At 61.6% G+C, this 57459-nt stretch carries 49 protein-coding genes and 4 pseudogenes (1 of these 53 only partly in view); 25 read left to right on the top strand and 28 right to left on the bottom strand.

Translation table 11 applies throughout. From position 1 onward, the window contains the following. From ASE39_RS09380 to ASE39_RS26765, 6 genes are all read right to left on the bottom strand, one after another. A protein-coding gene (locus ASE39_RS09380) for a diguanylate cyclase (RefSeq protein ID WP_158004247.1) crosses the window boundary here: on the bottom strand, positions 1-1150 show its 5' portion. It extends 560 nt beyond the left edge of the window; only the first 1150 of its 1710 coding nucleotides appear in the window; its start codon is at positions 1148-1150; the stop codon falls past the left edge of the window. A 532-nt stretch (positions 1151-1682) separates the two neighbouring features. After that, positions 1683-1907 (bottom strand): hypothetical protein, encoded by a 225-nt coding sequence (locus tag ASE39_RS09375; RefSeq protein ID WP_228896126.1) that lies wholly within the window; start codon positions 1905-1907, stop codon positions 1683-1685. A gap of 278 nt (positions 1908-2185) precedes the next feature. Continuing rightward, entirely contained in the window at positions 2186-2767 is a 582-nt protein-coding gene (locus tag ASE39_RS09370; protein WP_057228261.1) for an isochorismatase family cysteine hydrolase, read from the bottom strand. 202 nt (positions 2768-2969) lie between these two features. Next, positions 2970-5510: a DNA ligase D gene (gene ligD, locus ASE39_RS09365; protein ID WP_057228259.1), complete on the bottom strand. Its 2541-nt coding sequence runs from the start codon at positions 5508-5510 to the stop codon at positions 2970-2972. Between the two features lie 6 nt (positions 5511-5516). Continuing rightward, entirely contained in the window at positions 5517-6527 is a 1011-nt protein-coding gene (locus ASE39_RS09360) for a Ku protein (RefSeq protein WP_057228257.1), read from the bottom strand. Between the two features lie 8 nt (positions 6528-6535). Next, a complete protein-coding gene (locus tag ASE39_RS26765) occupies positions 6536-6682 on the bottom strand; it encodes a hypothetical protein (protein WP_158004173.1) in 147 nt (48 codons plus the stop codon). A gap of 842 nt (positions 6683-7524) precedes the next feature. Here ASE39_RS26765 and ASE39_RS09355 point away from each other — a divergent pair. The 3 genes from ASE39_RS09355 (at position 7525) to ASE39_RS09345 (ending at position 10172) form a co-directional block, all read left to right on the top strand. After that, the gene (locus ASE39_RS09355; RefSeq protein ID WP_057228256.1) at positions 7525-8082 is read left to right on the top strand and encodes a DUF1003 domain-containing protein; all 558 of its coding nucleotides are present in this window, start codon (positions 7525-7527) and stop codon (positions 8080-8082) included. Between the two features lie 177 nt (positions 8083-8259). Continuing rightward, positions 8260-9411 carry a DUF3182 family protein gene (locus tag ASE39_RS09350; RefSeq protein ID WP_057228254.1) on the top strand — a complete coding sequence of 384 codons (1152 nt, stop codon included), beginning with the start codon at positions 8260-8262 and terminating at the stop codon, positions 9409-9411. Beyond that, on the top strand, positions 9408-10172 hold the full coding sequence (locus ASE39_RS09345; protein WP_057270973.1) for an alpha/beta fold hydrolase: 765 nt from the start codon (positions 9408-9410) through the stop codon (positions 10170-10172). Before ASE39_RS09350 ends, ASE39_RS09345 begins: the two co-directional genes overlap by 4 nt. Before the next feature lie 108 nt (positions 10173-10280). On the opposite strand, the gene ASE39_RS09340 is transcribed toward ASE39_RS09345, so the two are convergent. The 3 genes from ASE39_RS09340 to ASE39_RS09325 all read right to left on the bottom strand — a co-directional run bounded on the left by ASE39_RS09340 (position 10281) and on the right by ASE39_RS09325 (position 13222). Next, a complete protein-coding gene (locus tag ASE39_RS09340; protein WP_057270972.1) occupies positions 10281-10757 on the bottom strand; it encodes a CBS domain-containing protein in 477 nt (158 codons plus the stop codon). A 136-nt stretch (positions 10758-10893) separates the two neighbouring features. Further along, positions 10894-11649: a hypothetical protein gene (locus ASE39_RS09335; RefSeq protein WP_057228247.1), complete on the bottom strand. Its 756-nt coding sequence runs from the start codon at positions 11647-11649 to the stop codon at positions 10894-10896. 1258 nt (positions 11650-12907) lie between these two features. Further along, positions 12908-13222, bottom strand: coding sequence for a hypothetical protein (locus ASE39_RS09325; RefSeq protein ID WP_140426269.1), 315 nt, complete (start codon positions 13220-13222; stop codon positions 12908-12910). Positions 13223-13989: 767 nt separating this feature from the next. Between ASE39_RS09325 and ASE39_RS25785 the strand changes: the two are divergent. Next, a pseudogene (locus tag ASE39_RS25785) lies at positions 13990-14259 on the top strand (IS21 family transposase); the annotation flags it as partial. On the opposite strand, the gene ASE39_RS09320 reads toward ASE39_RS25785, so the two are convergent. Further along, positions 14222-15421, bottom strand: coding sequence for a hypothetical protein (locus ASE39_RS09320; protein ID WP_140426734.1), 1200 nt, complete (start codon positions 15419-15421; stop codon positions 14222-14224). The pseudogene ASE39_RS25785 and the gene ASE39_RS09320 sit on opposite strands and share 38 nt — an antisense overlap. A 301-nt stretch (positions 15422-15722) precedes the next feature. Here ASE39_RS09320 and ASE39_RS09315 point away from each other — a divergent pair, with 301 nt between their 5' ends. Then, positions 15723-16745, top strand: a complete 1023-nt coding sequence (locus ASE39_RS09315) for a helix-turn-helix domain-containing protein (RefSeq protein ID WP_082615381.1) — start codon at positions 15723-15725, stop codon at positions 16743-16745. A gap of 31 nt (positions 16746-16776) precedes the next feature. Here the strand turns inward: ASE39_RS09315 and ASE39_RS26875 are convergent, their stop codons facing one another. Next, positions 16777-18033 (bottom strand): helix-turn-helix domain-containing protein, encoded by a 1257-nt coding sequence (locus ASE39_RS26875; RefSeq protein WP_199864261.1) that lies wholly within the window; start codon positions 18031-18033, stop codon positions 16777-16779. Between the two features lie 48 nt (positions 18034-18081). On the opposite strand from ASE39_RS26875, the gene ASE39_RS09305 reads away from it, so the two are divergent. Further along, positions 18082-19749, top strand: coding sequence for a transporter substrate-binding domain-containing protein (locus ASE39_RS09305; protein ID WP_140426733.1), 1668 nt, complete (start codon positions 18082-18084; stop codon positions 19747-19749). Here ASE39_RS09305 and ASE39_RS09300 read toward each other — a convergent pair. Further along, positions 19743-21329, bottom strand: coding sequence for a gamma-glutamyltransferase family protein (locus ASE39_RS09300; protein ID WP_057270966.1), 1587 nt, complete (start codon positions 21327-21329; stop codon positions 19743-19745). The genes ASE39_RS09305 and ASE39_RS09300 overlap by 7 nt on opposite strands. Positions 21330-21544: 215 nt before the next feature. Here ASE39_RS09300 and ASE39_RS09295 point away from each other — a divergent pair, with 215 nt between their 5' ends. Together ASE39_RS09295 and ASE39_RS09290 are read left to right on the top strand one after the other, a co-directional pair. Then, positions 21545-22528: a tripartite tricarboxylate transporter substrate-binding protein gene (locus ASE39_RS09295; protein WP_057270965.1), complete on the top strand. Its 984-nt coding sequence runs from the start codon at positions 21545-21547 to the stop codon at positions 22526-22528. Positions 22529-22741: 213 nt separating this feature from the next. Beyond that, positions 22742-23680, top strand: a complete 939-nt coding sequence (locus ASE39_RS09290; protein ID WP_057270964.1) for a transporter — start codon at positions 22742-22744, stop codon at positions 23678-23680. Positions 23681-23682: 2 nt separating this feature from the next. On the opposite strand, the gene ASE39_RS09285 is transcribed toward ASE39_RS09290, so the two are convergent. Continuing rightward, positions 23683-24801 carry a helix-turn-helix transcriptional regulator gene (locus tag ASE39_RS09285; RefSeq protein WP_140426732.1) on the bottom strand — a complete coding sequence of 373 codons (1119 nt, stop codon included), beginning with the start codon at positions 24799-24801 and terminating at the stop codon, positions 23683-23685. 186 nt (positions 24802-24987) lie between these two features. Here ASE39_RS09285 and ASE39_RS09280 point away from each other — a divergent pair, with 186 nt between their 5' ends. Genes ASE39_RS09280 through ASE39_RS09245 form a run of 8 tightly spaced genes read left to right on the top strand, consistent with a single transcriptional unit; the run spans position 24988 to position 33427 of the window. Then, positions 24988-26652, top strand: coding sequence for an amidohydrolase (locus ASE39_RS09280; protein ID WP_057270962.1), 1665 nt, complete (start codon positions 24988-24990; stop codon positions 26650-26652). Then, positions 26649-27716, top strand: coding sequence for a GTP-binding protein (locus ASE39_RS09275; protein WP_057270961.1), 1068 nt, complete (start codon positions 26649-26651; stop codon positions 27714-27716). The genes ASE39_RS09280 and ASE39_RS09275 overlap by 4 nt, the downstream gene beginning before the upstream one ends. A gap of 22 nt (positions 27717-27738) precedes the next feature. Beyond that, positions 27739-29046 (top strand): ABC transporter substrate-binding protein, encoded by a 1308-nt coding sequence (locus ASE39_RS09270; protein WP_057270960.1) that lies wholly within the window; start codon positions 27739-27741, stop codon positions 29044-29046. An 11-nt stretch (positions 29047-29057) separates the two neighbouring features. Then, the gene (locus tag ASE39_RS09265; RefSeq protein WP_057270959.1) at positions 29058-29783 is read left to right on the top strand and encodes an ATP-binding cassette domain-containing protein; all 726 of its coding nucleotides are present in this window, start codon (positions 29058-29060) and stop codon (positions 29781-29783) included. After that, entirely contained in the window at positions 29770-30468 is a 699-nt protein-coding gene (locus ASE39_RS09260; protein ID WP_057270958.1) for an ABC transporter ATP-binding protein, read from the top strand. Before ASE39_RS09265 ends, ASE39_RS09260 begins: the two co-directional genes overlap by 14 nt. Positions 30469-30474: 6 nt before the next feature. Then, positions 30475-31341: a branched-chain amino acid ABC transporter permease gene (locus tag ASE39_RS09255; protein ID WP_057270979.1), complete on the top strand. Its 867-nt coding sequence runs from the start codon at positions 30475-30477 to the stop codon at positions 31339-31341. 8 nt (positions 31342-31349) lie between these two features. Beyond that, positions 31350-32291, top strand: a complete 942-nt coding sequence (locus tag ASE39_RS09250) for a branched-chain amino acid ABC transporter permease (RefSeq protein WP_242421398.1) — start codon at positions 31350-31352, stop codon at positions 32289-32291. Further along, the gene (locus ASE39_RS09245; protein ID WP_057270956.1) at positions 32288-33427 is read left to right on the top strand and encodes an ABC transporter substrate-binding protein; all 1140 of its coding nucleotides are present in this window, start codon (positions 32288-32290) and stop codon (positions 33425-33427) included. Before ASE39_RS09250 ends, ASE39_RS09245 begins: the two co-directional genes overlap by 4 nt. Positions 33428-33474: 47 nt before the next feature. Here ASE39_RS09245 and ASE39_RS09240 read toward each other — a convergent pair whose 3' ends face one another. The 9 genes from ASE39_RS09240 to ASE39_RS09200 all read right to left on the bottom strand — a co-directional run bounded on the left by ASE39_RS09240 (position 33475) and on the right by ASE39_RS09200 (position 43574). After that, a complete protein-coding gene (locus ASE39_RS09240) occupies positions 33475-34278 on the bottom strand; it encodes an SDR family oxidoreductase (protein WP_242421397.1) in 804 nt (267 codons plus the stop codon). A 51-nt stretch (positions 34279-34329) separates the two neighbouring features. After that, positions 34330-35142, bottom strand: a complete 813-nt coding sequence (locus ASE39_RS09235) for an SDR family oxidoreductase (RefSeq protein ID WP_057270954.1) — start codon at positions 35140-35142, stop codon at positions 34330-34332. Next, positions 35139-36527 carry a transaminase gene (locus ASE39_RS09230; RefSeq protein WP_057270978.1) on the bottom strand — a complete coding sequence of 463 codons (1389 nt, stop codon included), beginning with the start codon at positions 36525-36527 and terminating at the stop codon, positions 35139-35141. The genes ASE39_RS09235 and ASE39_RS09230 overlap by 4 nt, the downstream gene beginning before the upstream one ends. A 31-nt stretch (positions 36528-36558) precedes the next feature. Further along, positions 36559-37251, bottom strand: a complete 693-nt coding sequence (locus tag ASE39_RS09225) for an HAD-IA family hydrolase (RefSeq protein ID WP_057270953.1) — start codon at positions 37249-37251, stop codon at positions 36559-36561. Beyond that, positions 37248-38534: a Tm-1-like ATP-binding domain-containing protein gene (locus ASE39_RS09220; protein ID WP_057270952.1), complete on the bottom strand. Its 1287-nt coding sequence runs from the start codon at positions 38532-38534 to the stop codon at positions 37248-37250. The genes ASE39_RS09225 and ASE39_RS09220 overlap by 4 nt, the downstream gene beginning before the upstream one ends. Further along, a complete protein-coding gene (locus ASE39_RS09215) occupies positions 38531-39898 on the bottom strand; it encodes an aminotransferase class III-fold pyridoxal phosphate-dependent enzyme (RefSeq protein WP_057270951.1) in 1368 nt (455 codons plus the stop codon). The genes ASE39_RS09220 and ASE39_RS09215 overlap by 4 nt, the downstream gene beginning before the upstream one ends. 14 nt (positions 39899-39912) lie before the next feature. Next, positions 39913-41373: an NAD-dependent succinate-semialdehyde dehydrogenase gene (locus ASE39_RS09210; RefSeq protein ID WP_057270950.1), complete on the bottom strand. Its 1461-nt coding sequence runs from the start codon at positions 41371-41373 to the stop codon at positions 39913-39915. A gap of 577 nt (positions 41374-41950) precedes the next feature. After that, on the bottom strand, positions 41951-43171 hold the full coding sequence (locus ASE39_RS09205) for a multidrug effflux MFS transporter (RefSeq protein WP_242421396.1): 1221 nt from the start codon (positions 43169-43171) through the stop codon (positions 41951-41953). Next, entirely contained in the window at positions 43164-43574 is a 411-nt protein-coding gene (locus tag ASE39_RS09200) for a MarR family winged helix-turn-helix transcriptional regulator (protein WP_057270949.1), read from the bottom strand. Before ASE39_RS09200 ends, ASE39_RS09205 begins: the two co-directional genes overlap by 8 nt. A 58-nt stretch (positions 43575-43632) precedes the next feature. Here ASE39_RS09200 and ASE39_RS09195 point away from each other — a divergent pair, with 58 nt between their 5' ends. Then, positions 43633-44193, top strand: coding sequence for a PaaI family thioesterase (locus ASE39_RS09195; RefSeq protein WP_057270948.1), 561 nt, complete (start codon positions 43633-43635; stop codon positions 44191-44193). Positions 44194-44213: 20 nt separating this feature from the next. On the opposite strand, the gene ASE39_RS09190 is transcribed toward ASE39_RS09195, so the two are convergent. From ASE39_RS09190 to ASE39_RS09180, 3 genes are read right to left on the bottom strand one after another with little or no spacing between them, the layout of a single operon-like run. Then, the gene (locus tag ASE39_RS09190) at positions 44214-44522 is read right to left on the bottom strand and encodes an EthD family reductase (protein WP_057270947.1); all 309 of its coding nucleotides are present in this window, start codon (positions 44520-44522) and stop codon (positions 44214-44216) included. Positions 44523-44559: 37 nt separating this feature from the next. Continuing rightward, positions 44560-46173 (bottom strand): NAD(P)/FAD-dependent oxidoreductase, encoded by a 1614-nt coding sequence (locus ASE39_RS09185; RefSeq protein ID WP_199864260.1) that lies wholly within the window; start codon positions 46171-46173, stop codon positions 44560-44562. A gap of 5 nt (positions 46174-46178) precedes the next feature. Continuing rightward, positions 46179-46976, bottom strand: a complete 798-nt coding sequence (locus ASE39_RS09180) for an SDR family oxidoreductase (protein WP_057270946.1) — start codon at positions 46974-46976, stop codon at positions 46179-46181. Between the two features lie 315 nt (positions 46977-47291). Between ASE39_RS09180 and ASE39_RS09175 the strand changes: the two genes are divergently transcribed. Further along, the gene (locus ASE39_RS09175; protein WP_057270945.1) at positions 47292-47999 is read left to right on the top strand and encodes a Crp/Fnr family transcriptional regulator; all 708 of its coding nucleotides are present in this window, start codon (positions 47292-47294) and stop codon (positions 47997-47999) included. A gap of 325 nt (positions 48000-48324) precedes the next feature. Further along, positions 48325-49360: pseudogene (locus ASE39_RS25780) on the top strand (IS630 family transposase). 21 nt (positions 49361-49381) lie between these two features. Here the strand turns inward: ASE39_RS25780 and ASE39_RS09160 are convergent. Continuing rightward, a complete protein-coding gene (locus ASE39_RS09160) occupies positions 49382-50977 on the bottom strand; it encodes an adenylate/guanylate cyclase domain-containing protein (RefSeq protein ID WP_057270942.1) in 1596 nt (531 codons plus the stop codon). Positions 50978-51007: 30 nt separating this feature from the next. Here ASE39_RS09160 and ASE39_RS09155 point away from each other — a divergent pair, with 30 nt between their 5' ends. The 3 genes from ASE39_RS09155 to ASE39_RS09150 all read left to right on the top strand — a co-directional run bounded on the left by ASE39_RS09155 (position 51008) and on the right by ASE39_RS09150 (position 52825). After that, positions 51008-51715, top strand: a complete 708-nt coding sequence (locus tag ASE39_RS09155) for a Crp/Fnr family transcriptional regulator (protein WP_057270941.1) — start codon at positions 51008-51010, stop codon at positions 51713-51715. 109 nt (positions 51716-51824) lie between these two features. Beyond that, complete coding sequence (locus tag ASE39_RS25775; protein WP_082615378.1) at positions 51825-52193, top strand: DUF4148 domain-containing protein; 369 nt, start codon at positions 51825-51827, stop codon at positions 52191-52193. Positions 52194-52369: 176 nt separating this feature from the next. Next, complete coding sequence (locus ASE39_RS09150; protein ID WP_242421400.1) at positions 52370-52825, top strand: heme-binding protein; 456 nt, start codon at positions 52370-52372, stop codon at positions 52823-52825. Positions 52826-52837: 12 nt separating this feature from the next. Here the strand turns inward: ASE39_RS09150 and ASE39_RS09145 are convergent, their stop codons facing one another. After that, positions 52838-53731, bottom strand: coding sequence for a LysR family transcriptional regulator (locus ASE39_RS09145; RefSeq protein WP_057270939.1), 894 nt, complete (start codon positions 53729-53731; stop codon positions 52838-52840). Between the two features lie 131 nt (positions 53732-53862). On the opposite strand from ASE39_RS09145, the pseudogene ASE39_RS09140 reads away from it, so the two are divergent. From ASE39_RS09140 to ASE39_RS25770, 3 genes and pseudogenes are all read left to right on the top strand, one after another. Then, positions 53863-54891 (top strand): annotated as a pseudogene (locus tag ASE39_RS09140) (Bug family tripartite tricarboxylate transporter substrate binding protein). After that, a complete protein-coding gene (locus ASE39_RS26330; RefSeq protein ID WP_057270938.1) occupies positions 54888-55232 on the top strand; it encodes an FAD-binding oxidoreductase in 345 nt (114 codons plus the stop codon). Before ASE39_RS09140 ends, ASE39_RS26330 begins: the two are co-directional and overlap by 4 nt. Then, positions 55165-56316 carry an ABC transporter substrate-binding protein gene (locus ASE39_RS25770; RefSeq protein ID WP_082615377.1) on the top strand — a complete coding sequence of 384 codons (1152 nt, stop codon included), beginning with the start codon at positions 55165-55167 and terminating at the stop codon, positions 56314-56316. The genes ASE39_RS26330 and ASE39_RS25770 overlap by 68 nt, the downstream gene beginning before the upstream one ends. Here the strand turns inward: ASE39_RS25770 and ASE39_RS09130 are convergent. Then, a pseudogene (locus tag ASE39_RS09130) lies at positions 56283-57348 on the bottom strand (IS481 family transposase); the annotation flags it as partial. The gene ASE39_RS25770 and the pseudogene ASE39_RS09130 sit on opposite strands and share 34 nt — an antisense overlap. Positions 57349-57459: the final 111 nt, after the last annotated feature.

Below are 57459 nucleotides of genomic sequence, written 5' to 3'. Positions count from 1 at the left end.
TTGCGAAGCCACGGTCGAGCGCCTGCTGTTTGAGCACAATCCGCTCATCTTTGGCGGTGTTCTGGACGAGGATTGTGAAACCTTTTCGGATGCTCTGCCCGACTATTCCGTACTCGCTCTCCTGCTCGACGCGCATTCCCATTGGGATGTGTTCGATATAGTCCTCCCCCGCCCCGGACCATGCCACAGCGGCTACGCGCTGCGAATCGTTATCCACAAGACCGATCCATGCGAGCTTGAAGCCTCCTGCATGGACAGCGATATTGCAGGCCTCCTGGAAAAGTTCTTCCCGATTCTGGGTTCGTACGATGAGTGAGTTGATTCCGCTGAGCACAGCGTAGACCCTATTGAGCCGCTGGACCTTAATTTCAGCGTTCTTGCGTTCAGTGATATCAACCACTGAGCCTGCCATGTAGGTGGCGCGTCCGTGTGCGTTCCAGACCGCCTGTCCCTTGGCGTGGGACCAGCGATAGCTACCATCCTTTGCCAAGGCTCTATATTCGACGTCATAGGGAACATGGTTCCTGATATGTGCGGAGAATGCAGCGAGGACTCGCACTCGGTCGGCGGGTTCTAGAAGCGCAAGCCATCCCTCTGCGGTGTTCTCGACATCTTCTTCGCTATAGCCCAAACGCATCTTCCACTGCGGCGAAATCTGGGCCAACCCCGTTTCGATGTCCCAGTCCCACACATCGCCCGTGGACGCTGCGAGTCTGAACCGCAACTCACTGTGACGCAATGCTTCCAGCGTTCTCCGCTGCTCAAGCGCTGACTGCGCATCCCCCAACGCGCGACGCACAGCTGGGGCCAACCTTGCAAGATCGTGCTTCAGGACGTAGTCGGTCGCACCGCTTTTGAGCGCATGGATGACGTGGTCCTCACCGAAGACCTCTGACACCAAAATGAAGGGTGTATCGGGACAAACATCCCTGGCGACTAGAAGGGCATCCAATCCACTAAATTGAGGCAACTTGAAATCCGAAACGATTAATTCGGGTAACTGGTCCTGCAGGGCAGAGCGCAAGCTCTTTTCGGAATCCACAACTCGGATCTCGGGATTCAGAGCCGCTCGCTGCAGAAGCTGCGCAACTAACTCGACGTCACTCGGGTTGTCCGAAACAGCCACAATGTTCAGGGATGCGATCTGCAACTGCCTCTCCTCGCTTCCGCAAGAGTGCGGGTGCGTCACGGTCAGTCTACGCAACGAGCCCTCGGATATCAAGAAATTCGGTCACCTTGCCCCGCTTCACATCTGAGCCCGGTCCTAACTGCCGGTTTCAAGTCAGGCACGCCCATCCCCAGTACAAGCGCAGGCTGCTCAGGCACTGGCGGCGGTGGTACCCAGCTGTTGCTCGGATAATCCGCAAAATCTTGCCCGCCCGCATTTGAGGACCACTTTTGCAGGCGCTTGATGGACATCCATGTGCAGTCCCTTGACGCCGTTAGGCAAGCCCAGTTCCTTACGAATCACCCGTACCAAAGCGGCTTCTCCTGGGTCTAGGTCAACGGTGAGGCGGTCGGTCGGTCGGTCGGTCGGTCGGTCGGTCAATTTTGTCTTCACCGACCTTTCAGGTGTGAAACTTAACCGCGTTCATCTGCGCAGGGCAGCAGCCCAGATTGCAGGGACACAATGTGCAAGAGCTGCGAGGGGCCCCTGAAAACTGCCACTGTCGCGCCCAATACTAGGGCTGCAGAGGTTCGTGCTCTCTAGCGAGCGCCTCACGTCCCTTTGGTGTTAGTGCTAGCACGCGCGCATGGTGTATGCCGGAGAGCGGGTGTGGCAGCAAAACGGACACCAGATCGGCAGCGCGCAACACCCGAAGCTTGTCAATGCTCTCCTCATCTTCAACGGTGATCGGCAACTGAGCTTGAGCGATCTCCCGCAGGTACTCGAAAGGCACAGGCATCTCCTCGAAAAACGTCTGGAAGCGAGAAATTTTTATGTAGTTGTCCGCAACGCTATGTAATAAATCGTTTACCCCACTCCACTCATGGACAAGCGAACTCTTGGGTCGAATGACGACTGCGGATTCGGAGACTCACGGGCTCCGAAGATGCCCCATGGCATCGTCCCTGCGATGGTTGCAATCTCGACAAAAAGCGTTGGACAGTAAATAGCGAGGGTATCGCTATCGCTGATAATTTGCGGACCGTGCCTGGGGGAGCCATGGAGCACGAAGCTCGACTATCTGGCTCTTCTTATAGAACACTTCAACACACGCGACATCTGGCGCAGGGCTGCGGCTTTCGAGGTGTCTTTCTCCGCAGCGGTGCAGTCGCTCGGCACCCAGACTTTGTACCCATGCATGTAGGCGTCCATCGCCGTCAGATGGACACACATGTCCGCAGCCAAGCCCACTACGATCAATTCGCGTGCCTTCAGCTGGTGTAAAAGATGGTCCAGCGGGGTTGAGTGAAATGCAGAATGGCGAGGCTTCAGGATTGTTAGGTCGCGCGGTTGGGGGGCAAGCAAGGTGGCAATCTCGCCACGAGCCCCGGCCAGAGCTTGGCAGGCCGTCACCAGCTGTTTGAAATCTGAATGCCAAATCCCGTAGTTGTCATTGGCATAGATGGCGGCAACACCTTTGGACGCCAAACGTTTTTTAAGCTGTGCTGTGGCCCTGGCAGCAGGTAACGCACGCTTGAGCAAGCTCTCCGCGCCCGGAAAGTGCATGGGGTTGATGAAATCCACCAATACTAGAACCGTCGGGCTTGCCTTCAGAGAGTGCTGGTGAGCCCTGTCAAGAATGGTGGTCCTGGAAGTCATAGCATGAACACCTGTGGGCCATCCGAGGTTTCAGTTGCCAGCCTTATCAGGAATGCGCCTGGCCATGGAGCTCTCCTGAAAGTAATCGGTCAGTCTGTTCTCATTGCTGTCGCCTGGTTGTAGGACGTATTCAGTCAGAGATGTCTCCTTCACCCGGCGGAGAATGGAGAAAGCTCCGTCCTTTCGGCGACCCCTATCTGCTTTAGGGGAGGCGACCGAGTGCCTTGATCGCCGCAGACAAAGAGACGGCAGCTCCGCCATAGTCTCGCCACGGTCCGTTACCGGTGCGCAGTCTGCGCCCGACAGATTGAACGTTCCAGTGCGCACCACCGGTGACCCTGCCTAGCTCTTCCCACGATACTGGCACCGACACCCCCATCCCAGGACGGGCTCGGGCTGTCCAGGCGCTGGCGGTGGTAGCGCCAAGTCCATTGCGCAGATAGTCCGCAAAAATCTTGCCCACGCGATTTTTCGGGCCACTCTTGGCTACGAACCGCTGCGGGATGGTGCGTGCCAGGTGTTGAACGACCTCATGGCTGAAGCCTTTGACGGTGTCCCAGTCGTGCAAGCGCTTGATGGGCACAATGATATGCAGACCTTTGCCGCCACTGGTCTTGAGAAACGCTGGCAAGCCTAATTCGGTGAGCATCACGCGTACCAAGGTGGCGGCCTCCTGCACATGTTCCCACAGCACTCCTTCTCCGGGATCCAGGTCAAAGGTAATGCGGTCGGGGCGGTCTATCTTGTCTTTGCGGGCATTCCAGGTGTGGAATTCCACCGTATTCATTTGCGCAGCTGAGAGCAAGCCCTCCAGGCTGCTCACCTCTAGCAAGGGCGGGTGAGACGGGTATAGCGCTTGCGCAAGCTCTCGCACGCCGCTCACCCCCTTTGCGCGCCCAACATCCCAATGTTTCTGGAAGAACAGGTCCCCGTCTATCCCATCGGGTGCGCGGACCAGTGAAGTTGGCCGTGCTTTGAGGTGGGGCATTAACAGCGGTGCCACGGTGGCGTAATAGCGCACTAGGTCCATCTTGGTGATGCCGGTGGACGGATCGATGATGCGGTCCGCATTGGACACGCGCACGCTGCCCACAGCCGAGTCGGCTGCTGGGGTGGTCTTGCTGAGTGGCTGGGGCTTTTCTTGCGGGATGAACTTGGGGGTTTTGTCGCTACGCAAGCCCCTGAACACCGCGTGGCGAATGCGACCCTCATGGGTCCACTCCGCAAAGGACACCTCTGCAAGAAGCCGGGGAGTGACCCAGTGCGCCTTCTTGTCGACCGCCCTGGCGTTCTCAAACGGGTTTTTCGATACCTTGATCCTCTGCAGTTTTGCATGCAAATCCGTCAGCAGTTGCTGACTGAAGCCCGTGCCCACGTTGCCCACATAGCGCAAGGTGCCATCATCGTCATGCACACCCAGCAACAATGAACCAAACCCGAAGCGGGAACCCTGGGGATCGGTGTATCCGCCAATCACAAACTCCTGACGATGGCTGCATTTGAGCTTGATCCAGTCCTTGGTGCGACGCGACACGTATGCACTGTCTTTTCGCTTGCCGATGACGCCTTCAAAACCCAGTTGGCAAGCCGAAGAGACTAAGTCCGAGGGCTGGACATCAAAAGCCTCGCTGAAGCGGATGTGGTCCGAGGAAGACGCACCAATAACCTTGCCAAGTTGCTCTCGGCGTTCCATGAGCGAAAGACTGCGCAGATCGTCGCCGTCCGCATAGGGCAAATCGAATACGTAGAAAACCAGCTTGTCCGTAGACTCGCCATCAAAAGCGTTTTGCAGCGCCTGAAAATCCGGGATGCCCTGTGCATCGGGCATCAATACCTCGCCATCGATCCATCCTGATTTCAGCGGCAGGCTGGCAACCGCCTGCGCAAGGTGCGGCAACTTAGCAGTCCAGTCGTTGCCATTGCGGGTGTACAGGCGCGCCTTGCCATCCTCAACGCGCGCCATCAAACGGTAGCCGTCAAACTTCAGCTCCCAGATCCATTCTTCCGCATCTGCGGGAAGGCCCTCCACCAGTGTGGCGAGCTCGGGAGAGAGTTTGGTGGGGAGGGGCACTACGGGGGCTTTTTTCGAGGTCTTTGGTGGGGCGCTGGGCCGAGTTCGGACGGGTTTTCCTGTTGATCGTTTATCTTGCTGCGGCACTGTGTCGCCCTTCTTAGGCGGCAAGGGCGGCGGGATGGCTGCCACGCTGTCCGGCATTTCGTCTACTACGCTGAAAATCTGTGCAGAACGCTCCAGTCCGTCGCGCTCCTTAATGAGCAGCCAAGGGGGCTGGCGCTCGCCGCTACGGCCGTGCATGCGCACCAAAGTCCAGTGTCCCTGCAGCTTGTGTCCATGAAGCTTGAACTTGAGCTTGCCGTTGCGATAGCCCTCCGCGGGATCACCCTGAGGCTCCCAATAGCCTCGGTCCCAGATGATGACTCGGCCTGCACCGTACTGCTTGGGCGGTATCTCGCCTTCAAAGCTGTTGTACGAAATGGGATGGTCTTCCACCTGCACCGCCATACGTTTTTCTGCCGGGTCAAAGCTCGGTCCTTTCGGAACCGCCCAACTCTTCATCGTTCCCTCGATTTCCAGCCGCAGGTCATAGTGCAGGCGACTCGCCCAGTGCTTCTGAATGACGAACTGCAGCGCTTCAATACCAGGGGCCCCACCTTCTACAGGTTCTGGCGTGATGCTGAAGTTGCGTTTCTTCTTATACGCATCGAGAGCGTCCTTCATAGCCATGGTTCGTTATGCGGCGCGTCGGCCAGTTTTTTTGGAGGCGGGTTTTGTGGGCTTGGCGGACGGGGCGCTTTTATTTTTGGCAAGGGGCTTCTTGGCAGCAGCTTTCTTGGCGGGCGTGGACGGAAGCCGAGTCACGGATGCCTTGGCTTTGCCTGTCGACAGACTGCGCGATTTCTCCGGCGACTGGGAAGACTTTCCCGCCAGGCTACGTTTCAGGAGCGAAGTGAGATCCAACACCTCGGCGCCTGCAGATGCCGGCGGGCTGCTCTCCACCTTCGCAACATCGGCGATGTCTCCGGCTGAGGCCTTCTTCTCCACCAGCGCATTGATTTGGTCAGCAAAGGAGTTGCGGAAGCTGTCCGCATCCCATGCCTGTGTCATGTCATCGATAAGCTGCACGGCCATAGCCATTTCAGCATCTTTGATACCTGCGGTCTTGGGGTCCAAAGGTGGCAGATTCAATTGCTCGAATGATCGAATTTCGCCGCCCCAGCGAAGGAGATTTAATATGAGCGCCCGACCACAAGGTATGAGCACGGCGAGGTGCTGCTTGGACTGGATGACGACCTTGGCCACACCTACCTTGTTACTTTTGCGGAGCGCTTCGCGGAGCAAGGCGTAGACCTTCTCGCCCCGCTTGAGTGGAGCGGTGTAGTAAGGCCGCTCAAGATACACAAACGGAATCTCATCAGCGTCAAGAAACGCTTCGATTTCGATGGTCTGGGTGACTTTCGGAAAAGCAGCTGCGATCTCTTCGGGTGAAAGAACGACGTAGCGTCCTTCCTCGTACTCCACGCCCTTCACGATGTCGGTGCTGGCGATGTCCTTGCCAGTGATCTTGTTGATTCGCTTGTACCCTACTGGCTGCATAGAGCGTTTATCGAGCCAGTCAAAATCAACGCCCGAACTCGCGGTGGCCGAATACAACCCGACCGGGATATGTACGAGGCCAAAGCTGATAGCCCCTTTCCACATGGTGCGGGTAGATGTGGGTGCCTGGCCCCGGTCTTCTGCCATGACGCCGCTCACTGGGAAACAAGGTAATTGTTGACTGCGCCGCCCGAGGGCACGACTGCCACCACTGCCATCCAACAGTGGGGCCAGCCGCGCAGCTCGTAAGGCTCCCCCAATCTGATGAACGCGCCGTCGTGAATAGTTTTGTCGTAACTCATATATCAACTCCTTGAAAGGCACTTAGTCGAAATGCGTCTAGGGACTGGTGGAGGAAGAGACATTCAAGCGCATAAATGGGATCACCGAGCGTGCATGGCAATCAGTGCTTAGCGATACAACTAGACCGTGTGGCTTGCCCCTCCACCGTAGCGCTAAAAAATCATCCCAGCGGTTTCCACCGTGGCGGCTCGGGCTCTGGGTACGGAAACATTTCGCGCCGGGGACGCTGCAACGCTTCCCACTGCCGCATTCGCTTCAGTTGACGGGGTTTGAGAAGTACAGAACCGGAGCGATGGGTCTTCGACATATAGGCCTCCTCAACGCGTGGACCGAAATAACAATGCTGGCCGCCGTTGCGTTGTCACCTGATTTGCGGTGCGTTCAATGCGGCCCTCTGGGGTACTTTGCGTATGAGCCTCACACGCGTGCGTGAAGGCAAGAAAATTTTCGTATGTGAACGCAAGAACCCGGCGCTCGCAATTCTCACAAGAGGGTATTTGCGCTGCACTTTGCTTTCTCATTGGAGTGACCTCCACCATTGCCAGAACGTCACATCAGCGTAGGACATGCACCCAGCGTCCGGGAGCAGGAATCTTTCAATCGAGCGTGTAGGTCATCACCGATTCAAAGCTGGAGTGATCACATTGCTCCGGACTGTCGGGAGTACGGACATTGAGCCTTGTTGGCCACCCACGTTTGCCTACGACTTTCGCCTACATCGACCTCATTCCTGTCTATCGACGATGCAGTTCCCAACGATCTATAAGGGACATTCGGATCCCCTGGCGTTTGACTTCAAAAAACTGGTGGCTTCGGGTTGGCCAATTTTCAAGGAGATTCTGTGGACCACGTCAATGATCACATTGCGCAAGTCACTTATCGAAATATCGAGAACATCCTATGCGCCGAGGACGTTCGAAGGAACAACACTCAGCTTCTTTACCGGGCTGTAGCGAAGGTAACTCAGGCATGCGGCACGGTGGGCTTTCTGGCTCTAAACGCCTTCATTTTTATTGGTTGGATAGTGTTCAACGAGCTCATCGTTAAGTTCGATCCTTTTCCATACACCCTGCTGCTATTTGGAGTGTCGCTCGAAGCGATTTTTCTGTCAGTTTTGATTCTCATCAGTCAGAACATGGCAGCAGCGGAGAGTGAACGTAGACACCATTTGGACCTCCAGATGAATCTACTCTCAGAACGAGAAATTACGGCGCTCATGCGGCTTGTAGTGCATATGGCAGAGAAGAACGGTATCCCGGATGAAAAGACGGAGGAAGTGCGTGCTTTCGCCCACGAAACGGATCCTGCGGGTGTGCTCCATCAGATCGTCCGCGCTGAACACCGACATCGCCTGGTCGTCGCAGGGGAGACCGCCCAGCCCAGGGCCAAAAGTGGCTGATGGGCTCCGCTGAAGTTCGGCCCCTGGGCATATCCCGCGTCACTGGAGCGACTGGCCACGCATTCTTTGCTCGCTCGTCCTACACGAGGCGCTTCCCTCCAAAAATACGATGGCATCGTGAACTTTGAAGCCCAAAATGCCCCTTTCGCTTCTGACCTTTAATCGCGGAGATTTCTCATGTTTGAGAAAGCTGCTCGAAGCCACCTCCCGGTCGCTCGACAAGACATCCGGGGAACGCGGGAAGTCGTGATGCCCTTTACACGAGGGTTGGCAGGACATACGAGTCATCACGAAATTGCGACTCGGGCCGAAGTAGCTCGCCGGATAGCGCACATGAAAGGCTGCGGAGTGAGTGATGAACTTCCCCAGGCGCTGTGGCCCGCCCGTACCTATCTCATCCCAAGCGAAACAGTGGTGGGTCTGGAGCTGGCTAAGAGCATTGGACTTCATGGTGAGGACGATTTGTTCGGAGGTGTCGTACCTCACGCATTTATCGCCTCAAAGGCGATTACGCATCCATTGGTCTCACCCAACTCAAAACGCCCTGAAGGGTGGAATCCTCAATTTCACGAGTTGGTACGTGACGCAGTGCTACCGGGTTACACAGCGTTTTCTCGTTCTGACGCTACAGAGGCCGTGAGGGAGTTGTTGGCACTGGGCCCGGTTCGACTGAAGCCCGTCGCAGAGACAGGGGGTCATGGACAGGTAGTAGTGAAAGGCCTCAAAGAGTTGAATGCATGCCTGTCACAAACGCCGGTTCAAGCATTGCGAGGGCCTGGCCTAGTGCTTGAACACAACCTGTCAGCGGTCGAGACACTGAGTGTCGGGCAAGTTCGAGTTGCTGGCATATTGGCTAGCTACTACGGTAAGCAGCACCTCACCGAGAACAATGCAGGTGTAGTGACATATGGAGGGTCTGACTTAACGGTCGTGCGTGGGGATTTCGGTGATCTATTGAAAACCCTAGCACCGGGCGCGGAGCGCATCGCTGTGGAACAGGCGCTCACCTACGACGAGGCGGTGAGGGGTTGTTTTCCAGGATTTTTTTCTTCGCGTATCAACTACGACGTCGCGCAAGGCCCGAACGCCATGGGCCAGTGGTGCTCTGGTGTCCTTGAACAGTCTTGGCGCATGGGAGGCGCGACGGGCGCCGAGATCGCTGCGCTGGAGGCTTTTCATGAGGACCCAAGTCTCATGCTGGTTCACACAAAGTGTGTCGAAATATTTGGCCCTCTTGTGCCACTTCCAGACGGTGCCGTGAAGTATTTCCAGGGAGAGGATCCTGAAGCGGGATTTTTGACAAAGTATGCGCTGGTGGAAAACCGATGACTACACGACACAGGACCATAAAGATTCCCACAGGAGATCGAACCATTGCTGGAACGTTGGTCGCGCCCGACACAATCGTCCCCGGCGTTTTGCTGGTGCATGGATGGGACGGAAGCCAGGAGCAGTACTTGGCACGGGCTCACGCCATTGCCGCTCTGGGATGCATTTGTCTCACCATTGACTTGCGTGGCCATGCGAACGATCGGGTACAACGTGACATCGTGACCCGCGAGGACAATCTCAACGACATGTTGGCGGCGTACGACACTCTCGTAGGCCATCCCGCCGTCGACGAAGAGTCTGTTGTGTTGGTAGGAAGCAGCTACGGTGGCTACCTGGCCTCGATCCTCAGCGCTATTCGGCCCGTGCGCTGGATGGCCCTGCGCGCCCCCGCCTTATATAAGGACGATGAGTGGCTGACGTCGAAACAGCATCTTGATCGGCAGGAAATTGCCCGTTATCGGGCATTGGAACTTCCAGCCAATAGCAACAGAGCCCTTGCGGCAAGCGCCGCTTTCAAAGGGGATGTTCTGCTGGTGGAGTCGGAGCTCGATCACATCGTCCCTCACACAGTGATCGAGAATTATCTAGCAGCTTTCCTCAAGACCCGATCCATGACACACCGGATGATTCCTGAAGCCGACCATAGCCTTTCTAAGAAAGAATGGAGCAACGCTTACACAAAAATGCTGGTGAAGTGGATGTCGGAAATGCTCGGTCACGCGAGGGAAGGCTTGGCTTCTGGACCAACACTGCGGTAGTGCTATCTCGAGTTGGAGGCTGACAGCAAGAAACTCAGAGGATCACGCATTTCTGCCCCAACAAGGGAATCTCGATAGGGACTCACGATGCAGGGAGGGCAGACAAAGTCAATCCGTCTGCCCGCCTCCTGCAGCGCCGCTGGCCGCAGACAGACCACCGCGATACGGTTCTGACGGCTCGGAGATGGTTCGCAGCGCGTCCATGGTGTCTGTGTCCTCCTCACCCTTGGTGGCCAAGTCACCCAGCGATACCACGCCCACCAGTTGCTGATCCTTGTCTACCACCGGAAGCCGACGCACCTGCTGGCTGCGCATAGTCTCCAGCGCCGCCGCGACGGTGTCATCCTCCTTGCAATACAACAAGCCCTCGGACATGACCTCGCTAAGCGGTGCATGCAGGAGCTCTTGTGCCACCCCCCGCACGACAATGTCGCGGTCGGTGACCATACCCACTAGGCGGGCTCCATTGCAGACAGGCAGGGCACCAACGTCCAACTCACGCATTGCTTGCGCGGCCGCCGTCACAGTTTCACTGGGAGCCATGGTGCGTATGCCTCGGGTCATAACATCAGATACGGTTTGCATGTTGCGTCCTTAAATCAGGTGTGAGGTAGAACGGCGAGAAGAGCTCCAGTCGGGTCTGTGAATGGGCCAGGCAGTAGCGAATTCTTCCGCCTGGCCCAACAGTCAGCATCAGCACGGGCTGAGTCAACCGCAACGATCAAGTCGCATCTTTGGACTTTTGGGTATTCCCCTGGGAGCCGCTGGCGCCGCTGCCGGGTGCAGTGTTAGAACCAGAGTTCTTCTGGTTCTGCTGCCCTTGCTGCTGACCCGACGATCCGGTGTTGCGGGTAGTCCGCCACTGGCTGAAGTCGTCTGAGAACTTCTGGTAACGCTCCTTGCGCCAAGTGTCGTAGTCATCGTCCAGCATGCGTAGCTGCTCATCTCGCCACTGCTGATAATCGGGATCACGGTAGCCTTGGCTCTGCTGCGCGGGCATTGAACCGCGGATGAAACCGTATGCGTTGCCGCCCTGTTCTCGGTCCCCATCACGATAGGACGAAGTGAAGCGACCTTGATCGCGAAAGCCCTGATTGTCAAACGGCGCACTCCACGCATGCGGTTGTTGGTCGGCGTCTTGGTTGTAGGCGGAGCGGCTTTGCGAGCCATACGAGCCGCCCCAGTCTCGGCTTCTTGGAGATGGATATCCCTGCGACTCGCTGCGGAAGTTCCCGCTATCACGACTCATGCCATATTGGCCATAACCCTGCTGCCCGTAGCGCTCTTGACCCGAGCGTTCTTGGTCATAGCGGGCGCCGCGTGTCTCGAACTCCCGGCGATAACCGCCGGTACCGCTTCGTTGATCATCGCTGCTGTAGCCCTGGTGGTTGCTGCGCTCGCCGAGCCGCGTGTCATCGGCATCTCTGCCCATGCCGTGATGGGAAAAGTTGCTATCGTCGCTGTCTCTGTAGCCCATAGTTGACTCCTTGTGAAGTGGTTGAAAATTTGCACACGAACACCATGGGTGGGTCGTGTGAAGTTCATGTTCGGTGGGCGCAACAGAGCGTTTTGTAGGTCAGTTCCTATAGGCTTGTGAGCCCAGGGCGATGTGGTGTAAGAAGGAGCACTCGGTGTAGCAAGACGCAAAGACAATCTGCAAGTGAGCGATAAGACCGCCTTTAAAGGTTAGGGCGGAAACATTCCAGCCGATACCGGTTGGATGTGTGGAGGGGCCGCCGACGACGGCTGAAGAAAAGTCTTGCGTAAGTCGAGCTTGGCGACCTCGCAGAACATGGGCGTTGCGCGCCGTTCTGTGCTTCTCCCATCGCCGGGGCGCCCCCCCCCGAAAGTAGCTGATGCGCCATTCGTTCAATACGGAGATCCGCACCTAAACCCAACTCCCCCGCCATGCCAATCCGACGCGAGGGTGAGTGGTGCGGTCGTGTACGTACTGACTGAGACGCCGCAGGCTGATGAGGTGTTCGGCTCTCATTTCTCCAGCAGCGCTAGTAGCTCGACACGGCAAATCGATAGCCGGCCTCTCAGGCATACGCAACTGTCCGACAAGGCGAGCAGAGCTCGGATGACGCTTTAACCCTCGGAGTCTTTTAGCCTGAGGGTACCTAGCAATCGTGCTAGCGATCTACTTCATAGGAGCTATCAAATGTCTACCTTGAAATCCCTAAAAGCTGCGGCTGCTGTGCTTACATCCTTTTCCCTCATCAGCCTTGCAACCGCACAGAGCAATCCGCCGACTACTGCAAATCCAAACCCAGCCACTGGAGCAGGCCAGCAAAGCTCTCAGAGCACACCCATGGGAAGTACTGGTACTCAAGGAAACTCCAACACCGGGACTCCTGCATCTTCATCTGATATGGGCAGTTCCGGCTCAACGTCCAACTCTGCCAACCCTGCTGCGCCTGCACAGTCGAATGCAGGAGCATCGGCAAGTCGTCCTCCCCGTGCTGACCGAAACTGAGAATTCAAACGAATGTACAGGGGCGACGTCGCGAGCAAAATATCTGCAGCTTCGAGCCCTTTTCTGATTTCCCGGCAGAAGGAATTATTCTGGACTACGGCGCGTAACTGGCGATGCCTGCCGGAGAAACCATTTCCCGTCCACTTGTTGCGAACAGAGCACAGATGCAATTGGCACACAACATCAAAAGTCCATAACAGCGATCTCTGGGGACATTTGCTGGGTATACAAAATGCAGTCAGTTGTTGATGCAAACTCATCGGTCGTCGGCGAGGAGGATCCGGGTGCTGGTCTGGAATCCGTCCGGGGGTATATGCAACAGCAGCAAATGCAGCTGAGCGACCATGTCCAAATGGTGTGCAGAACGGGCGGTGAAGAGCTTTGTATAGAAATTCGTCCAAGTGAAAATAGCCCCTGTCCGACTTTCACGCATCTTCTTGAGCTCGTAGTCGGGCACCACAACTCCATCGCAGATGCCGTTTGGGATGTGTTTCAGGCAACAGGTCAACACCAGCTTGAAGTTGCAGTCTGCGAGAGAGTGGACGGGACACTCGCTGTAAAAATTGATCATCACTAACTCCAATACGTCGTGCATTGACTTCTGAACTCGTCGCATTGTGGTGAAGAGGGGTTCCAAGGACACGCTGCGCTTTGATCGAGGATGAAGAAAGCTCAGCTTGGGACTAGCCCGCCTACCCCCGGAACGGCACCGGCACAGCCAACTGCAAAAACCAGGTGCACTTGACCACGGAGTCCACTGCAACGTGACCACACGCGCCACATCTGCTTGACCGACCGGACCAGGGCCCCGTGCCAATCGGAGTTGCTCGGCGTAGGAGCTCCTCCTCCTCTGACAAACATCAGATCCCCACAAAGCTACCTTGCAGAACCGAAACGCGCTAGGTCGCATGCTGTTCGGACTGCCATCGGCAGGTGGTAGGGGCTTGGCTGATCATTGAGTCCGGCAGACTTGCCACCAATCCGTTCAATTGACTATGAGATTGGGCGCACTCGACTGGCACGTATCAGCACTCTGCAGTGGGCCATTGCGCTGCAGGCATGGAGAGGGCTGCCATGCATCGGTTCTACCCGAGTCATGTCAACGTCTGAATCAGGCTGGGAGCGGCCGTTGACCCATTTCGCTTTGAACGACCGCGTCGCCGAAGAGCAGACACCAGGAAAGCTGTCAGGCATCAATGCAAAGCCGACCTCAGTGCGAAGCCGGATCGTTTCCCAAGCAGATGCTTGAAATTGGTGGTCGCAAAGACAGCGAGCCACACCGCTTTGTCGCTGCATCCGCTGGACTGGTTAGATTCTGCAAGGGCTCATGATCCGGTCATGGCAGGCTGCAGCTATCAGGCGCGCGAGTGGCGTGAGCGAACGTCGACAAGAACGATGGGGAAGCGGTCACGTCTCTCGCGCAACACCATCCGCAAGTACCTGCGCGCAGGCGAGGCCGAGCCGCACTACGCCAAGCGGGTCAGTCCTTCCAAGCTCGATCTCTTTGCATCGAAGCTCTCGGGCTGGCTCAAGACGGAAGCTGGCCGATCCCGCAAGCAGCGGCGCACCGTCATGCAGATGCATGTCGATCTGCAGGCCCTGGGCTATAGGCATCAAGACTTCCGCGCACCAAACAAATGCGGTCACCTATGACGGGGAAGTCGTATGCCAGGCGATGCAGACCGCTGTAGGCGGCTCCCAGGGTCGCGAGGACGCAGGCAAAGACAAGCACCTTACGCAGCGCAGCACCATGTGAGGCTGCAACCCCGCCTACGGGCGCCCAGCGATTGGGTCCACCCAGTGCCAACACCACCAGTACCAGGATGATTCCAGAGTGCCCCACCGCATCGATCATGCCAAAGGGGATGATGGCGGAGACAAAAAAGAACAGAAGCACTACCGAAGCGCCTCGCCCTGCCACGCGACCCGTGACAAGCAGATACGCCGTGCTGAACTCCACGAATCCAGCCGCAACCATGTAAAACTCAGGACCGAACCCAAAGGCCAATTCTGGGCGCTGCGCCAGCAAGCCGAAACTCCATTCCGGGTATCCCCATTTCTCGATGCTGGCCCACAGCAAGGTGATCGCGGTCAAGCCCCGCAACAAGCCATCGGCCAATGCCGCCATTGACACACCAAACCAGGACCACAAGAACAGATAGGCAGCGATTCCCAGAAAGATGGGGTAGTCCAACAGATGGAAAATTCCATACTTCGCAATTGCCAGCGCATACAGCACCGGAATCCCCAAAGCGCCCAGCCACGCTGAGCGGCGAGCGAGTAGCAGGACGGCCATGGTCCCCTGCATCCAGCGGACATGAGGGAGATCGGTCTTGAGCTCAGGGGTTAGAAGCACATCGCCGTACAGGCAAAGTGCAAAGAAAAAGACACTCAATCCAATGCGCAGAAAGTCCGGGGCAATGCGCACCATCCTCCCCGAAAGCGCTGCCCAGCGATCCAGCAGGCCCGTCGCCCCCATGGCGCGCCAGAACGCGCTGTTGGAAAGGCGCTGGTCTGCCCAGAAAATGCAGTACATCAAGGGCAGGATGCACGCTGCCATCAGCACGAACTCATGGCTGGTGAAAACTGCCAGAGGATCGCGGGGGCGCTGCTGCAGATCGAAAGGAACGAACCATTTGACATGGGCGCCGACGCCTTGGTGCACGAACGCCGCACATGCCGGAATGCAAAGGCGCCAGGCGGTGCTATGAAAGGCTGATGTGCCTCGTTGCGGCAACGGGTCAGCCTGGCAAGGGAAGCGCTTTTTCATCGTCATTTCCAGGTGGGGGAGCAGGCCAGCGGACTGCGCGATCAGCGCAGCCCATGCATGGAAGAACCTGGGCAATTCTCTGGATGAGCGCTATTTCTAGCCACCATGAGCGCGCCAGATTCTTGCGCCAACGTGCCACCCATCAGCAACCTGATTGCGGCAGAAACCTCCGGGCCAGGATGGACTGATCAACGGCACCCAGGGGGCGGGCTGGAAGCCACCGCTTATCAGGATTCATGGGAAAGTTCAACCCGCAACTGGGAGCTGCGCGCCGCCAGCAATCCACCCAAAATCCCAGTGCATGACCACGCCGCGCCCCGACCCGCATGCTCCCGCCATCTCCCAGACATCGGACGGCATGCCGCCCGGGCGGCTCGACGCTTGGTGGACAGGTGCGATCAGGCAAGGTTTTCTTCAGAAAATGCAGCAGCGCTTCGGGGCCGCGATGGAAGCGTCGATCTCCATCTTGGACTCCGCCAGCTTTCAAGGGACGATCCGTTCGGGCCGCGTTGGATCGCTGAGGTACTGCCACATCAAAGCGGCTGGCTGTTCCTATTCGCACCGTATCCACCAGCCCGAAGTGCATGGCCACAGCATCATCCTGCAGCTTTCGGGTGTTACGGAAATTCACTGCGGAGCAGAGCAGCGGCTGCTTCGCCCGGGCGAGTTCCTGCTGATCAACGACCTGCGCCATCTGCGCATCGACAATCCGGGACCGGTGGAGCACATCCTGCTGCTCAATCCCTTGTCCAGGCACCCCGCTACCTGCGCGCAGCAGAGTGCGCTGTCCGTACGGCACGCAAACCAGTCAGCCACTGCACACATGGCGTACCGCTGGATACCGGACGCATGCAGCGGCATGGACTGGAGCCTTCTGGGCATGGGAGGTTCGCTGGCGGGCTGTGTGTCAGGCTTGCTCGACGCTGTGTTCTCGCAGACGGCGCAGCCGCGCAATGACGGCAAGCCCGGCAAGCTCCACTACGAAGATGTGCTGATGTACATCGCACAAGCGCTGACCGAAGCGGAACTGGGGGTAGCGAGCATCGCACGAGCACTGGGCTGCAGCACGAGGACCTTGCACCGCATTTCGCACAACGCGGGAGGCGAGTCGATTGAACGCTGCATCCGGCGACTGCGCATTGAAAAGTGCGGCGAGCTCCTGCGCACAGCGCAGGTGCGCAGCATCACAGAACTGAGCGCACTGTATGGCTTTGCCAGCCCGGCGCATTTTTCAAACGCATTCCGCTCGGTCTACGGCGTCAGCCCTTCGCAGTACCGCCTTTCGCGAGCTTTCTGTCCGATTCCACGGCCGCTTCTGTCCTGACCGTGCGAGCCGTCGTACGACGGCACTGGTGCTACGCAGCGCGCAGCGTCTGGGACGGCAGTTCTGCGAACTGCCGCTTGTAGTCTGCGGAAAACTGCCCCAGATGCCAAAATCCCCAGAGGGCCGCCACGTCCTGAACGCCGACGCGCGGATCGCGCTCGGACTTGAGCTGGCGCCGCACGCCATTGAGGCGCAGAATCCGCAGGTAGCGTGCAGGGCTCATGCCAAGGATGTCTTGAAAGCAATAGTTGAGCTTGCGATGGCTTGCCCCCACGTGGCTGCACACATCCAGCAGGGACGGAGGCTCGTTCACACGTGAGAGCATCATCTCGCGAGCACGGTTGACGACGCGTCGGCGCAAGGCGATAGATCTCAGGTGGGAGGTGTCGGTTTCCAGTGGCAGCTCATCCAAGAACGCCAGCAACATGTCGTCCCTGAAACGTGATATTACTGGCTCGCCATCCCAGTTGCCCGCACCGGGTAGATCGGCGTTGAAGAACACGCTGTTCAGGCGCGCTCGCAAACTACTTGCGACCTCCCGGCCCACGACAACCACCACCTGCTGCTCCAGCCATGACGCTAGAGGCCGATCGTAGATGCGCTGCGAGATTTCATTGACCATATCGCAATCCACCGACAGGGCGCCTATCTGCGACGCATGGGTGTTGCACAGGTCTAGGTCGTCACCACGGCCCACCAGCAGCGAATTGGAGTCAAGGCGCTGACCGTTGCAAATGGCCTCACCATCGGGCTGCAGCACCAAGGCGAAGCCATACATGTCCCGACCGATCTCTCCCCGCTGGCGCACCGATCTGTTCATGGTTTCCTTGACCATATACGCACCAGGCAGGTGAATCTGCTCCACGCGGCCATGGAAGGCGCCTTCCGACAATTGCTCGTACTGCAATGCCCACTCCGGCAACGAACCCGCATGCTCTTCGACATCGGCCGTGTCTGCACAGCAATGCCACGCAGCAGGCAGCAATTTTTCATCGAGGACGGAACAGTTTTCGAAACAAGTAGTTGCCAAAATCGGCCTCCTGAGCAGGATTGCCTGAACACAGGCACCGCCGCCTGAAATATCAGGGAAGGTCTGGCAAGAACCATCTCGCGCAAACCCTAACCCGGTGCGACCAACCGCGTGCCGAGGCACGCCGGGAGCACCGTAAGCCAATGCATGGGACGTGCCAGCTAGCAGGTTTTCGCCCACTTCCTCAGCAAGATTGCAGAAATTCGATAGCGCCTGCGCGGGGCCTGCACCTATGGTCGAGGACGCAGCGATACCCATCGCAGCGCTCCGCCAGCTCTCGCCCCCGTTTCCTACTTTCGAATCGCCGTGCATATCCCCTTCTTTCGCAGCTTCAGCAGGATTCGCGAGCCCTCCATAGCCCCCGAGCCCGCAGCAGAGCCCGCTCCAAGGCTCGGTGGCCAGTTGGAGCGGGCGCTAGGACGCACCGTGGCGCTGCTGCAGTACACCGCTGACAGCCACGATGCCCTGGACGACGTGTTCACCGAAATCGACGGCCGCTCGCGGACGGTGATCGAGGAACTCGACACCATGCGCACCACGATGGAGCAATCCCGCCAATCGGCGCAGGACAAGGCGCAGGCCAGCATCGACCGCCTCTCCGCGCTCTCACAGGAGGCCATCGACTCGCTTACGCAGCTATCGGCCGATCTGGATAAGCGCATGGAACGCATCGGCGCCGTCATGGAGACCATAGAGCGTTCGAGCAGCGAACTCTCATTGCTGGCCATCAACAGCGGCATCCAAGCCGCTCACGGTGGCGAGGCAGGCCGTGCCTTCGGCGTGCTTGCCACCCGCATGCGCAACCTGGCAGAGCGGTCCTCCTTGGACGCCCGGCAGGTGGCAAAATTGCTGGACTTTTCGCCGTTCCGTGCCAGCTTCACGCAGTTCAACACCACCCTGGCGCACAGCATCGGTGATGCGGACAGGCGTATATCCGGTGCATTCCATTCCATGTCCGCCAGCCAGATCGACATGGCGGCGCGCATGGACGAGATAGAGGCTCATACGCGCGCCATCCCCGACATGCTGGCCAATGCGCGCGATGCCATCGAGCGAGGCCGCCGCGTGTTGGAGATTGCCCAAGCAGGCTGCGCCGAGATGCAGAATGCCTGCCACGGACCCCGTGCGCTGGCAGCAGCGGCCCAGCGGATCGGAGCACCCACGGCAAGCGGCGTATCCGTGCTCGACTCCGTGCGCGGCAGGGGGGTGCTGCGTGTTGCGATAGAGCCCCGTGCCTGGGGCATGAGCTTTCGCGCGCGGGGCGCATCCCAGCCACGCGGACTGGACATTGACTTGGCACAAGCATTCGCCCGGCGATTGGGTGTGGCCGTGGAGTTCGTGGAGCGCCCGTGGCTGGAATGCCCCTGGCTGCTCATGGCAGGCGCGGACGCGGGCGCTGCAGCCGATGTCATGTGGAGCGCACTGGTGCCCGCCCCCATCTTTCACCGCGTGGCATTTTCCGACCCATACGTGCACTTTCGCTATGTGCTGGTTCGAAGGCAAGGCGAGGCCCGCTTCACCGACATCGGCTCTCTGGCCGGGCACACGCTGGGTGCCATGCCGGACCCTGCCGTGCCCGATCTGCTGCATGCCCATGGCGTTCGCTGGGGACGCGACAGCCTGCAGGCAGGTGTCCCCCGGCTGAAGAACCTGCTGATCTTTCCATCGCTCACCGAAGTGTTCGATGCGCTGTGCGCGGGGCGCGTGGATGCCCTGTTGCTGGAGCAAACCATGGCCGGCTGGGTTTGCGCCGCGCCCGACAGCCCCTGGTCAGGCCGGCTGGAGATGCAGGCGGCAGCGCCATCCGACCCGGTCTTCCACTACACGGTGGGGGTCTGCGACGACTCCGCAGCCGACACGATGCGAGAAGAACTCAACGCCTTCATCAACGGTCTTCACAGCGTGCCCGACTATGGCCAGCTCCTGAAGCGCTGGCACATCGAACCGGCACAGGTGCAGCCCACCCTTCAGTAACCCACCGCCTGTCCATCGCGGCGACCATCGGAGGCTGCGACGTAGTAGCCCTGTGCACGTTGCACGATCTGGGCCGCGCCAAAGTCAAGATGTCCCGTGGGCAGGGTCTGCACTGCGTGCCCCCGATCATGCAGGCCTTGTGTAACCACCGCGGGCATATGCGCCTCCAGTTTCACGGCATGGTCCAGTGGCGAGACCATGAAGCGCGGCGCATCGTTCATCGCCTGAGGCGCCTGCCCGAAGTCGGCCAAGCGCGACAGCATCTGCACATGCCCCTGGGCCTGCATGAATCCCCCCATCACGCCGAACGCCATCAGCGGGTCGCCTGCGGCATCGGTGACGAAGCCCGGGATAATGGTGTGCAAAGGCCGCTTGCCTGGTGCCACCTGGTTGGGGTGGCCCGGCTCCAGATTGAAGTTCCAGCCCCGGTTGTGCAGCGCTATCCCCGTGCCCGGAACCACCACCCCGGACCCGAATGCAAAGTAGTTGGACTGGATCAGCGAGACCATCATGCCATCGGCATCTGCGGCAGCGAGATAGACCGTTCCCCCAGCCCTCGGCGCGCCAGGCGCAGTCGCCTGGGCCCGATGCGGGTCAATCAACCGGGCGCGCCGTGCAAGGTAGTCGGGGTCCAGCAACTGTGCCGTGGTGCACCGCATGTGAGCAGGGTCCGCCACGTGGGCATGCAGGTCGGCAAAGGCGAGCTTCATCGCCTCGATCTGAAGGTGCGCCGCCGCAGCGGTGTCCAGGCCGGCCTCGCGCATATCGAAATGCTCAAGCATTCCCAATGCCATCAGCGCGGCGATGCCTTGCCCATTGGGAGGGATCTCGTGCAAGGTGAGCCCTCGATAGCGCTGTGCCACCGGCGTCACCCACTGCGGCTGCTGGGCAGCCAGGTCGGCCTCGGTCAGTGCACCGCCTGTGGCTTGCGCATAAGCGGCAATGCGTTCGGCCAAGGCACCACGGTAGAAAGACTCTCCACCCGTTGCAGCGATGTCGGCCAGTGTCCTGGCCTGGTCGGGAAAGCGCCACCACTCGCCCGCCACCGGAGCGCGGCCTTCGCGCATGAAGGCGGTATCAAATCCCGGCTGGCCATGCACCAGGTCGGCCAGCAGGGGCCAGACCGAAGCGACGAAAGGTGACACCGCAAATCCGTTGTCTGCGTAGTCGATGGCACTGTCGAACAAGCGCGCGAATGGCAAGCGTCCAAAGCGATCCGATAGGGCGCGCCAGCCCGAAACCTGCCCTGGAACCGTGACTGCATCCCACCCCGTGCGCGGCATCTGCGACCGGCCGGCGAATCGCTCTGGGCGCCACGCTGCGGGAGCCGCACCCGTCGCGTTCAGGCCGTGCAGTTCGCCCTGGTCCCACACCATCGCATAAAGATCACCGCCGATGCCATTCATGATTGGCTCCACCACGGTGAGCGTGATGGCAGCGGCTAGGGCTGCATCCACGGCATTGCCTCCCGCTTGCAGCACCCGCAATCCTGCCTGGGCAGCCAGGGGCTGCGTGGTGGTAACGGTGTTGCGCGCCAGGGTGGGCGTACGGTACGAGGGATAGGGTGAAGTCGAGTTCATGGCAATGGAAAGGGATAACGCAGATGGTGTGGAGCCTCAGCGTAGCCCTGCAGGCATGCCGTCGCAAGCATGCGCGCAGGGCTTCTGCGCACTCGCAACAGGCGGATCCACATTTGCCGGATTTCGATAACGAGGCGCGCTCCACAGGAATAACCTGAGGCTCGATTGCGCCGCCACAGGGCGAGCAGTCCCACCCCACCGCGAAGGACAATGCCATGCCCGATCCCACCTCCCTCTCCTGCCTGCGCCGCTACCTGGCCATCGCACTGGCTGCGGCGTACGCCGCATCGCCTGCCTTGGCGCAGTCAACTGACGCGCCAGCCCGCATCGTGGTCGGGTTCCCTGCTGGCGGCTCGGCCGACGCCGTTGCCCGCCTGCTCACCGAGAAGCTTGCCGTTCAATTGGGTCGGCCAGTCATCGTCGACAACCGGCCGGGCGCTGGCGGGCGTATTGCTGCGGCGGCGCTCAAGTCGGCGCCGAGCGATGGGAGCGTGGTGATGCTGGCGCCCGAGGCTCTCACGGTCACCAATCCGCTGGTTTTTCGCAAGCTTGCGTACGCGGTGTCCGATCTCGCCCCCATCTCCATGGTGGCGGAGTTCCCATACGTATTGGCGGCAAGCAGTGCTTCTGGCGCCAAGACGCTGCCGGATTTCGTGAGGTGGGCGCGCCAGTCTCCTGAGCGCGCCAGTTTCGGCTCACCAGCAGCGGGCAGCCCTCTGCACTTCTTCGGCTTACTGGTGGGGCAAGTCACGCTGCTGCCAATGGTGCATGTGCCCTTCCAGGGCGGTGCACCCCTGGTCACAGCCATGGCGGGTGGCCACGTTCCGGCAGGCATCAATACATTGGGCGACATGCTGGAAATGCACCGCAGCGGCAAGGTCCAGGTGCTGGCCGTATCCGGCCGCGAGCGCGCGCCGCTGCTTCCGGATGTGCCGACTTTTGCGGAGAGCGGCTACCCAGGAACGCAGGTGAAAGGCTGGTATGGCCTGTATGCCCCCGCCGCCACATCGCCGGCAGCCATCGCGCAATGGAACACGGCGCTGCGCAAGGTGCTGGCAGAGCGTGAGGTGTATGCGCGGCTGATGGCCATCGGCCTGCAGCCCAAGCCTGGCTCCCCTGTCGAGTTGCGTACAGCCCAGGAGGCAGGCGCCGCGGTGTGGGCACCCATCGTCAAGGCATCGGGCTTCTATCTGGATTGATACGACGCGCTCCCTTATCCACCGCTGAACCGGGCTGTGCCCGTAGCCCTGGCCTGAGCATGGCCGGCAGCGCCGTGGGCAACTGCCATGCCAATGTTCGCACAAACCCTTAGAGCGACGTACCCCGTTTGGTAGGTGCCGCGCACGTATCCCGTGCCTAACCTCGACTACGGACAAACACTTTCATCCACCCCTGAACGAAGAGACGCTTCCATGCAAATCGCATCCCCGACCCTGCGCAAATACCTGGTGTCCGCCAGCGCCCTGAGCCTGGCCTGTGCGGCACACGCCGTTGAGAACGGTGCCCCCATCACACCCATAGGTGTGTTCGAGTTCGGCGCCGGCATGCTGCCTCCGCCGTCCGACGTGGCCACCGTGGGTGTACGTGCAGCCCAGTACAGCGCCACGAGGTTGAAGGATACCAACGGCAACGCAGCCCCCGTGGGCATCAAGATCCGCGCCAGCAGCGTCGGTGCGGCCGTGGTGAAAATGACCGACACCCCGCTGCTGGGTGGCACCTACGGCTTCTCAGCTGTCGTCCCTTATCTCGACATGCAGAACCGCCTGACGGTCCCCACACCCGTCGGACCGATGGACCTGCGGGGTGAGAACCGTGCAATCGGCGACGTTCAAGTTGCGCCAGTGATCGTCAAGTGGACTCCCTCGCCTGGCGTGTTCATGAACGCGCGGGTGGAACTGCAACTGCCCACCGGATCCTACGACCGAACCCGGATCATCAATGCCGGCACCAACCACTGGACCGCCTCGCCGACTTTCGCCTTCACCTACATCACGCCGGGCGGATTCGAAGTGTCGTCCAACATCCAGGTGAACGTGCACGGCAAGAACAAGGACACGCAGTACCGCTCAGGCATGGAGTACCAGCACGACTTCGCCGTGGGCCAGCACGCGGGTCCGTGGACCTTCGGCGTCGGCGGCTATCTCTACAAGCAGCTGACGGACGACAAGGTCAACGGCACTCGGTTCCAGGACGGCAACCGCTCGCGTGTGGTGGCACTGGGCCCCACGGTCAGCTTCTTTGAACTGGGTTCCGACTGGCCGCTGATCTGGGCCCATGTCTACAAGGAGTTCGGTGCGCGGAATCGCACCCAGGGCACGCAGTTCGCCGTGCGCGCAGCCTGGACGTTTTGAGCTCAGCGCACCCAAGACTTGCCGGAGCCAGACAGATGAGCGGCAGCAGACGAAAGCACCAAGCGGACCAAATCGGATTGGCGATGCTGGCCTGTCTTGGCCTGGATCTGCTTGAGTTGAACCCGCGCTGTCCCCACCGAAACACCGCGCTGCAGCGCGTAGTGTTCCACAGAGCTACCGGTTGCCAGAGCTCCGAGCAGCCTCGCCTCCGTCGGTGTCAGTCCAAAAAGGCTTTCAAGTGCGCCCGCTGGCAGGTCCAGGGTCTGGTCCGCCGCCGAGATGACGAGCATCACCGCCTCGGGGTCACCCGATGCCTGGACGGCCACATGCAAAGACCCCGGACCTTGACCCATGCGGATGTAGCCTACGTTTTGCCCGGGGGCATCTCGCACCATGGCGAGCTGACTCAGCAGCTTGTGTGTTTCAGTTGCGTTGCGTCCATGCAGGGAATCGCCGCGCAGCGTAAGTGTGGCGTCGGCTCCCAGCAAATCCAAGGCATACCGGTTGGACCATTGCACGCAGCCTCTTCGATCGCTCAAAACGATACCAAAGCGAAGGCAGTCCATCAGTTCGCGCAGACGGTCATCCCTTTCTACCGAGGCCGCGAGCTGCTCGGTAAGCAGGAAAGCCTGTCCCAAATGGGGGGCCAAGTCGGCCAGGCGATTGGCATGCTGTTCGTTGAACTCTCCAGAATCATGCACAGAACGGTGCAGGGCAAGGCTCAGGTACACCCCACGGCCTACGTCCTGCAATGTGCCCATGAAATGACCCAACCCCAAAGTGGCCAACCGCTGTTGGAGCATGGGCCGGGCTTCGTCGCCAGGATCGAAAAGCAGTTCATCGCCTGCCACCCGGTCCAGTCCGCGCAACGCGCGATGGAGGTTCAGCCGGGGGTTATCGCCATCTGCCAGCCCTTGGGGCTCGGTGGCAATGCTCGCCAGGGTGCGCGAATCTCTCGCCGCCCACAGGATCTGAGCACGCCCCTGATCGAAGCGAAAGGCCTGAACCACGGCAGAGCACGCCCCCGTGGACACGCACAGTCTATCGAGCGACTGTGTCCAGCGCGACGGCTGCGTTGCGCTGGCATACAGATCCAACAACAGTTCATCGGGCTTGCTCAAGAAAGCAGAGTGACCACTACGCATATAGAAACTTCTTCGACGCCAGGCGCCATGGGTTCGCACACCACCAAGGTGCTCCTACTCGCCAGCCAACGGCTATTGCGAGCCATGAGCCTAACGATTGCCTCAGGACTCACAACGGGGGATTCCCTCGTTCCATTCCATTGACCTCCAAACACCAAGTCCATGCACATTGACATCGCTCCACTGCCGACATTGATCCTGTACCACCCGCGCATCTTCACCATGACGGCAGACCGCCCCTGGGCAGAAGCAATTTCCGTGCAGGAGGGCCGCATCGTTGCCGTAGGAACACTGCAGGAGGCCCAGGCCACACTGCCCGGCGCACGCGTGATCGACCTGCCTGGCGCTATGGTTGTCCCCGGGCTGCTGGACGTGCACAATCATTTCGTCTGGGCAGGCCGTGCCGAGCTCTACGAGATGTTCGTGCCGCCTGTATTCAGCCTCGACCAAGTGCTTGCAGCCGTTCGCGAAGCAGCTGCAAGCAAGGCGCCCGGTGATTGGATCGTGGGCGGCATATGGGGCTCTTCCCTGATGGAGCAGCTCGACGGGAAGGCGCGCGAACGGCTCGACGAAGCGGCTGGTGGCCGCCCCGTGATGCTGCGCGACGACTCGCACCACAACCGATTCGTCAGCACTGCCGCCCTGGTAGCCGCCGGCATACAGGACGACACGCCTGACCCGACCAACGGCCGGATCGTGCGCGACCCGGTCACAGGCTCGGCCACCGGGCTGCTCCTGGAAGCCGCTTGCAGCCTGGTGGAGATCGCGCTTGCCAAGGCCATGGACGCAACACCGCACCTGGACGTGGAGGCCGCCGCACACGCCATCAAAAGGCTCAATGCCTGCGGGGTGACCGGCATGCAAGAAGCCCTCACCACCCGCGCCGTGCTGCGCGCAGTGAAAGCACTGGAAGACCAGGGGCGCCTGAGCGCCTGGGTCGTCGGCTCAATCCCCGTGACCGAAGCGCCACTGGCGCCCGGTGAAGCGGGTGAAGAGCTGATGGCCATGCGGGAGCAGTTCCGCAGTAGGCATTTCATGCCCGATGCGGGCAAGATCTTCCTCGACGGCGTACCCACCTCGCGCACCGCCGCCATGCTGGAACCCTACCTACCCGATGCAGTGCACGGCTGCTGCTTTCGCGGCGGCACCACGCTGACCGTGCCACAGTTGGCCAAGGTGCTGGCGGACAGCGAGCGCCGGGGAATTCGCGTCAAGATCCACTGCACGGGCGACGCATCGACACGTGCTGCGCTCGATGCCATCGACGTGGTGCGCAGCTTCAACGGCCCCGGCCTGCGCCATCAGATCGCTCACGCCAGCTTCGTCGATCCTGCGGAGATTCCGCGCTTTGCCGAGCTCGATGTGGTGGCCGACCTGTCGCCCCCGCTGTGGTTCCCCAGCGTGATCATCGAGGCTATCCGCAGCACGGTTCCCCAACCGCTGGTGGACCGGATCGCACCAATCCGCTCGCTCATCGACGCTGGCGCGCTGGTGGCCGGGGGATCCGACTGGCCCGTGGTCCCGGATCCCAGCCCCTGGCCATCCATCCAGGGAATGGTGACCCGCCGGGACCCGACCGGCCGCCTGGACGGCGCCCTCTGTCCCGAAGAAGCGATTGGCGTGGAAGAAGCCCTCAGGGCCTACACCATCCAGGCGGCGCAGGCCACCGGCCTGGCGCACCTAACCGGCTCCATCGAAGTGGGCAAGTCTGCCGACCTGGCCATCCTGGACACCCTGCTGTTCGACGTGGACCCGGGCCAGCTGGGGGCCACACAGGTGCTGCAGACCTGGTTCGAGGGCCGCTGCGTCCATGGGGCGACAGCATGACGGACGACCTGTGCGTTCCCGTCATCGTGCTGACGGGCTTTCTGGGCAGCGGCAAGACCACGCTGCTGCACCAGCTCATGCAGCGTGCCGAATGGCAGAACACCGCAGTCATCGTCAACGAGTTGGGAGAGATGGGCCTGGACCACCTGCTGGTGCAGCACGTGGCGCCGAATGTGCAGGTACTGCCCAACGGCTGTGTGTGCTGCTCGGTCAGCGAGGACCTGGCCCGCACCTTGGCCGATCTGCACGCGCGGCGCCACAGGGGCGAGATCCACTTCAACCGGGTGGTGGTGGAAACCACGGGCCTGGCGGACCCGATGCCCCTGCTGCATACCCTGGCCACGCACGAGGCACTGGCTCGCCAGTTCCGCACGGAGGGCGTGGCCGTCACCGTGGACGCCTGCAACGGCACCGCCACACTGCAGCGGCACGAAGAGGCCCGCAGACAGGTGGCCATGGCAGACACCTTGCTGCTAACCAAGACGGATCTGGCCGGCGCACGTGACCTGCAGCCCCTGGCACAGCAGCTCGCGCGCATCAACGCCAGTGCACCGCTGCGCCGGGTGGTGCGCGGAGAACTGGACTCCGAACACCTGTTCCACCTGAGGCACGAATTCCTGGCGCTGAAAGACCGCCTGCATACACCCCAGGGCCAGCGCCCAGGCTGGCTGCTGCTGGGCAACCCAGGCCGTGGGGTCACGCGGCTGTCCGCCCAATCCCGCCAGCATCTGTCCCACGCCAGCGACATCACCACCGAATGCTTCGCCATCGACGAGCCGGTGCGTGGCGCAGCGTTCAGCCACTGGCTCGAACTGCTGGCAGCCCTGCGCGGCGAACAGATGCTGCGCTTCAAAGGCCTGATCCACATCGCAGAAGACCCGGAGCGCCCCCGCGTAGTGCACGCCGCCCAGCACCTCATCCATCCGCCCGAGTCACTGCCTGCATGGCCCGGCACGGACCGCCGCTCCCTCCTGGTCTTCATCACCCAGGGCATGGAGCCTGGGCTGATCGCCCGCACGCTGTCGAAATTCACCGGCGCATTTCCCGTTCCCTCGCATCCCTGACTGCCATCCCTGGAGCCTCACCATGACCGACCTGACCACCCCAAAGCCATCATCTACAGCGCCGCGCCGCCAGTTCCTGAAGAACTCGCTGGCCCTGACCGCTGCCAGCAGCGTTCCAGGTTTCGCCTTCGCGCAGCCAAAGACCCTGCGCATCGGCTACATCACGGCCCTTTCGGGCCCGCGCGCACCTTTTGGCGTCGCCGACCAGTGGCACCTGGCCAAGCTGCGCGAGCGCCTCAAGAACGGGCTCGACATCGGTGGACAAAAGATACCTGTGGAGATCCTGCTGCGCGACAACCAGTCCGACCCGAATCGTTCGACACAGGTGGCCAGCGAGCTCGTGCTGCGCGAAAAGGTGGATCTGATGCTGGTGCAGGATGGCGATGCATCGACCCCGGCAGGCCAGCTGTGCGACGTGCATGGCATTCCCATGGTCAGCACCATGTCGCCTTGGCAGGCTTTCCTGTTCGCGCGCAATGGCAAGGTCAGCAAGGGCTTCCCGTTCTCCTTCCATTTCTTCTGGGGTGCGGACGATGTGGTGAAGACCTTTGTATCGCTGTGGGACAGCGTCAAGACCAATCGCGCGGTGGGGACGCTCTATATAGACAACCCTCCTGGCGCCGCCTTCGCAGACCCGCTGATGGGTATGCCCCCCGTCCTGAGCAAGGCCGGCTACCGCGAGTCCAACGGAGGATTCTTCAAGGTAGCGACCGACGACTTCAGCAACCAGATCACGGGCTTTAAGAAGGCCGATGCTCACATCGTCTCGGGCTTCATGTACGAGAGCCACTTCGCCACTTTCTGGAAGCAGGCCCAGCAACAGGGCTTCAAACCGGAAATCTGCACCGTGGCAGGAGCCTTCCTGTTCCCCAGTGCGCTCAAGGCGCTCGGCGCGGCCGGCAACGGCATGTCCACCGAAGTGTGGTGGTCGCCGAGCTTTCCCTATAAGTCGTCGCTCAGCGGTCAGTCTGCCGCCGAGTTTGCAGCCGAGTGGGAGAAAGACACCGGCAACCAATGGACGCAACCGCTGGGCTACGCCCACGCATTGTGGGAGGTGGGCCTGCACGCGCTCAAGACCGCCAGCAACCCTTTCGACCGCAAGGCCGTGCGCGATGCCATCCAGAACACCACGCTGGAGACGCTGGTGGGCCGCGTGGACTTCAAGGGCAGCCCGATCAAGAGCGTGGCCAAGACCGCGCTGGCCGGAGGCCAGTGGCGCCGCACTGCTGCGGGCGCCAAGTCCCCGTATGAACTGACGGTGGTCAACAACGCACTGGCCCCCGGTCTGCCACTGGGCGGCCGGCTCGAGTTGCTGTCGCAGCTCTCCTGAGGGAATACCAAGTGACACTCCAAGTCAGAGGCCTGTGCAAGGCCTATGGCCAGGTGGTGGTGGCCGACGCGATCGATATCGATCTGTCGGTGGGCCAGTGCCTGGGCGTGATCGGCCCCAACGGGGCCGGCAAAAGCTCCCTGTTCCATCTGCTCACGGGCACCGTGGGCGCCGACGCAGGGCACATCGCGCTCGACGGCAAGACGATCTCCGGCCTGCCGGCCCACCAGCGCGCGCGCCTGGGTGTGGCGCGTGCCTTTCAGGTGCCACAGCCGTTCGGCAACCTCACCGTGTTCCACAACGTGCTGGCTGCAGCGACCTTTGCGGGCGGGCTTCGCGGCGATGCGGCGGCGCAGGCGGCCATGGCGGCCCTGCAACGCTGCAGCCTGGACAAGATGGCCCAAAAAACGGCCGGCGTATTGCCGCTGCTGGACCGCAAGCGCCTGGAGATGGCCAAGGCGGTGGCCGCGCAACCGCGGCTCCTTCTGCTCGACGAGGTGGCCGGCGGCCTGACCGAACGCGAGGTGCATCAGATGGTGGAGCTAGTCCATGAACTCAAGCAAAGCTATGCCGTCGTCTGGATCGAGCACATCGCCCAGGCGCTGCGGGCGGTGGCCGACCGCATCATGGTGCTGCACTTCGGGCGCAAGCTGCTGGAGGACCACCCGGCCACGGTCATGGACAGCGCCATCGTGCGAGAAATCTACATGGGGGTGCCTGCCAATGCCGCTACTTGACATCGACGCGGTGAACGTCTTTTATGGCGACTTCCAGGCGCTTTCGGGTGTCAGCATTTCCCTGGAGGTCGGCGAAGTGCTGGCCCTCATCGGCGCCAACGGCGCGGGCAAGACCACGCTGCTGCGCTCGATCACGGGGCTGATGGCGCCGCGCCAGGGCCGCATCCGTTTTAACGGTGCCGATGTGGCCGGCATGCCGGCCCAGGCACTGGCCCGCCTGGGCATCGCCATGGTGCCGGAAGGCCGCATGCTGTTCCCGGCGCTGACGGTGCAGGAGAACCTGCAGATGGGTACCCTCACCCACCGCACCGGACCGTGGACGCTGGGCGCCGTGTACGACACCTTTCCTGTGCTCAAGGACCTGCGCCACCGCAACGCCACCCAGCTGTCGGGCGGGCAGCAGCAGATGGTGGCGATTGGCCGCGCACTGCTGAGCAACCCGCGGCTGTTGTTGTGCGACGAACTCTCGCTGGGGCTTGCGCCCCTGGTCGTCGAAGACATCTACCGCACCTTCTCGCGCATCCGCAGCGAGGGGCTGTCCATCGTACTGGTGGAGCAGGACGTGGCACGCGCCTGCGCCGTCTCCGACCAGATGGCCTGCCTGCTCAAGGGACAGGTCACGTTACAGGGGGCCAGTGCTGCGGTCAGCAACGCCCAGGTCACTGCCGCTTACTTCGGGGAATGAATGAACATGGAATGGATTTCGACACTGATCAACGGCCTGCTGCTGGGAGGGCTGTATGCCCTGTTCGGGCTGGGACTGGCACTGGTCTTCGGCGTGATGCGGGTGGTGAACCTGGCGCACGGGGAGTTCATCGTGCTGGGCGCCTATGCCGGGTTCTTCCTGGTCGGCTGGTTCAGCCAGGTTCCTGTCTGGGCCATGCTGGTGCCGGTGGTGGCGATCGGCTACCTGTTCGGGTGGCTGCTACAGGCGTGTGTGCTGAACCGCGCCGTACGAACCGGCAACGTGCTCACGCCCATGGTGCTCACGTTCGGACTGTCGGTGCTGTTGCGCAATGGCATGGTCGAGCTGTTCGGTGCCGACTCGCGCGCCGTGGATGCGGGGGGGCTGGGCAGCGCCAGCGTGGACCTGTTGGGCATCTCCGTGGGGGTGTATCCGGTGCTCATGCTGGGCCTGGCCCTGGCCATGTTCGCCACCCTCCAATGGGTGCTGCAGCGCACCGAGTTCGGCCGCATCGTGCGCGCCACGGCCGATTTCCCCGACATGGTGCGGCTCATGGGCGTCAAGCCCGAACGGGTCTTCTGTCAGGTCATGGGGCTGGCTGCGGCGTTTGCCATGGGCGCAGGCTACCTGCTGGCGCAGCGCACGCTGTTCACCCCCTTCTCGGGCGTCGAGCGCATGCTCATCGCGTTTGAAGTGGTGATCATCGGGGGACTCGGTTCGTTCTGGGGCGCCATGGCCGGTGGACTGGTGCTGGGCGTGGCGCAGCTCTTCGGGCAGCGCATCGACTCCAACGCGGGCTCGCTGTACGCCCACCTGCTGTTTCTGGCAACCCTGGTGTTCAAGCCCAACGGCCTGGCGGGGGGACGCAAATGAAAAAGCCAATGATCCTGGTATTGGCGTGGCTGCTGCCATGCACCGTGCTGGCCGCGCTGGCACCGCGTTGGCTGGACGCCGGCATGATGCGGCTGGTCAGCGAAGTGCTGCTGGCCATCTGCATGGCCCAGATGTGGAACCTGCTGGCGGGGTACGGCGGCCTGCTGTCCCTCGGCCACCAGCTGTTCATCGGCATCGGGGCCTACGCCCTGTTTGATTTCACGCAACGCACGGGCCTCTCGCCCTACCTGGTGCTGCCGGTGACGGGTGTGCTCGGGGCACTGGCGGCGATGGTGGTCGCGCCGGCGCTGTTCCGCCTGCGCGATGCGTATTTTTCCATCGGGATCTGGGTGGTGGCGGAGATCGTCACGCTGCTAGTGTCCAAGACACCGGCTCTCGGCGGCAGTGCCGGCCTGACGCTGGACATGTCCATGCTGGAGGACATCGAGCAGTTTGCCCAGGTGAGCTTCTGGCTGGCATGCTCTCTGGGCATCTGTGCCGTCGCAGGCCTGTACCTGCTGATGCAGTCGCGGCTGGGCCTGGCAGTGACCGCCGTGCGCGACAACGAGGTGGCCGCGCGTAGCATCGGCATCGATGTGCAGCGCGTGCGGTTGATCACCTTCGTCATCTCCGGCGCCGTGTGCTCGCTGGCCGGCGCGGTGTACTTCATGGGCGGCATGTTCGTCGTGCCTGGTTCAGCGTTCGACATCAACTGGGTGGTGATGATGCTCTTTGCCACGATGATCGGCGGCATCGGCACGATCGTCGGGCCGGTGGTCGGCGTCCTGGTGTGGTTCGGGTTGCGGGAGCTGCTGGCCGTGTCGCTGGGCATTTCCGGCGGCTGGTACCTCATCGCCATGGGCTGCGTGGCCATGGCGGTGAGCCTGTTCGCGCCCCGAGGGCTCGTCGGACTGTGGCCCATGGGTTCAGCCAGACGGGTGGCGTCATGAAGCGGGCCACGCTCGTTGCAGGGCTGGCGCTTTGCGCAGGCGGCGTCTGCGCACAGGTCAATGACAAGCCCCCTATTGTAGTGGGGGCCGTCAGCAGCCTTAGCGGCCCCGGCGCGTCTGCGGCCAGCGTGCAGGCCGCCCGGGCTTACTTCGACACCATCAACGCGGCCGGTGGCGTGCAGGGTCGCCGCATTGAGTACACCGTGATCGATGACCAGATGAACACCGAGAGCGCCCAAAGAGGCGCTTCAAGGCTCATCGACGACCCCCGCGTGGTCGCATTGGCGGGAGGCTCCAGCGTGCTGGAGTGCGGCGTCAACAATACCCGCTATGCGCAAGCAAGACTGTTCAATCTGCCTGGGGCCGGCGTGGACCCGGCCTGCTTCTCATCGACGCACATCGCACCCATGAACGCTGGCCCGTACGTGTCCACCGCCAATGCACTGACCTTTGCGCACCGGGTGCTCCAGCACCAGCGGATCTGTGTGGTCTCCCCGGCACTGCCAGGCATGACTGAAGCTTTCGAGCAGACCGTGCAGGACTGGGCTCGGCGAATGTCGGCGCCCGTGCCATCGCTGGACATCTACCGCCTCGAAGACCCGCTGCCCGGTGTGGTGCAACGCGTCAGCTCCCGGCAATGCCAGGTGCTGGTCTACACCGGTCCGGAAGGGCCATCGCTCGACTGGATCAAGGCCAGCCACCCGGCGATGGCCAAGGTACCAATCATCCTGCTGACTGCGTCCTACACATCCCAGACCGCCAGGACACTAGGCGCGTGGTCAGGCGAAGGCATCTATGCGATGGCGGAGTTCGACCCGTGGTCCAGCAGCTCGATGCAGATCGCGGATTGGCGACGACTGCTCGTCTCGCGCCAGGTAGAGCCCAGTTCGCTGTCCCAAGGGGGCTACATCGCCGCGCGCGCACTGGTGCATGTGATGATGGGAATGGACGGGCCGATCACCAGGACCTCAGTGTCACAGGCACTGGAGCGCATGCCAGCATGGCGCGGCGGCATGATGGACAAGCCGTTCCATGTCGGAGCCAATGGCCAGCATGCGCTGAACCGCAGCGCACTGCCGATGCGCCTGGTCGATGGAAAATGGCGTATCGCCCACCATGACTGGATCAGCTACTGACGCCCCATGGCACCGCGCTCATCCGGACATATTGGACCGGGCAGCGCTCAATGCGCGCGGGCTGCCGCTGGTGTGCGAGCACCTCCATCCGCCACCAACACTGCACCGTTGACGAATGAAGCGTCGTCGCTGGCAAGGAAGGCGCAGGCTGCCGCCATCTCCATCGGCCTCGCCATCCGGCCCAGCGCGATGCGCGCGACCGTGCGCTCCTCGGCCTGCATCTGGGTGACACCCCAGGCCTGCGCCATGTCGTGCAGCTCGCGCTCGCTCATGGGAGTGCGCACCCATCCAGGGCACAGCGCATTCACCCGCACGCCCTGTGGACCGCACGACGTAGCCGCAGACCGGGTGAGCGCAACCACGGCCGCCTTGCTGGCGGCGTAGCTCGCCATGTCGGCACCAGCGTTGAAGGCCGCTACGGACGCGATGTTCACCACCGCGCCGCTGTTGCGGGCCAGCATCCCAGGCAGTACGGCACGCATCAGGCGCATGGTTCCGGTGGTATTGACATCCAGGGTGCGCATCCATGCATCGTCGGTGATGCTGGCCGCATCGTCGTTGAGCACCATGCCTGCTGCATTGACCAGTACGTCCAGTTGCCCGTGCAGGGCCAGTGCGTGGGCTACGGTCGCTTGCACCTGCGCCTCGTCGGTGATGTCGCATGGCAACGCGATGCCACCCCAATCGTCGGCGACCCGGGCCAGCAGATCCCATTGCAGGCCCACAGCAACGACCAGGGCACCCTCGGCGCGCAGGCGCTGCACCACGGCGGCGCCGATTCCGCTGGCCGCACCGCTCACCATGGCAACCTTTCCAGCAAAGCGTGGCTCCATCACGGGCTTATCCAACACAAATACCTCCTGTTAGGTCAATGCGTTCTCCCAGGAACCGGCAGCCCAGGGCTATCCGGGTGTCGGTGGGTGGTTGAAGAACGGGCTCTCCGGCAGGGTGGACCCGCCGTCGACCACGATGGTCTGCCCCGTGATGTAGCGCGCCGCGGGGCTGGCCAGGAAGTGCATGGCATGCGCAATGTCCTGCGGCTCACCCAGTGCGCCCACCGGGATGAAGCTGGCGATGCGCGCGGCCCGCTCAGGATCGGAGAGCAACGATCCGCCCTGCTTGGCAATGTAGCCAGGTTCCACACCGTTGACCGTGATTGCATCGCTGGCCAGTTCCAGTGCGGCACTGCGGATGAAGCCGTTGACCCCCGCTTTGCTCGCGGCGTAGGGGGCACTGCCAGGCATGGCCACGCGTGGCCCCGTGACGGACGATGTCACCAGCACCCGGCCACCGCCGCGCTTGCCAGCCGCTCGCAGGTGCGGCAATGCCGCCTGGGTAAGCCAGAAACAGGCCTTGAGGTTGACCGCCAGGGTTTGTTCCAGCGTGGCATCATCCACTGACTCCAGCTCACACCAGGGGTTGATGGCGGCGTTGTGCACCACGATGTCGAGCGCACCCCACTGCGCCACGGTGGCTGCGACGGCCGCCTCGGCCTGGGCGCGCTGGCCGATGTCGCATTCCATCGCCTGGGCCTGTAAGCCCTCGGCACGGATCCCCTCTGCAACGCCCTCGCCCGCAGGGCCGGTGCGGTTGGCGATCATCACGCAAGCGCCAGCGCGGGCCAAAACCTGGGCGATGGCCGCGCCGATGCCACGTCCCCCACCGGTCACCAGAGCGACACGGCCATCGAGCCGGCGAATGTCTGACGCGCTCATGCCAGAAGTTCCACAACCAGCGCTTCGAAAGCGCTGTTGTGCCGGTCCACATCCCCCACCCTGGTGCCAGGGCAGCACAGCATCATGTTGTGGAACGGCGTGATGAGCACTCCACGGTTCATGAGGTACAGATGCAGCAGCGCCTCCAGATCGCTGTTGCGATGCAACTTCACCTCCGTCGCGTTGCGCGGCTCGTCGGGAGCGAACAGCGTTTCAACCCGGGCGCCCACGCGCGTGGCATGCCAGGGCAGTCCGTGAACGGCAATGGTGTTGTTCACACCACGGTGCAGGCGATCGCTCAGGGCCAGCATGCGCTCGAACGCCTCCTCGGTGAGCACTTCACCGAGTACGGCCCGCATCACCGCAACCGTGAGCGCATTGCCCGCCAGCGTGCCCCCCATGCCCGCATGTGCGCTCTGGCGCACGGTAGGATGCACGGGCGGCAGCACCTGCCAGACACGCTCAGCCATGGCCTGTGACAGGCCGAACGCCGCTGCCGGAATGCCGCCCGCAATGGCCTTGCCCAAGACGAACATGTCAGGCTCCAGCCCCATGGTTCGCGACGCACCACCAGGGCCACTGGAGATGGTGTGGGTCTCGTCGATCACAAGCACGGTACCGGTCTCGCGCGTCAGGCGGCGCAGCTCGGCATGGAACCCCGGCTGGGGCGCGATCATTCCGTAGTTGGTCATGGCCGGCTCGGCCAGAACGCAGGCCACATCGCCTTGGCGCAATGCAACCTCTAGCGCAGCCACGTCGTTGAACTCAACGACAACCGACAGGTCATCGTGCGGAAAGAAGTTGTGGTGCAGGCCGTTGCGCATGTGCAGCGCCCCCTCCCGCAACTCTACATGAGCCTCTTCCACGTTGCCGTGGTAGGCCCCGGAAAAGATAAGCACACGGGGTCGATTGGTGATCATGCGCGCCAGGCGGATGCAGGCGCGGTTGGCGTCAGTAGCAGACGTCGTGAGGTTCCAGTACGGCAGAACGAATCGGCGCTTGAGTTCCTCCCCCACCCACTCGGCATCGCCATTGGGGAGCATGAGAGAGGTGCCCACCAACGCCTGGCGAGTCATGGCCTCAACCACAGCGGGATGCCCATGGCCGCACATACCCCCCGTGTCTCCCAGGCAAAAATCCACATACTCGTTCCCGTCCACGTCTGAAAATCGCACGCCGTAGGAGCGCAACTTCTCTTCTATGTATACGGGCCATCCCCCAATCCAACGACGCATCCAGTGCGATGGAGCGCCATAAAGCCAACTGCTCTTGCCTTGGGCATACAGCTCTCCCGAGCGGGCATGGGTGCTTGCGTAGCGCAATTGTTCGGCCCGCATCAGCTCAGCGACACGTGAGGCGGAGACGCCAGAAACGATTTCGGTCATGGTTTGCATTTCACAAAGGGGACACAGAGGATTAGAAGAATGCGCTGCCAGCACATGGAGACAGCAGTGCTGGGCGACGGGCCCCCAGCAGGTCTAGCGCATGTCCGAACGACGCAGCTGGCCGCAGGACATCAAAATGCACCACCTGTAGGCCCGCGCGCTGGCCGCCGTTGACGTTGCGCATTTGGTCGTCCACAAAAACGCACTCATGCGCTGGCACTCCCAGGGCTTCGGTTACCGCCGCATAGGCGCGCGGATCGGGCTTGAGAACTCCTGTGTAGGTGGCGTCCACGATCACCTCAAACGCTTGCAGCAACGGCAAGCGGCTGCGGAAGTCGGCACCGTAAAAGAGATCGAGTTCGTTGGAGAGGATGGCCAGCCGCTTTCCTGCCGCTTGGGCGGCCCCTATGGCAGCGACAGCCTCGGGGCGTATCACCGACTGCACGTCAGCGCCGCGCGCCCGCTGGACAAAGGTTTCCATCAGGATCCACTCCTCGCCCACCAGTTGCCCTACCTCGCGGGTGCGGGCCATCCAGTAATCGCGCTCGCTGATCTTGTCGGCCTGCATGTCTTGCCACAGTGGGTCGCTGTCCGGATCGAAAGGACCGCGCCAGGTGAGCACGCCAGGTGCAAGGCCCAGGGCCTGTTCGGTCAGGTCGTGCGTCTCGAACAGCATGCGGCTGATCACGCCGCCAAAGTCGAGCACGAGGGCCGAGGCGGTCATGTGGCAGCCTCCGCAGGCGCTACGGCCACAACGCCGGGCACCACCCGCCCCTCCCGCACCCAGGTGTCGAACACGTCAAGCGCAGCCCGCACAAACGCTTCGTCATTGATGTGTGCATCCACGCAACGAACCGATGTGCAGGGGGATACCGCCTCCACCATCTCGTCCATGAATGCGGCAAGGCCCGCCGGGTCATGCATCGGCTCGCCGGGGCGGTCCCATTCCTCGATGCCACGGGCCGGCAGCAGCAGGCAAGTGGGGCCAGATGCCTGCGCCAGGCGCTGCGCGATCGTCCGCGCCACGCTGCGGCGCAGGTCGTGCTTGGCGCACACCGAGGCGAGCAGGCGGTTGTGCTCATGCACCGACCGGTCTGCATAGCCCTCGGGACGCCGCGCCCATGCCGCGAAGTCCACCATGTCGGTAGCCCCCGGGGCAACGATCTGGGGAACGCCAGCGCTGCCAGCGCCCAGCAAGCGGTCACCACCAGCGCTCACGCAACTGTCAGCGAGATGGTTCACCACTTCCTGCAGGCTGAAGTCCATGACACAGGCAAAGTAGCCGCGCCGCGCCAGGTCCTCGAACGCCCGCCCGCCCATGCCGGTGGTGTGGAACACAGCCAGCTCATACCCCCGCGCTTCCAGCTCGGGTTTGAGGCGCTTCATGTAGGTCAGTGCGCTGGAGCCAAGCGAGGTCATGCCCACTACAGGCCGGGAATCTGCTGCCACCGGGCGCGCCCGGCATGCCCCCACCACGGCCCCCGCAGCCTGGCCCAGTGCCGATTTGCACAAGCGGTTCAGCCCGTATAGGCCTCCAGCCCACAACTGCATGATGAGGTCTGGCGGAATACGGTCTGGTGGGATCAGCGGCGAGTAGGCGATGGTCGAAAGCACCAGCTTCGGGCAGCCCAGGGGCAATGCATTCGCCACGTCAAGTGCGAGGTCTGTGCCCATGGTGCCGCCCAGAATCAGGACACCATCAAATCGCCCTTCGATCTGCCACTGTGTAGCCATCAGCGACGCCCCTCGGGCCATGAGCCGCATGGAGGTGTTCTCGTCACCACTGTCCATCACTTGGCGCAGCGTCATGCCCGCTGCAGCCGCCACGTCGCTGTTGAGGATGTCCGGCGTGAACCCACCACGGCCCAGCACCCCGACATCCATCACCAGGGCCTTGGCGCCACAGTGCTCGACCGATTCGCGCAGGAAGGCGATCTCCTCGCTCTTGGTATCCACCGTTCCAATCAGCAGGATGACCGGCGCACGGCCTGCAGGCGCCGGGTTCAAGATGCGGCCTCCACCGCGGCGAACGCGGCCTCCAGTACGGTGCACAGATGGTCAACCTCTTCGAGCGAGATCACCAGGGGCGGCGAGAGAATCAGGTTGGGCCCGGAGATGCGGACCATCAGGCCGCGCCGGTAGGCCTCCCGGGCCACCCGGGCCGGAATGTCACTGCTGCGCGGCATGGGCGTGCGCAGTGCCTTGTCCTGCACCATCTCGATGCCCAGCATCAACCCCACGCCGCGCACGTTGCCGACAAAGCTGCAGGTCTGCTCCAGCCTGCGCAGGCGCTCCTGCATCACGGCGCCCACGCGGGCGGCATTGCCCGGCACATCCTGGGCCTCGATCTGGTCGAGCGTGGCCAGTGCGGCGGCCGCAGCCACGGGGTGGGCACTGTAGGTGTAGCCATGGCTCACGGCGGCCTGGCCGGTCGTGTCCTCGTCGAACACCCGGGCCACCTTGCTGGAGATGACAGTTGCACCCAGGGGAACGTAGCCCGAGCTGATGCCCTTGGCCAGGCACCACAGGTCGGCGTTGACGCCCCATAGGCGCGTGCCGAACAGATGACCCGTGCGCCCGAAGCCGGTGACCACCTCGTCGGCGATCAGCAGCACGCCGTACTTGTCGCAGATCCTGCGCACCGCAGGCCAGTAGTTGGCCGGTGGCACGATCACGCCGCCGGCGCCCTGCACAGGCTCGGCGATGAAGGCGGCCACGGTATCGGGCCCCTGGAAGATGATCTCGCGCTCCAGCAATTGGGCGCAGATCTCACCCAGCGCGACCGGGTCTTCGGTGTACGGGTTGCGGTAGAGCCAGGGCGTGTCGATGTGAAAGCAGCCTGGCAATAGCGGTTCGTAGGCACGCCGGAAGTTGGTGTTGCCGTTGACGCTCATGCCGCCAAAGTGCACGCCGTGGTAGCCCTGGCGCAGGCTGATGAACTTGAAGCGGTCGGCCTGCCCGCGCAGCTTGTGGTACTGCCGCGCGATCTTCAAGGCGCCCTCGACCGCGTCGGAGCCGCCGTTGGAGAACAGCACAGCCGACACGTCTTCTGGCTGCATCAGCTGGACCAGGCGGGCCGAGAGCTCGATGGCGCGCGGGTGTGTGGTGCCGCGGAACACGTTGTAGAAGGGCAGTTCGTCGAGCTGGGCCACGATGGCATCGCGCACGGGTTTGGCGCTGTGCCCCAGGTTGCTGCTCCACAAGCCCCCCACGCCGTCGAGCATCCTGTGCCCGTCCACATCCCAGATCCAGCAGCCTTCGCCGCGTGCCACGATGTCTGGTGGGTTCTTCTTCATGGCGGCCGGGTGTGCCATGGGGTGCCAGAGATGGCGGCCGCTGTCTGCCTTGAGTTGTTCGATGGTGCTGGTCATGGTGCTTGCTTTCTTCAGAACGGCGTGCCTACCGTGATGGTTTTGATCTCTGTGTAGTGCAGGAGGCCCTCGGCCCCCATCTCTTGCCCCAGGCCGCTTTCCTTGTGGCCACCGAAGGGCAGCTCGGGCTGCGAGACGCCAAAGTGGTTGATGCCCACCATGCCGGCCTCGATGCCCTCGCCCAGCTGGTGCGCGGCATGCAGGTCGCGCGTGAAGGCGTAGGCCCCCAGCGCATAGGGCAATGCGTTCGCCTGGCCGATGGCGCCCTCCAGGGTGTCGTAGGGCTGGATCACCGCCATCGGGCCGAACGGCTCCTGCTGCATCAGGCGGGTGCTGGCAGGCGCGTCCGCAAACACCGTGGGCTCAAAGAAGAAGCCGGGGCGCTCGACCCGATGGCCGCCGGTGAGCAGGCGCGCGCCCAGGCCGATGGCGTCGTCCACAAAGCGCTCCATGTCTTCGATGCGGCGCGCGTGGGACAGCGGCCCCATCTGCGTGGCGGCATCCATGCCCGGCCCCAGGCGCAGGGCCTTCGCTGCCGCGCTGAAGCGCTCCGAGAAAGTGCCCAGGTGCGCACGCGGCACGTAAAAGCGGATAGGCGAAGCACACACCTGCCCGGCATTGCGGTACTTGGCCGCTACCGCCTGCCTGAGCACGAAGTCCATCGCCCCACCCTCGCACATGTCCTCGCACACGATGACCGGCGCATGCCCGCCCAGCTCGCCCGTGAAGCGCTTCACATGCGCCGCCGCCTGGACTCCCAGCAGCTTGCCCACGGCCACCGAGCCGGTGACGGACACCTTGGCGATCTCCGGTCGCCCGATGAGGAAGGACGAGACCTGCGCCGGGTCGCCGCACACGAGGTTGATCGCATCGGCAGGCACGCCCGCATCCAGAAAGCACTGCACCAGCAGCATGCAACTGCCCGGGGTTTCCTCCGCCGGCTTGATGACCACGCTGCAGCCTGCGGCGAGCGCGCTGCCCAGCTTGCGACTGGGCAGGTTGACGGGAAAATTCCAGGCAGTGAAGGCCGCCACTGGGCCCACGGGCACCCGCGTGACGGTGTGCGAAAGAATGCCTTCCACCCGGGGCGCCACGGCCCTGCCATACAGGCGCTTGGCCTCTTCCGCCTGAAAGTCGATGATGTCTGCCGACAGCGTGACCTCGCGCCGGGCCTCGCTCAGCGGCTTGCCCTGCTCCAGGGTAAGCACGGTCGCCACGGCATCGACCCGCTGGCGCAACAGGTCCGCTGCGCGGCGCAAGATCACATAGCGCTCGTGCGGGCGCACGCGGCGCCAGGCCAGATAGCCGCGCTGTGCCGATTCGGCAGCGGCTGCCAATTCGGCCAGGCCAGCCAGCGGCAGCAGCCCGAGCTCCATGGCGGTAGCCGGGTTGACGACGGGGCGAGAACCACCGCTGGTGTGGTCAGTCCATTGGCCGGCCACATGTAAGGCCAGCGAGGGGTAAGAAGATGTCATGGTGTCCAGAGGTCAAAAACGACGGCGCCTCGAAAGCGCCGAACGACCACTGGACGATAGGTTTTGATGGCCGCTGGACGTGATCAATATCCAGCAAATGCAATACTAGGGTTTACCCCATATTTCTAACGCGAGCCAACAGAGCCCTGCGGCAGGCATCTGGCCCTTCTTGACAGCCAAGCGGCGAAACTCGCCATCGCGCTCGAAGAGCCTGCCCTGATACACAAACTTGCACCGACAGCAGCCGCAAGACTGTCAACGATGCGGTCATGTTGCGTGAGACGCGCGCCAAGAGTGTCGACATGATCGTGCATGCTGTCCGAGCGTTCGTGTTGTCGCGGTCTTGTCGTGACGACTGTCCCGCACTATAGGGAGCCTCTCAAAACCCCAAGATGCGATGCCAACCCCCTATACGAATCAACAGCTTACGGTGCCTTGGAGGCCGAATTCGGAGGTTTTGAGAGGTTCCCTAAAGAATCCTGGCAACTTGCCATTCAGCGATCCAGTCCAACTCGTCGAGACTGCCGGGACGATAGCGGATGGGAGGATCCCTACGGGACAACCAGACGAACATGGTCTAGCGAGTTATCTTCAAAGAAAACGTCAGCAGGGACAGCGCTAGACTGGCCGCTAGGACGATGCAAAACGCCAAGTGAGCAGGCATCGGCAGTGCTGAGGAAACTCCGATGGCAACAGCCGCACAACTCATTTGCAGAAAACCGAGCAATGCAGAGGCAGCGCCCGCTTGTTGCCCAAAAGGCTGTAACGTGATCGCGGTGCCCAGCGGGTTAATTATCCCCATGCCCAGAAGAAATATGGTCAGTGCAGTCGAGAAGTAGTATTCGTCGTGCGGGCCAACCAGCAGAGCGATGCTTCCCACGAACGCGACGATGATCCCGATTCGGGCCGCCCGAGCCGATCCCAATCGGTGCGCCAGCCTCGGCGCCAACATGCCTGCACCAAACACCACGAAGACGGTGGAAGCGAAGAACCACGCCAGCCCGAACGGCGAGTAGTCAAATCCCTCCATCAGGATGGCAGGTGCCATCGCAAAGAACATGTAGAGAGAGCCGATGACCAGGCTTACTGACAAAGCGGGCACGACAAAGCGGCGGTCGCGCAGCAGTCGCCCATAAGAGCCCACCACCGATCGGAGGGAAAGCACTGCGCGCCGTTCGGCCGTGTGCGTCTCGCCCAAGCGGATCACGTAGTGGATGCCCAACAACAACGCAAGCAGAGCCACCACCCAGAAGGTTGCTCGCCAACCAAGCAAGCTGTTGAATGCACCGCCCAACAGCGGAGAGAAGCCGGGCGCTGCGGCCATAGCCACCATGATGAGTGAAAGCACACGGGCCAGCGTTTCTCCATCAAACAGGTCACGTGCAATGGCTCGCGACAGTACGGATGTGGCGCACACCCCCAGCGCCTGCACGATGCGCCCCGCGATGAGCTGAGGTAGATTGACTGCAACCGCACAGATAGCGCTACCTACAACGAATACGGCCAGGCCGCACAACACAAGCCCCTTGCGCCCAAATCGGTCCGATAGCGGTCCCACGAACAGCTGCCCTACGGCAAAAGCGACGAAGAAAGTCCCGAGCGTTGCGCTCAGCTCCTTTGCCGTGATGCCCAGTTCGCCGCCCATGCTGGGGAAAGCTGGCAGGATGATGTTGGTGGCCAGCGACCCTAGTGCGGCCAAGCCAGCGAGCAACAGCAGCAACTCGACCGTCAACAGTCTTGGGGGATTGCTCGTCGGTTGCATCGTCGCCTCCTTCATCGATACATTCGATTCAAGCATCCAGCAGATCATGCAGGGTGGCCATGCGCCCCGCACCCAAACGCTTATTCAGGGCCGTCTGCGCCGCCTTCCAGGCACGATGCCCCTCGGCTCGCTTCGCTTCACCGGCCTCGGTCGCTTCGACGAGACGGCTGCGCGCATCGCTTCCCGCTCCGACCTTCAGCCATCCACGAGCCTCCAGCGGCCGCATGCTGCGCGTCAAAGTCGAAGCGTCCATCTGCATTCGTTCGGCTAGGTCGCTCGGACGGATCGGACCAAGCCCGACGACGTACGACAACAGCGCGTACTGCGTGTTCTTCAGTCCCGTTTCGCTGACATATCGGTCGTATTGACGCGTCACCATGCGAGTCAGCTGGCGGAGCTTTGGGTTCGTACACCCTTGAGGTTTGGAGGCTGTTTTCATGTGATAAATTGTATATGCAATTGTTGTATATACAACTTATCAAGAAAAGGTGCGTCTTATGGAAGTTGATGAAGTAGTCGCTCGTTGGGAAGCTGACGAAGCGCGCGTGCGGGCGCGCCAGAGTGCTCCGGGTGCAGAGCCCAGAGGAACGGTCTTCGGCCTCTCGGGCATGGAAATGTTCAATGCGATGTTCGCTGGAGAGTTGCCGCCTCCACCGATCAATGACACCGTCAGTATCATCGGAATCCACATTGAGCCCGGCGTCGCCGTCTTCCAAGGACGACCACAAAGGCGCCTCTACAATCCTCTTGGCACCGTGCATGGCGGGTGGTTTGCCACGCTGCTCGACTCCGCCGTGGGCTGCGCAGTGCATTCGACGCTTCCTGCCGGAAAAGGCTTCACCACGCTGGAACTCAAAGTGAACATGCTGCGCGCACTTAACGAGCAAGTGCCGCTGGTGCGTGCGGAAGGGAAGTTGATCCACGCGGGACGTCAAGTTGCCGTGGCCGAAGGCCAGATCGTCGGCCCTGACGGAAAGATCTTCGCGCATGCGACGACGACATGCCTGATCTTCGACCAAGTCGATCTAACAACAAAAAGGTTCCCTGGGCGAACCTAGTCCTACTGTCCCGTGTGCACTCAGCGTGTGTCGCAGATGACGACGGTTGGCGCAGTATCGGTGTAGTTTTTCATGTCAGCAGCCAGGGTTTTTCCCGCCACCGCCATGCCGGCCTTGAAGGCGGCGAGGTCGGTGAACAACATATGCGCAGCGGCCACGATGGGGGGCGGTTTACCTGCGCCGTCGTTCAGGCACTGATCGATCTCCACACGTTGGAGGCCGTGAGGCGTCAAAAGCTTGCGGATAAGGGCGGCATGGGTGGATTGGTAGTAGTTGTGGTCGAAGCGCTGGCTTTCGGTTGCGGGATAGGAAACGGTGACACGGATCATGTGTGGGTACTCCAGCTAAAAGGGAACAGAAGAAGCATCAGTTGCGAAGTTCGCGGAACAGGTCGCGACCCAGCACCGCCGACGCGGCCAGCAAGCCACCGATCATGGCGCCGCTGACACCGCCCATCGAGACATCTTGCCCGCTGAAAAACAGCCCCTTCACAGGGCCGTGGGCACGCATCCAGCGCTGCTCGTAGCGTGATGGTGTGGGCGCAAACGACATGAAGTCACCGCAGCTGCGATTCAGGAAGTGGTTGAAGCTCAGCGGTGTGGCCAGTTCGGCGTGTTCGACGTGGCCGCGCGCCTTTGGATAGAAGCGGTAAACCTGGGCCAGCATTTCTTCCGTCAGGCGCGCCTTGAGCTCGTCATACGCTTCGCCACGACGTTGCCAACTGGTGTCGGTGAAGGGCGCAAACAGACGCCAGTCGGTGAAGCTGCAAATGTCCATCGTGCTACGGTCGGGGTAGCGAGAGAGCCAACTCGGATCTTTGGCAGAGGGCTGCGAGATGAAGTGCAAAGGCATTGGTTGGTGTGCCGGGTCTGCCGCGTAGCGTGCCCAGTCGGCCCCTTGTTGCTCGCTGCGATGGATCCAAATGTTGGCTGGGCCCACACCCAGCGTCGCGTTGCTCGCGTTTAGGCCCACGTTCAGCACAACCGCACCCAGTGTCAGCGGCAGATTGGCACTGGCCCTGCGCAACGGGGCAGCAGCTTCATGGTCGGCCGGCAGCAACTCCAGCGTCTTGCGGATGCCAATGGAGCTAACCACGGTGCGTGCCTCGACCATGTGGCCGTCGGCCAAAGCCACTCCAGCCACACGGCCATTTTTCTCGACCACAGCGGTGACATCGGCCGCTACCAGCACCAAACCACCTGCTGCGCGGATGGTATTGGCCATCGCGGTGGCGACACCCTGGGCGCCGCCCACGGGGTAGCTGCCACCGTCGAGGTAATGCCTTACCACCATCGCATGGGCCGCGAATGAGGCATGCTCTGGCAGCGAGGCGTAGTCACCAAAATGGCCGCACAAGACGGCGATCAGGGTCTCGTCGGGGGTTAGCTCACGCAGTACCTCCAGCACCGTGCGTTTGGCCAGCGGCATGAAGGCAGGCGCGACCTGGGCAAAGGTTTCTTCGGCAAGAGCCGGAGGCAACGCTCGTTCTCCGAAGAAGGCGGCCGACCCGCGGCTGGCGGTGTTCACGAGTTCCAGGTAGCGATCAATAGCGACGGCCTCCTTGGGAAAGTACGCTTTCATTCGCGCCTTGAACGGACCGCTGCCTGCGTAGTAGTCGTACATGGTGTCGCCGACCACGATCTGGTTGTAGATCTCGGGCATGCGCGCCCAATTCAAGGTGCCGCGTGTGACCTTGTTGAACAGGTTGGACAAGGTGCCCTCGCGGTGCACCTCGCCCACGTAGTGCAGGCCCACGTCCCATTCATAGCCCTTGCGTTTAAACACCTGCAGGCAACCGCCGGGAACGGCATGGCGCTCCAGCACCAGTACCCGTTTACCGTCCAGCGCCAGCAGCGCGGCGGCCGACAAACCACCTGCGCCAGAGCCGATCACAATGGCATCGAATGTGCCGTCCAGATCACCACGCATGCGGGCCCGTTTGTAGCTGTTGTCACTGTCTTGCACAGTTGTGGTTTCCATGATGCTCACGCTCCCGTCATACCGGAGTTGAACAAACCTGGCCCCGCGAGCGAAGCGCCGCCATCCACGGGCAGCACCACGCCGGTCACGTAGTCACACACTGGAGAGCACAGCATCAGCACGACGTTGGCCACCGCGTCGATGGTGCCAAAGCGGCGCAAAGGTACTGCCGCCATTACGGCGCTGCGTGCAGCCTCGGTCGGGGTCAGTCGCTGCATCCCCTCGGTTCCGTCAATCGGTCCGGGCACTATGGAATTCACACGCACACCTTCCGGGCCCCACTCCATTGCGAGCACACGCGTGAGCATGTCCACCCCGGCTTTCGCCGCACACACATGGGCTTGCATGGGCATCGGCACAAAGGCTTGCGGCGCTGAGATATTGATAAGTGAAGCCCCCGGCTTTCTCAACCAGCCGTGTGACGCACGTAGCACGTTGAAGGTACCTAGCAAGTCGATGTCGACCACCGTCTTGAAGCCGTTTGCCGACATGCCCACTGCGGGCGCAACGAAGTTGCCCGCAGCACCGGAGACCACCACGTCAATCGGGCCAAAAGCCGTATGCACCTGTTCAAATGCGGCCGCGACGACCGGGGCCTCCCGTACGTCGCCGGTGCAGCCCAGCACCTCGCGACCATGGCCGCGCAGCGACTTGACGGCAGCGGCAACCCTCTCCGCGCTGCGGCTCAGAATTGCAACCCTGGCCCCGGCCCGCGCGAATGCATCGGCGATGCCCAAATTGATGCCGCTACTACCGCCGGCGACAAAAACGTTTTGTCCACTAAAATTAAATTGTCCGCTCATTCGATCTGTCTCCTGATTTCGGGTCAACTGGTATGGCATGCCAGGTGCTGCCAATGCGTGCAGCGCCTAGGAGGCTGTCGGACTTGGAGCGTCGAAAGCGAAAATCGGCCTCAGCGAGGACAGTTTTTGCCGGATTTGCAGCCCCATAGCCAGGCTATGGGGCAAAAAGACGGTGAAAAATGGACCGCTGCGGCCGATTTGCAGCCGACGATTTCCAAGTCCGACAGGCTCCTAGAGCCACCATCGCGTTTCAATGCTAGGCAGTCCCTTCGTCGCCGTCTGTCAAAAACACGAAGATTCACGACCCGCTCTCTCATGGTTTACGAGGATGCTGAAACCACTGCCCTGCGGTTGGCGCTGTGCCAAGAGCATTGGTTTGGCGCCTGCCCGCCTGCGCTGCAAGATGCGCTGCTGGCCCACGGGCGGCTGCGGCGACTGGCCAGCGGGGAGACGCTCTATGCGCGCGGAGTCCCGTCGGAACATGCGCTGTACTGCGTCGTCGAAGGCGCGCTGTGTATTGGCACCACCGACAGCAAGGGGCTGCCTTCGCTGTTGGTGTACCTGGAGCCTCACCATTGGTTCGGCGAGCTGCCCCTCATCGATGGCTTGCCGCGCACGCACGATGCCGTGGCCGATGGTGCGACCGCAGTGCTGTGTGTACCGCAGACCCGGCTGCAGGGCTGGCTGGACACCCATCCAGCGCACTGGCGTGACATTGCACGGCTGGCGGCGGGCAAGCTGCGTGTGGCATACCAGGTGTTGGGCGAACCCGGCTCGCTGCCTCAGCGGCTGGCACGCAGGCTTTGGCTGGTGGCGCATGGCTTTGGGTCGCGCGGTGCCGCGCCGCGCTTGCGGCTGAACCTGTCTCAGGAGCAACTGGCTCATATGCTGGGCGCTAGTCGGCAAAGCATCAACATGGCGCTGCGCAGTCTGGAGCAGGTCGGCGTGATCGCCCAACACTACCGGAGCATTGAGGTGCTGGACATCGAAGCCCTGCGGCTGAGCGCTATCTGCGCGCGCTGAACCTGCAGTCGCGACCAAGGGGCCGAGGCGCGACGCGGTTACTGTGGCAGCAGTTTGATCGAGTCCCCTACTGAGGGGGGCACTTCTGGTTGGAAATCAACAGCCATCAGGACCAGCAGCTTTCACATACAGGCCGCATGTAAGAGCGCAAACCCATCAGACCCTCACGTCTTGATCTCCTAGATGCGTCCATGTAAGACCTTCCCGAGGCAGTTGCCATCGCCGTTTGCGCTCTAGATTGAAGCCGCCTCAACTTTCGCGCGATTTATTATTGATTCGGCTGTATTCAACTTGAAATACTCTGGTGTGCCATCATGTTGGAGTGATGCAAGCAACTGACATGAGAAAGCTGTCGCGCCCAGCGCGCCACGAGAGGCGAGTGCAGGTAATTCGGATGCGCAAAGCGGGCCGGACCTACGATGAGATTGCGACGCTCACGGGGCTGAGCCGCACAGGTGTGTTCAACATCTGCAAGCGCCATGAATTGAGCGGCACCAAGGCCTTGCACGATGCGCCCAGCGGGCGCCAAAGCGGCGATGGTCGGCTGCTGACTGCGGCGCAGGAGACGCTGGTGCGCAAGCTCATCACCGACAAGACGCCAGACCAGTTGAAGATGCCCTACGCGCTGTGGACGCGCGCAGCGGTCTCGCAGCTGATTGAGGAGCGATTTGGCATCAAGCTGCCGGTACGCACGGTGGGGCTATATCTGGCGCGCTGGGGCTTCACACCGCAAAATCCGATGAAGAAGGCCTACGAGCAATCGCCCGCCGCAGTCAGGAAGTGACATGAAGAGGACTACTCCGTCATTGCGGCAAGGGCCAAGGCCGAAGGCGCAGAGATCCATTGGGGAGATGAGAGCGGCCTGCGCAGCGACGATGTGCGCGGCCGCAGTTTCGCCCCCAAAGGCCAGACGCCGGTGATCCGGGTCAACAACAAGCGCCACGGCCTGTCGATGATCTCCACCGTCACCAACAAGGGGCAGATGCGCTGGCGCATCTTTGAAGGCGCGATCAACGCCAAGATCCTGATCGACTTCCTGCGCAGGTTGATCAAGGGTGCCACCAAGAAGGTGTTTCTGATCCTGGACAACCTACGGGTGCACAACGCCAAGCCTGTGAAGGCCTGGCTGGCCGAGCATGCCGATGCGATCGAGGTGTTCTATCTGCCAAGCTACAGCCCGGAACTGAACCCCGATGAGATGGCCAACGCCGACATCAAGCAGGCGGTGACGAAACTGGCGCCCGCGCGCACGAAGCTGCAGTTGGTCAAGGCCACTGCTCGCCATCTACGCAGTGTGCAGCGCTCAGCCTGAGCGCATTCGCAAATACTTCCAGCATGAGCCGGTTCGCTATGCGGCTTGATTCAACTTCATTGATGCCGGATCAATAACACGCGGCAGGAAGAATCCGCTTCAAAGTACAGACTCTTATCGATGCATGCCGCCCACGCAAAACAAGCTCATGAGTGTCCCACCCGACTGCAGTTTGTCTGGCATGTAACAGCGCTGTCTCTGAGATGACTAGCTGCACCCCAAGCGTCTTTGTCAACTCTTGCAGGCGACTAGCAATGTTTACCGCGTCACCCACAGCTGTATAGGTTCGCGTGTCTTTGAATCCCACGGTTGCAACTGCGGCGGTTCCTGCGTGTATGCCGATGCCGGCAATCAACTCGCGACCAAAGTCGGCCTTCATGGCTTTGTTGAGGACGCTCAGGCGTTCAGCAATTCTCGAAGCGGCCGAGAGCGCTTGGCGCGCTCCTTGTTCTACGGAACTTCCGATGCCGAACAATGCCATGACGCTGTCTCCGATAAATTGATTGGGTATGCCCCCGGCCTCCCGTACGGCCTCACCAACCGCTTCAAAAAAACGCTCCAGCACATAGACAAGATCAAATGGCAAGTGCGCTTCTGCCAACCCGGTCCACTGCCGCAGATCTACGAATAGCACGACGACTTCTTGCTCGACAGGTAGCCGCCAGCCATTTCCCCTTGCGTCACCCGCATTTGTACGCAGCACCGGTTGAACGGCGATGTTCCCAAGAGGGCGGAGTTGACAGGCCAGCCGGATGTCAGGGCCTGCACTTATGCGTTGCAAAGTTCCTGCCTCATCGGCGTCGGGCACTGGCAACTCCCTTTCCGTTACTTGAATACGAATTCGACAGGTGGAGCAACGCCCTCGACCGCCGCAAAGCGACATGTGGGAAAAGCCATTTGCCCGACTTGCCTCCAGAACGGAAAAGCCTCGTGGCACATGTACTATCCCTTCGGGAAAAGTGATCTGCAACAGGCCACGCTTGCGGCGCATCCAAATGTCTCGCGCCAGTCGAACTGCCAGCACCGTCAACAGCAACATCAGTGAACCCGCCCAGATCTGATTGGCGATCTGGTCGCGCTCCGCAGAAGCCACGATAGACCTCACTGGGGCTATTCTTGTCGCAAGCTCTCGCGCCATTGACAAATAGCCGGTAGCGGCCAGCACCGGCAGCACGGCCGCCACTGCAGTGAGGGCGGGTTTGAAACGTTGGTACGCGGCGCGATGGCGGTACACATAGTGGACCCCCACGCAACCGTGAAGCCAAGCAATCACGATCAGGCCCAATCGACTCTCGGAGGAACCGTCGCCCCATATCAAGGCAACAGTACGTGCGTAGTCGTCATTGACGCCATGGAGTTCGTAAGCAAGGCGTGTACCTGCGAAGTGGCCAGTTAGCAAAAGCGGAACTAGAAAACCCAACACTATGCGCGCAAGCTCCGCTATGGGCATCCGCAGGGTGCGGCGCTGGTAAAGCGCCAGCAGCGCCAAGCCAAAGTGAGCGATCAAGGCACCATAGAAGGCCGCGGTTCCGGGAGGACTTCGCCATAGCAACAGAAACCATGTCCTACCCGCATTGGCCGCGTCAACCGATATCAGTCCCAATGCATGGTTGGCAAGATGGGTCGAGACATAGGCAAACAACACCATGCCACTGGCGAAACGCAACTTTCGAGCGCTGAGGAGATCGGAAGAGAAATGGAATATTCGCACGTGTCGACGGTAGGGTTAAGAAACGTCAAGCTCTTGACCGGGATTCCCGAGGAGCGCATTGCAGATGTTGCAGCGAGATGCACGTGGCGCCATTTCAGCCCCGGACAGATGATTGTCTTGCGTAATAGTTCCGACAAGGATGTGCATTTTGTCGTCAGTGGCCGAGTGCGCGTTACCTCCTTCTCGGCCAGTGGGCGCCAAGTGACCTTTCGAGACGAGCCGCCGGGCGAGACATTGGGCGATCTCGCCGCGATTGACGGGCAACCGCGCTCTGCAGATGTCTTGGCCCTGGACGCGGTGCTAGTGGCCTCGATGGAGCCCCAGGCCTTCCGCGCACTGATCCGAGCAGAGCCTATCGTCAACGAACGCGTACTTCTGCGGCTAGCGGCTTTGGTGCGCATGCTATCGGAAAGAGTGATCGAGTTGAGTACGTTGGGTGTACAGAACAGAATTCACGCTGAGCTGCTACGCTTAGCGCGAGCCAGCGCCGGCCCGAATACCTGTGCGCGGATCAATCCTGCCCCCAAGCATTCCGACGTTGCGAGCCAGGTGAGCACCTACCGCGAACAAGTCACTCGTGAGATTTCAGCGTTGATACGCCAGGGTCTTGCAGTCAAGGAGGGCGGCGCTCTCGTTCTGCTGGATGTGCCTCGTTTGGAGCGCATGGTGGCAGAGGTCCGCCGTGAGGCTTGAAGCGCACTGAGTTGCCGATTCAGGTGCGTAAACGCACATCGTAGATTTCGTTCCATTTTTACAGTAGCGCCATGGACAAGTTGTTCATGTACTACGAAAGGAATGAAGCATGCAAAGCAAGTTTTTCGCAATCGCCCTGATCCTCGCTGCCGGACCTGCCTTGGCCGACGACATTACTGTGGACACCACGCCGTTTACCTCGACGCGCAGCCGTGCCGAGGTCCAGGCAGAGCTTCGTCAATTCCAGTCCAGCGGCGTGGATCCATGGTCACGAACATACAATCCACTGGATCATTTCCAGAGCAAGCTCACTCGGTCCGAGGTAACACGCGACTATCTGCTTGCAAGTGAGGAAGCGCATGCCGTCATGGGCGAGGACAGCGGGTCGAGCTACTTTGCACGGGCAGCCTCTCCGAGTGGGTCGGGCTCCGTTGCACATGCTCCTTCTCAATCTGGCCAGTCAAGCGGCGCCGAATAGCAATTGCGGGGCACTGCTGCCGAAATTCCCGGCGTTTCTGGCGCCCCTAGTTACAGAAGTCCCCTTTGTGCCGTTTGGTCCCGCGAAGATCGAATGCCACCGAAACCACGCTAACAATATTTGAAAAAATCATGAACAATACTTTTGCCAAAGTCGGCGCTGCCACCGCAGTGTGGATGATCGCCTGCACCGCAGTCCACGCTGAGGGCCTCCGCATTGAAAAAAACATCTCGCTAGACTTGGCCACTCAGATCGCCTCGCAGGCCGTGGCTACTTGCACGGCCAACGGCTATGCCGTCAGTGCCACTGTGGTTGATCGCGCAGGCGTCGTGCGTGCGGTACAGCGCGCAGACAACGCTGGCCCGCATACGATCGATTCCAGCCGTCTCAAGGCCTACACCTCGGTTTCGGCCAGGGAGACAACGCTGTCCTTGATGGAGCGCGCTCTGAAGAACCCCGCCGCTGCCAACTTGGTGAACATCCCCGGATACTTGTTGCTGGGCGGCGGCGTGCCTGTGAAAGCAGGCAGCGATGTGATCGGCGCCGTGGGCGTTGGCGGGGCACCAGGGGGGCAATTTGACGAGCAATGCGCCGTCGCAGGAATTGCCAAGGTGCAAGACCAATTGAAATAGCCATTCCCGCTCTCAGAGATCTGAGAGCGCGGCGATGACGTGCTCTCCGAACCCCATAGCGGCTGGGGACAGAGTTCGATCCGATGGTCGAAACAGCGACATCTCGCGCTGCACGACAGGATTGGTGATTTCCCGCATGACAAGACCCAGCGGCATCGCCAAGGCTTGTACGTACGCTGGCATGATGTTGTAGAAAAGCCCGGCCGCAGCAAGTCCCAAGGCGCTGGAAGTGTTGTCTACCACCTGAGAAGGAGCAACGCGCAGGGGAGCGGGCAATTGGCGGAAGATGGTGGGCAGGTGGATCTCATGGTCGCGCCCTGCCACCATCAGGCGCTCCGATGCCAAGTCGCTCCACGTCAGCGATTGCTTGTTTGCAAAGGGATGGTCATGTGCGCACCATGCGACCCACGGGCTCTGGTAGAGGACCACGCGTTCGACCTCGGGCCCGACCGGACGGTCAGGGCCAACCGCGAGATCGACCTCGCGGCTTGCCACGCGATCCACGAGCATCTCCAAAGGGCAGTCAATAAGCCGCACAACCACCCCGGGCTGTCGCTTCGCATACTCTGCCATCAACGGCGGAAGCATCACGCTTGCTACCACCAGAGGGGCTGCGATACATACGACACCTGCCGCTTGATGGCGAATGTCGAGCGCCGCAGTTTTCGTGAGGGCGAACTGTCGGCTCAGCGCTTCCACCGCAGAAGTCAGTGCCCTGCCTGCCGCAGAAAGCATGACCTTTCGCGTATTGCGATCCAGCACTGTGTACCCCAGCGCGGCTTCCAATTCGGTCACCAACTGACTCACTGCGGACGGAGACAAGTGCAGCAACTCCGCCGCCCGCGTGAAGCTGCCGGTGTCGGCTACCGCGAGGAAGGCCTCGGCTTGTCGGAAGGTGAAGTGCATGCCGGATTTTTAAGGTGACCTGAAAAGTCGTTCAGTAAATGTGGCGATTCTCTCTTTCATTTCCTTCCAGAGTCCCGCTGCCGCTGCCTGTTCGAGTCAGGCCGGCGCCTAATAACCACATGGAGACAATGATGTCGATACACCAAGCAGGGCTTGCGTCCTCTCGCCTGCAACGCCGCGCCTTCCTCAAGACGGCTGCGGCTGCTGCCACTGCCGCCAGCACCGCCTTTCCGGCCACCCACCTTTTCGCGCAGAGCATGCAACTCGACATGGCTCGCATCGTCACCGGCTTCGCGGCGGGCGGCACCTCGGACACGCTGTGCCGCCGCCTGGCGGCGCGCATGACCGGTGGCTATGCCCGCTCGGTGATCGTGGAAAACCGCACCGGTGCGGGTGGCTAGATCGCCATCCAGGCAATGAAGGGCATGCCCTCGGACGGAACGGCCATCCTGCAGACGCCCATGTCCATGCTGGGCATCTACCCGCACATCTACAAGAAGTTGCCCTACGATCCGCTCAAGGACCTGACGCCCGTGTCCATCGGCTGCGTGTTCGATTTTGGCTTGGCGGTGGGCCCCGCCGTGCCAGCATCGGTGACCAACGTGCCCCAGTACTTGGCCTGAGCCAAGTCGAGCAAAAACGTGGCCTTCGGCTCGCCCGCGGCCGGCTCGGTGCCCCACTTCATCGGGGTGCTGCTGGGCCGTCAGGGCGGGGTGGAGCTCACGCACATACCCTATCGCGGCACGCAGCCGGCCATCCTGGACATGGTCGGCGGCCAATTGCCCGCCGTGTCTGGCCCCATCGGTGACTTCCTGCCGTACCTGGCTGGGGGCAAGTGCCGGATCTTGGTGACTAGCGGTGCGGCGCGCAACCAGTTCGTGGGGACCGTGTCCACGTTCACCGAGCAGGGCCTCAAGGACATGGCGTTCTCCGAGTGGCTCGGCCTGTTCCTGCCCGCAGGCGCATCCGCCGATGTCGTGCAGCGCGCCAGTGCTGCCCTGCGGCCGGCGCTGGCCAGCCCGGAGATCGTCGACGGCCTGGCGGCCGTGGGGCTGAAAGCCGCGTCGTCGACCCCCGCCGAACTCGCAGCACGTCTGAGGGCTGATCACGACCGCTGGGGACCCATCGTCAGGTCCGTTGGCTTCACGGCTGAATCATGAACCGCCAGGGCCTGACTGACCTCCTGAGCGACGCACGCGGTTCCTACGGCGTGTTCACCGACGAACGCCTGCCGCTGCGCTGGATTTGGGACTGGGGCGACGCCCAGGCGGCACAGTCGCTGGCGCCGCAGCGGCCCCGGGCGCCGCGCGAGGCGTCCGCCTCGCTGCGTATCTGCCACAAGCACGGCTATCAGTGGCGGGCGCCACTGACGGCCGGTGCCGGCACATCGACTGCAATCAACTCCATTTATCAACGGCCGAAAGAAACCAGCCATGTTCCAAAGCAGTACCAAGGTGGACGCGCCACAGACAAAAGACACGAACCGCATGGCCCGCGTTGAGAAGGGCAACAGGATGACAGTGTTCAAATTTGCAAGCATTGTTGCCATCGCCGGATGGATCAGTGCTGCGTACGCCTCGGACATGGTGATCGCGAGCGTCGCACCGCTGAGCGGGCCGCTGGCCTTCAATGGTGTTCAGAACCTGGAGGGCAGCCGCGCTTGCATCGATGAGGCGAACGCCGCAGGAGGGGTACACGGGCACAAGCTGCGCCTCGTTGCGGTAGACGACCAGTACAAGGCGCAGGAGACGGTTAGGTTGGTTCGATTGGTGGCTGAGCGTAACAAGCCCATTGCATTCCTCAACTTGATCGGGTCGGAGAACGTCAGTGCGCTGCTAAGGGAGAGAACGCTGGTGAATGTGCGCATACCCGTGGTAGGAGTGAGTCCAGGCGCGGACATTCTGCGCAAGCCGGGAAGCCCCTGGATATTCCATGTCCAGGCCAGCGATGGCGCGCAACTCAAGCGGATTGTGTCGCACCTCGCAACGATTGGCCTCACACGGATTGCGGTTGCGTATCAGGACAGCCCGTTCGGGCAGGATGGACTGAAAACGGTCGAGAGTTTCGCAGCGGAGATTAACGTAGCCGTGACGGGCCGGATACCCATCGCTCAGGGCCTGGAGGATCTCAAGCAAGTAGCCGGTCAACTTCGCCGCACCGAGGCGCAGGCCTACGTCATGATCGTCGCGCCCGACACTGGGACGTTGTTCGTGCGGGATGTGCTCTCTTCTGGGGACACAACTCCTATTTGCGGGATGTCGTATATCTCCGTGCAAGGAGCCATCGAAAAGGCCGGTCTGAGCGCTGCGACAGGCTTGGCGCTTGCGCAAGTCACCCCCAACGTTCAGTCATCGAATACCGCGCTGGTGCGTCGATTCCAGGCGGCGATGGGTAAGTATTCGGAAGTGCGGGCCCCTGGGCAACATCACTTGATGGGCTATGTGAGTTGCCAAGTGGTGCTCGAAGGATTGCGAAACTCCGGCCCAGCGCCAAAACCAGAGCGTTTTCTTTCCGCAATGCGTCGGACGAAAATCGATATCGGAGGATACTTGTCGCATCCCGTACGATCATATGGTCGCTTGTGAAACAGGTGCGGGTGGGTCTGGTACCACTCTTTCATCGCCTGCATCGGCGTACTGCTCTTGAGCGCTGACTGCGGTAACTGGTGGTTGTACAGGGCCACATAGCGCAGCAGGGTTTGCTCCATGTCTTCGCGGCTGTTGAACCTGTGGGTCTTCAAAACGTCCGCAATGCGGCCGTTAAACCGCTCAACCATGCCGTTGGTTCTGGGCGTCCTGGGCTTGGTCAATCGGTGCTCTATGCCCCACTGTGGGTCTTCAAAACGTCCGCAATGCGGCCGTTAAACCGCTCAACCATGCCGTTGGTTCTGGGCGTCCTGGGCTTGGTCAATCGGTGCTCTATGCCCAGTTCCTGGCACAGTTGATCGAACTCATGGTTGCCGCTGGGTTCGCGTTCCTTTCTGGCAAACAGACGGTCCGTGAACTCTTTGCCGTTGTCGGTCAGCAGCTTGTTGATCCTGATCGGACAGGCCTTGTGCAATGCCTTGAGGAAGGCCTGTGCACTGGCAGCTGTCTTGTTGGCCTTGAACTGCACGAACACCATCGCGTGGCCCTGTCGATGGCCACGAACAGGTAGCGCCGGCTGCTCTCATCCTGCATCTGGGGCAGGTACTTCACATCCATGTGCACGTAGCCTGGCTCGTAGCTCTTGAAGGCCTTGTAGGCCAGCGCAGGCTGCTGGGGCTTTAGAGCATTGAGGTTGCCCGCTCCATGGCGGCGCAAGCACCTGTCCAGCCCGGAGCGCGAGACATGGGGACAGATGAACTCCCGTGTCACGGCCAGCAGGTCATCCAAAGGCAACAGCAAGGTACGCCGCAAGTGAACCACCACTGTTTCTTGTGCTGGCGTGAGCACGGTCTGCAGGTGGTGGGCAGTGTGAGAGCGGTCTGCAAAGACGGAACGCTTCTTCCACTTGTAGACCGTCTGCTCAGTGATCCCAAAGCGCTGGGCCAAGACGCTGGCTGGTTCATCGCTGGCTGCGATCTCGGCACGCACGGCGGGCGTGGTGCGGGCGTTCTTGTGCAGGGCTATCAACATGGCTTCACTCCCTGGGTGGATTGCAAGGACTCTATCAACTCCTTTAGAACCGCTCGCGCCATGAAGAGTGGATAGCGTTTGGAGTCTATGCAATCGTCCGGGATGTGACAG

Source organism: Acidovorax sp. Root267 (assembly GCF_001429215.1).
Taxonomy (GTDB): Bacteria; Pseudomonadota; Gammaproteobacteria; order Burkholderiales; family Burkholderiaceae_C; genus Acidovorax; species Acidovorax radicis.
The sequence above is the reverse complement of the archived record's forward strand: the minus strand, read 5'-3'. Positions and strand labels throughout refer to the sequence as shown.

Coding starts and splice junctions, on each gene's coding strand:
- ASE39_RS09260 (WP_057270958.1), top strand. CDS start 29,770: ATGCCGCTACTTGACATCGACGCGGTGAACGTCTTTTATGGCGACTTC.
- ASE39_RS09280 (WP_057270962.1), top strand. CDS start 24,988: ATGCACATTGACATCGCTCCACTGCCGACATTGATCCTGTACCACCCG.
- ASE39_RS09205 (WP_242421396.1), bottom strand. CDS start 43,171: ATGCTTGAATCGAATGTATCGATGAAGGAGGCGACGATGCAACCGACG.
- ASE39_RS09325 (WP_140426269.1), bottom strand. CDS start 13,222: ATGATCAATTTTTACAGCGAGTGTCCCGTCCACTCTCTCGCAGACTGC.
- ASE39_RS09320 (WP_140426734.1), bottom strand. CDS start 15,421: ATGAAAAAGCGCTTCCCTTGCCAGGCTGACCCGTTGCCGCAACGAGGC.
- ASE39_RS26875 (WP_199864261.1), bottom strand. CDS start 18,033: ATGGGTATCGCTGCGTCCTCGACCATAGGTGCAGGCCCCGCGCAGGCG.
- ASE39_RS09200 (WP_057270949.1), bottom strand. CDS start 43,574: ATGAAAACAGCCTCCAAACCTCAAGGGTGTACGAACCCAAAGCTCCGC.
- ASE39_RS09290 (WP_057270964.1), top strand. CDS start 22,742: ATGCAAATCGCATCCCCGACCCTGCGCAAATACCTGGTGTCCGCCAGC.
- ASE39_RS09315 (WP_082615381.1), top strand. CDS start 15,723: ATGACCACGCCGCGCCCCGACCCGCATGCTCCCGCCATCTCCCAGACA.
- ASE39_RS26765 (WP_158004173.1), bottom strand. CDS start 6,682: ATGAGTTACGACAAAACTATTCACGACGGCGCGTTCATCAGATTGGGG.
- ASE39_RS09270 (WP_057270960.1), top strand. CDS start 27,739: ATGACCGACCTGACCACCCCAAAGCCATCATCTACAGCGCCGCGCCGC.
- ASE39_RS09335 (WP_057228247.1), bottom strand. CDS start 11,649: ATGGGCTACAGAGACAGCGACGATAGCAACTTTTCCCATCACGGCATG.
- ASE39_RS09190 (WP_057270947.1), bottom strand. CDS start 44,522: ATGATCCGTGTCACCGTTTCCTATCCCGCAACCGAAAGCCAGCGCTTC.
- ASE39_RS25770 (WP_082615377.1), top strand. CDS start 55,165: ATGTTCCAAAGCAGTACCAAGGTGGACGCGCCACAGACAAAAGACACG.
- ASE39_RS09225 (WP_057270953.1), bottom strand. CDS start 37,251: ATGACCGCCTCGGCCCTCGTGCTCGACTTTGGCGGCGTGATCAGCCGC.
- ASE39_RS09195 (WP_057270948.1), top strand. CDS start 43,633: ATGGAAGTTGATGAAGTAGTCGCTCGTTGGGAAGCTGACGAAGCGCGC.
- ASE39_RS09230 (WP_057270978.1), bottom strand. CDS start 36,527: ATGACCGAAATCGTTTCTGGCGTCTCCGCCTCACGTGTCGCTGAGCTG.
- ASE39_RS09235 (WP_057270954.1), bottom strand. CDS start 35,142: ATGAGCGCGTCAGACATTCGCCGGCTCGATGGCCGTGTCGCTCTGGTG.
- ASE39_RS09185 (WP_199864260.1), bottom strand. CDS start 46,173: ATGGAAACCACAACTGTGCAAGACAGTGACAACAGCTACAAACGGGCC.
- ASE39_RS09245 (WP_057270956.1), top strand. CDS start 32,288: ATGAAGCGGGCCACGCTCGTTGCAGGGCTGGCGCTTTGCGCAGGCGGC.
- ASE39_RS09375 (WP_228896126.1), bottom strand. CDS start 1,907: ATGCCTGTGCCTTTCGAGTACCTGCGGGAGATCGCTCAAGCTCAGTTG.
- ASE39_RS09210 (WP_057270950.1), bottom strand. CDS start 41,373: ATGACATCTTCTTACCCCTCGCTGGCCTTACATGTGGCCGGCCAATGG.
- ASE39_RS09175 (WP_057270945.1), top strand. CDS start 47,292: ATGGTTTACGAGGATGCTGAAACCACTGCCCTGCGGTTGGCGCTGTGC.
- ASE39_RS09155 (WP_057270941.1), top strand. CDS start 51,008: ATGGAATATTCGCACGTGTCGACGGTAGGGTTAAGAAACGTCAAGCTC.
- ASE39_RS09145 (WP_057270939.1), bottom strand. CDS start 53,731: ATGCACTTCACCTTCCGACAAGCCGAGGCCTTCCTCGCGGTAGCCGAC.
- ASE39_RS09340 (WP_057270972.1), bottom strand. CDS start 10,757: ATGCAAACCGTATCTGATGTTATGACCCGAGGCATACGCACCATGGCT.
- ASE39_RS09275 (WP_057270961.1), top strand. CDS start 26,649: ATGACGGACGACCTGTGCGTTCCCGTCATCGTGCTGACGGGCTTTCTG.
- ASE39_RS25775 (WP_082615378.1), top strand. CDS start 51,825: ATGCAAAGCAAGTTTTTCGCAATCGCCCTGATCCTCGCTGCCGGACCT.
- ASE39_RS09345 (WP_057270973.1), top strand. CDS start 9,408: ATGACTACACGACACAGGACCATAAAGATTCCCACAGGAGATCGAACC.
- ASE39_RS09295 (WP_057270965.1), top strand. CDS start 21,545: ATGCCCGATCCCACCTCCCTCTCCTGCCTGCGCCGCTACCTGGCCATC.
- ASE39_RS09255 (WP_057270979.1), top strand. CDS start 30,475: ATGGAATGGATTTCGACACTGATCAACGGCCTGCTGCTGGGAGGGCTG.
- ASE39_RS09180 (WP_057270946.1), bottom strand. CDS start 46,976: ATGAGCGGACAATTTAATTTTAGTGGACAAAACGTTTTTGTCGCCGGC.
- ASE39_RS09215 (WP_057270951.1), bottom strand. CDS start 39,898: ATGACCAGCACCATCGAACAACTCAAGGCAGACAGCGGCCGCCATCTC.
- ASE39_RS09300 (WP_057270966.1), bottom strand. CDS start 21,329: ATGAACTCGACTTCACCCTATCCCTCGTACCGTACGCCCACCCTGGCG.
- ligD (WP_057228259.1), bottom strand. CDS start 5,510: ATGGCTATGAAGGACGCTCTCGATGCGTATAAGAAGAAACGCAACTTC.
- ASE39_RS09250 (WP_242421398.1), top strand. CDS start 31,350: ATGATCCTGGTATTGGCGTGGCTGCTGCCATGCACCGTGCTGGCCGCG.
- ASE39_RS09370 (WP_057228261.1), bottom strand. CDS start 2,767: ATGACTTCCAGGACCACCATTCTTGACAGGGCTCACCAGCACTCTCTG.
- ASE39_RS26330 (WP_057270938.1), top strand. CDS start 54,888: ATGAACCGCCAGGGCCTGACTGACCTCCTGAGCGACGCACGCGGTTCC.
- ASE39_RS09360 (WP_057228257.1), bottom strand. CDS start 6,527: ATGGCAGAAGACCGGGGCCAGGCACCCACATCTACCCGCACCATGTGG.
- ASE39_RS09150 (WP_242421400.1), top strand. CDS start 52,370: ATGATCGCCTGCACCGCAGTCCACGCTGAGGGCCTCCGCATTGAAAAA.
- ASE39_RS09350 (WP_057228254.1), top strand. CDS start 8,260: ATGTTTGAGAAAGCTGCTCGAAGCCACCTCCCGGTCGCTCGACAAGAC.